The organism is Clostridium sp. TF11-13AC (assembly GCF_003481065.1).
In the GTDB taxonomy this organism is placed as follows: domain Bacteria; phylum Bacillota; class Clostridia; order Lachnospirales; family Lachnospiraceae; genus Otoolea; species Otoolea fessa.
Window position 1 is genome coordinate 1 of the sequence record NZ_QUKJ01000009.1, and the last position, 57671, is coordinate 57671.

Genomic DNA, 57671 nt, shown 5'->3' on the forward strand with positions numbered 1-57671 from the left:
TTGTACGCCGCCGCCCGCCATCGAGCAGAATTTTACACCTAATTGGGGATAAAACAGCTTATGGCGGGCGGCGGCGTTGCCCTTATCGGCATGACCCTTGTACCGCTGCTTTCCGGCTTGTTCGGTTAAGAAGCGCGGGTAAAGGCTTATGCAGAGCATACTTGACGCGATTAACGAATGGATAAAGGAAATCCTCATAGGAGCCATAAACGGTAATCTGTCAACTATGTTCGGGGACGTAAACGAAAAAGTCGGCACTATCGCCGCAGAGGTAGGGCAGACCCCGCAAGGGTGGAACGCAAATATATTCTCCATGATACAGACCCTTAGTGAGAATGTAATCGTACCCATTGCGGGGCTTGTCATTACCTACGTCCTATGCTATGAGCTTATCAGCATGGTAACGGAAAAGAACAATATGCACGACGTTGACACTTCCATGTTCTTCAAGTGGGTGTTCAAGGCGTTTGTGGCAGTCTACCTTGTGACGCACACCTTTGACATCACTATGGCGGTGTTCGATATGGCGCAGCACGTTGTTTCCGGCGCGGCGGGGGTAATCGGCGGCAGCACAGAGATTGATGTTGCCGCCGCCCTTGCTTCCATGCAAAGCGGGCTTGACGCTATGGAAATCCCCGAACTGCTCTTACTTGTCATGGAAACAAGCCTTGTGAGCTTGTGCATGAAAATCATGTCCGTACTGATAACCGTTATCCTCTACGGGCGTATGATAGAAATTTACCTTTACTGTTCGGTATCGCCTATCCCGTTTGCAACTATGACGAACCGGGAATGGGGGCAGATAGGAAACAACTACCTAAAATCCCTGTTCGCTATCGGTTTTCAAGGCTTCCTCATTATGATATGCGTCGGCATTTACGCCGTACTGGTAAACAACATGATAATAGCGGACAACCTGCACAGCGCGATATTCTCCCTTGCAGCCTATACCGTTATCCTCTGTTTCTCCCTGTTCAAATCCGGCGCACTGGCGAAGTCGATTTTTTCCGCGCATTAGCGGCGTGTCAAGGGCAGGGTGGAGATTTTCAGAGCGAAGCGGCGAAAATACGACCCGACCTTGACGCGGATAACCCCCATATAATACGGGCGGGCAAAGGGCATAGATTGACCTTTGCCTTGATTACCCTTATGGAAAATTACAGCAACACCAAACCCAGAGAAAGGAGGTTTTCACTTGGCGTATGTACCCGTACCCAAAGACTTATCCAAAGTCAAGACAAAAGTAGCGTTCAACCTTACCAAACGGCAGATTGTATGTTTTGCGGCGGCTCTCCTGTTCGGCTTGCCGCTTTTCTTTCTGCTCAAAGACAGCACAGGCACAAGCCTTGCGTCTATGGCTATGATTGCCGTCATGCTGCCCTGTTTCCTGTTCGCCATGTATGAAAAGCATGGACAGCCCCTTGAAGTGGTGGTGAAGAACATCATACGGACGAAATTCATAGCCCCCAAAGAACGACCATACAGGACAGACAACTTTTATTCCGTCTTAGAACGGCAGAGAAAACTTGAAAAGGAGGTATCAGCGATTGCAAAAGGAAACACGAAGAAACAGCGCGGCGGGAAGCGCAAAGCCTAACCCGCCCCGCAAGCTCACCCGCGCCGAGAAAAAGCAGATTGCGGAAATCATCAGACAGGCAAAGGGCGACGGGAAAGCCCACACCGCACAGCAGACAATCCCCTATATCCAGATGTACCCGGACGGTATCTGCAAGGTTACGGGACGGAAATACTCAAAGACCGTCGCCTTTGAAGATATTAACTATCAGCTTGCACAGGCAGACGACAAGACCGCCATTTTTGAGAACTGGTGCGACTTCCTCAACTACTTTGACGCTTCCGTTTCGGTGCAGCTCTCTTTCATCAATCAGGGGACGCAGCAGGGCGAAGCGGAAAAGGTGGTCAATATCCCGGCACAGGAGGACGCTTTCAATTCTATCCGCACAGAATACCGGGATATGCTGAAAAACCAGCTTGCAAAGGGCAACAACGGGCTTGTCAAAGCAAAATATATCACCTTTGCCATTGAAGCCGACAGTCTGGGCGCGGCGAAATCCCGCCTTGCCCGTATCGAAACGGACGTGCTGAACAACTTTAAGCTCTTGGGCGTGTCTGCCCGCCCCATGACAGGCTATGAACGCCTTAAAATGCTGCATGGCATTTTCCACCCGGAGGGCGGGCAGTTTTCCTTTGATTTTTCATGGCTTGCCCCGTCCGGGCTTTCCACAAAGGACTTTATCGCCCCGTCCTCTTTCCGTTTTGGCGAGGGGCGGTATTTCCGCATGGGGCGCAAAATCGGCGCGGTTTCATTCCTTGAAATCCTTGCGCCGGAATTAAACGACCGTATCTTATCCGACATTCTGGACTTGGAAACGGGCGTTATCGTCAATCTGCATATCCACAGTATCGACCAGACCGAAGCCATAAAGACAATCAAGCGGAAAATCACCGACCTTGACAAAATGAAAATCGAGGAACAAAAGAAAGCGGTACGCAGCGGCTATGACATGGATATTATCCCGTCCGACCTTGCCACGTTTGGCAGCGAAGCGAAAAACCTCTTACAGGACTTGCAGAGCCGGAATGAAAGAATGTTCCTCTTGACGTTCCTTGTGGTGAACATGGCAGACACAAAAAGGAAACTGGAAAATGACGTATTCGCGGCGGCGGGCATTGCACAGAAGAACAACTGCGCCTTAACCCGCCTTGACTACCAACAGGAAGCGGGGCTTATGTCCTCTGTACCGCTTGGGGAGAACCTTATCCCCATTCAAAGAGGGCTTACCACGTCAAGCACCGCTATCTTTATCCCCTTTATCACGCAGGAGCTTTTTCAGACGGGCGCGGCTTTGTATTACGGCTTAAACGCCCTGTCTAACAACATGATACTCTGCGACCGCAAGCAGCTAAAGAACCCCAACGGCTTAATCTTGGGTACGCCGGGAAGCGGGAAATCCTTTGCAGCCAAACGGGAAATGACAAACGCTTTCCTAATTACCGACGACGACATAATTATCTGCGACCCGGAAGCAGAGTATTTTTCCCTTGTGCAGCGGCTTGACGGGCAAGTGATACGGTTATCGCCTACGGGCAAGGGCATTGACGGGAAGCCCCAGTATGTGAACCCTATGGATATTAACCTCAATTACAGCGAGGACGACAGCCCCCTTGCGCTGAAATCCGACTTTATCCTCTCCCTCTGCGAGCTTGTCATAGGCGGCAAGGAGGGCTTGCAGCCCGTCGATAAGACCGTCATTGACCGCGCTGTTAGGAACGTGTACCGCCCTTTCCTTGCAGACCCCGACCCGGAGAAAATGCCGATTTTGGGCGACCTCTACAACGAGCTTTTGAAGCAGCCGGAGCCGGAAGCGGCGCGTATTGCGGCGGCATTGGAGCTGTATGTTTCCGGGAGCCTTAACGTGTTTAACCACCGTACCAACGTAGAACTTTCTAACCGCCTTGTCTGCTTTGACATTAAACAGCTTGGGAAGCAGCTCAAAAAATTAGGTATGCTCATTGTGCAGGACCAGGTATGGAACCGCGTCACCGTCAACCGGGCAGAAAGGAAATCCACCCGGTATTTTATGGACGAATTTCATCTTCTCTTGAAAGAGGAACAGACCGCCGCCTATTCCGTTGAAATCTGGAAGCGTTTCAGAAAATGGGGCGGCATACCCACAGCCATTACGCAGAACGTCAAGGATTTGCTTGCTTCCCGCGAAGTGGAGAATATCTTTGAAAACTCTGATTTTGTCCTCATGCTCAATCAGGCGGCGGGCGACCGGGCTATCCTTGCAAAGCAGCTCAACATCTCCCCGCAGCAGATGAAATATGTCACCCACACCGAAGCGGGCGAGGGGCTTATCTTCTACGGAAACGTGGTGCTGCCCTTTGTAGACCGCTTCCCGAAAGACACCGAGCTTTACCGGGTAATGACGACGAAGCCGGAGGAAGTAGGCGAAGCATGAACGGGCTGAAAACTGACACCATCATCAACCGGGACGCGCTCTATGCCTTGCGGGAGCTTCCAGAGGAAAGCGTACACTGTTGCGTCACAAGCCCGCCCTACTATGCACTTAGGGATTATGGGCTTGATATGCAGATTGGGCGGGAGGACACGCCGGAGCAGTACATTGACAGGCTGACCGAGGTTTTCCGCGAGCTGCGCCGGGTACTGCGTTCTGACGGTACGCTCTGGCTGAATATCGCGGACACCTACTGCGGCACAGGGAACAAGGGCTACCATGCAGACCCGAAGAACCCGAAAGGCAGAAACGGACAGCAGATTGCAAGAAACAACCGCGTTTCCGGCTGCAAACAAAAGGACTTAATCGGTATCCCTTGGCTTTTAGCTTTTGCCCTACGCGCTGACGGGTGGTATTTACGGAGCGACATTATCTGGCAGAAAGAAAACCCCATGCCGGAGAGCGTGAAAGACCGCCCTACCCGCTGCTATGAACATATCTTTCTGCTTACGAAGTCAAAGAAATATTTCTATGACGCAGCCGCCATAGCCGAGCCGTTAGCCCCCACAACGGCGGCGCGGTACCGCACCGGGCGCAGCGCGGGACAGAAATATGCGGACGAAATACCCGGACAGGGGAAAGTACAGGGGCTTAACCGGGTACGAAGCGGCAGCTACTACGACGAAGCCCTCATGCCGACCATGCGGAACAGGCGGGACGTGTGGCTTATCAATACCGTTCCCTACAAGGGCGGGCATTTCGCCGCGTTCCCGCCAAAACTTGCCGAAACCTGTATCAAGGCGGGCTGTCCGAAAGGCGGCGTTGTGCTTGACCCCTTTTTCGGCAGCGGCACGACGGGGGCAGCCGCAAGGCAGCTTGACAGGCATTATATAGGCATTGAGATAAACGCCGAGTATTGCGCCCTTGCAAGGGCGCGGATTGGAGGGACAGAAAAATAAAACAGTATCGAGCGCGTGAGAAAGTCACGCAGAAAATGACCCGCGAGGGGGCTGTCGAGGTAAACGCCGCCACCGGGAAAAAGAAACGTATCAGCAAGCGGATAAGGGACGCGGACTTTGTAAAGACCGAAGCCCCGCAGCAGCCGGAACAGGCAGCGCAGACCATACCGGGCGGCGCAGCTTCCGCGCCCACAGCCGACGCACCGCCGCTTCCCCATGCGACGGGGGCAGAACGGGAACAGGACACCGCAGCAGCCGAGCGCGTCTTGGAGCGTATCGACGGGGCGCGTACCAGAAAGACAAGCAAAAAGGCGGCGAGGAAAGCACAGGCAGAAGCCACAGCAAAAGAAAAATCTTCCCGCTTGCAGTTTACCGACGAGGAACGGGCAACGCCGGAGCTTGAAAAATATATCCGAAAATCGGACAAAGCAGCCGACCGTCTGGACGCGGCAAAGGCGGCTATCCCCAAAGAAAAGAAACTTGTACGGGAGCGCACCTTTGATGAAGCCACCGGGAAAGGCAAGACCCGCCTACATTTTGAGGAACGGGAAAAGCCCATAGGAAAAAATAAGCCCCACAATAACCCGCTATCCCGCCCCGCACAGGAAGCGGGTATTTTCGTCCACAACAAGATACATTCCGTTGAAAAGGACAATTCCGGCGTTGAGGGGGCGCACAAATCCGAAGAACTGGCAGAGCGCGGCGCAAAGTACGGGGCGCGGAAAGTCAAGGAGGGCTACCGCAGCCACAAGCTCAAACCCTACCGGGCGGCGGCAAAGGCAGAGAAAACGGCGTTCAAGGCGAATGTGGATTTCCAGTACCACAAAGCCCTGCATGACAATCCGCAGATTGCGGGCAATCCCCTTTCCCGCTTCATGCAGAAGCAGCAAATCAAGCGGCAGTATGCAAAGGCGGCAAGGAAAGGCGGCGCAAAAACGGCGCAGAAAGCCGCAGAGAACACCCGCAAGGCGGCAAAAAAGACCGCCGAGGAAACAAAAAAGGCAATCGCTTTTGTAGGGCGGCACCCGGCGGGCGTATGTATCGCCGTTGCCGCGCTGCTCTTATTCATCATGGTATCGGCGGGGCTTTCCTCTTGCGGCTCCATGTTCTCCGGCTTGATGAACGGCATACTTGGGACTTCCTACACGTCGGAGGACAGCGACCTTGTGGCGACGGAAAATAATTACGCCGCAAAGGAAAACGAGCTTCAGCAGCAGATTGACAATATCGAAAGCACCCACCCCGGCTATGACGAATACCGCTATGACCTTGACAGTATCGGGCATAACCCCCATGAGTTAGCGTCCTACCTCACCGCACTTTTACAGACCTATACCCCGCAGAGCGCACAGGCAGAATTAAACCGCGTCTTTGCCATGCAGTACACCTTGACGCTGACGGAAGAAACGGAAATCCGCTACCGCACAGAAACAAGCACAGACCCGGAAACCGGGGAAACGACCACCGAGGAAGTACCCTACGAGTACCATATCCTCAACGTGAAGCTGACGAACAAGCCCATTTCCGAGATTGCGGAGGAACTTCTAACGCCACAGCAGCTTGAAATGTACCGCGTCTATCTGGAAACAAGCGGCAACAAACCGCTGATTTTCGGCGGCGGCTCCCCCGATATGGGCGCGTCCGAGGATTTAAGCGGCGTACAGCTTACAAACGGCACACGCCCCGGCAACACCGCCGTTGTAGACCTTGCGAAGCGGCAAGTCGGCAACGTGGGCGGGCGACCCTTTTGGAGCTGGTACGGATTTAACAGCCGCGTGGAATGGTGCGCCTGTTTTGTTTCATGGTGCTACAATCAAGCCGGGAAAAGCGAGCCGCGCTTTGCCGGGTGCCAGTCACAGGGCGTACCCTGGTTCCAGTCACGCGGGCAATGGGGCGCGAGGGGCTATGAGAATATCGCCCCCGGCGACGCTATCTTTTTCGACTGGGACGGGGACGGGAGCGCAGACCATGTGGGGCTTGTTATCGGGACGGACGGGGAGCGCGTCTATACCGTCGAGGGCAATTCCGGCGACGCCTGCAAGATAAAGAGCTACCCCGTCAATTATGGCTGTATCAAGGGCTACGGCTTAATGAATTGGAACTGACAACAAAAAAATGAAAATCTGAAAGGAGAAATTTATTGATGGCTATGAACAAAATTGAACGTATCGACAAGGAGATTGCAAAGACCCGCGAGAAAATCACCGAGTACCAGAATAAATTAAGGGGGCTTGAAGCGCAGAAAACCGAAGCGGAAAACCTGCAAATCGTACAGCTTGTGCGCTCCATGCGCCTTTCCCCGCATGAGCTTTCCGCTATGCTTTCCGGGGGCGGTATTCCGGGCATGGAAGCCGCGCCGGGCTACCCCGCAGAACCCGCAGACCATGACAACGAAGAAATGGAGGACACCGAGAATGAATAAGAAAATCCTTAGAACACTGACCGTACTTTGCGCCGCCCTTATGCTGACGGGCGGCTTTTCCGTCACCGCCTTTGCACAGACCCCGGAGGGCGAGGACGCTACTGACGACAGCGGCGTTATCTACGAGGAACCCCAAAAGGAAGAACCCCTTACCCCGGACGGGAACGCGACCCTTGTAGACGATTTCGGCGGCAACAAGCAGCTTATCACCGTAACGACCAAAAACGGCAATTACTTTTATATCCTCATTGACCGGGACGACGAGGGCGAGAATACTGTACATTTCCTTAATCAAGTAGACGAAGCCGACCTCTTAGCACTTATGGAGGACGGAAGCACCGAAGCAGCCCCGCCCGCCGTTTGCAGTTGCACCGGGAAATGCGAAGCCGGGAAAGTAAATGTGAGCTGCCCCGTCTGCAAGGACAACATGACCGCTTGCAGCGGCAAGGAAGCGGAGCCGGAAACCGAAGAACCGCCGGAGCAGCCCAAAGAAAAAGGCAATGCGGGCGGGCTTGTGCTTTTCCTTGTCGTGGCACTTCTTGGCGGCGGGGGCGCGTTCTATTATTTTAAGTTTATTAGACGCAAGCAGAACGTCAAGGGCGGCACCGACCTTGAAGATTTCGATTTTGACGATTACGACGAGGACGAGCCGGAGCCGGACGAGGGGGACGGGCTTTCTGATGAAGAACAGGAGGACGAGGAAGCATGACCCTGTTTACCGACAATCCCTTTGAAAAGATGATGATACAAAGACCGGGCGGGCGGCGTGACAATGCGCCGCCCGTTCCCCATTCCCCGGCTTGCGCTTCCTGTCCGTACAAAGGGTAGCTCCCTTGTGTGGGCTACTGTCTGAAACAGGTACAGGAGAAAAAGGCAATCGAGCCGGAACGCTGAAAGGAGGATTTTTTCATGGCACTTAGACTTGTGATTGCAGAAAAGCCGAGCGTGGCGCAGACTATCGCCGCCGCGCTTGGCATTAAGGAAAAGAAAGACGGATATATCGAGGGCGGCGGCTGCCTCATTTCATGGTGCGTCGGGCATTTGGTACAGCTTGCGGAAGCTGCCGCCTACGGGGAGCAATATAAAAAATGGAGTTTTGAGAGCTTACCCATTCTGCCGGAGGAATGGCGGTACGCCGTTGACCCGGACAAGGGGAAGCAATTCAAAACCCTAAAAGAGCTTATGCACCGCGCCGACGTTTCCGAAGTGGTAAATGCGTGTGACGCTGGGCGCGAGGGAGAATTGATTTTCCGCTTTGTCTACGAAGCGGCGGGCTGCAAGAAGCCCATGCGCCGCTTGTGGATTTCCTCAATGGAGGACGGGGCAATCAAGGCGGGCTTTGCTTCCCTCAAAGACGGGCGGGACTATGACGCGCTCTTTGCGTCTGCCCTCTGCCGCGCAAAGGCTGACTGGCTTATCGGCATTAACGCCACCCGGCTTTTCTCCTGCCTGTATGGAAAGACTTTGAACGTGGGGCGCGTCCAGACCCCGACCTTAAAAATGCTTACCGACCGGGACGCGGCTATTTCCCATTTCCAGAAAGAAAAATATTATCATGTGCGCCTTGATTTATCCGGCGCGGAAGCGGCAAGCGGGAGGATTTCCGACAAGGCAGAAGCCGACGCGCTGAAAGGGGCTTGCGAAACACAAACGGCGGTATGCGTTTCCCTCACCAGAGAGAAGAAAACCGCAGCCCCGCCGAAGCTCTTTGACCTTACCTCTTTGCAGCGGGAAGCGAACCGCATTTTCGGCTACACCGCGAAGCAGACCCTTGACCTTGCACAATCCCTTTATGAAAAGCGGCTCCTTACTTATCCGAGGACGGACAGCAGCTTTCTTACTGACGACATGGGCGGCACCGCAGCGGGCATTATCGCGCTGCTCTGCGAAAAGCTCCCCTTTATGGCGGGCGCGGACTTCACGCCGGAGGTTGCAAAGGTATTAGACAGTAAAAAAGTATCAGACCACCACGCAATCATTCCCACTATGGAGCTTGCAAAGGCTGACCCGGACGCGCTGCCGGAAAGCGAGAAAAATATCCTTACCCTTGCGGGGGCGCGTCTGCTCTCTGCCACCGCCGAGCCGCATATTTATGAAGCGGTTACGGCGGTTTTCTCATGCGCCGGGACAGACTTCACCGCAAAAGGAAAGACGGTGCTTTCGGACGGTTGGAAAGAGATTGAACGCAGATACCGGGCGACGCTGAAAGATAAGCCCGAAGCGGAGGACGGGAAAAATGCAGACGTGACGCTGCCGGAGCTTTCCGAGGGACAGGGCTTTCCTAACCCCGCCGCAAAAGTAACGGAGCATACCACAACGCCGCCGAAGCCCCACAGCGAAGCAAGCCTTTTGTCGGCTATGGAACGCGCCGGGAACGGGGACACCGACCCGGACGCGGAACGCCGGGGGCTTGGCACTCCCGCCACCCGCGCCGCCGTCATTGAAAAACTGGTAAAGGGCGGCTTTGCGGAGCGCAAGGGGAAGCAGCTTATCCCTACCAAAAACGGGAACAGCCTTATCTGTATTCTGCCGGATATGCTCACTTCCCCACAGCTTACCGCAGAATGGGAAAACAATCTGACGCAGATAGCAAAGGGAGCCGCAGACCCCGGCGAATTTCTGTCCGGCATTGAAGCTATGGCGCGGGAGCTTGTGCAGACACACGCCGCAGCACTGGACGAGAAAAAGGATTTGTTCCGGGAGGAAAAGCCCTCTGTCGGCAAATGCCCCCGTTGCGGTTCCCCCGTCCATGAGGGGAAGAAAAACTATTATTGCAGCAACAAAGAATGTGCCTTTGTCATGTGGAAGAACGACCGCTTTTTCGAGGAACGCAAGACCGCCTTTACCCCGAAGATTGCCGCCGCGCTCCTTAAATCCGGCAAGGCGAATGTGAAGAAGCTCTACTCCCCGAAAACAGGCAAGACCTACGACGGAACTATCGTTTTAGCCGATACTGGCGGGAAATACGTCAACTACCGTATCGAAGTGCAGAAGAACTAAAAACTTGAATAGCAAGCATAGGAAGCGGGTACCCACTTCCGTAAATCCCTGTCCTGCCGCTGACGCGCCGGACGGGGATTTTGCTTGTTGGGAAGTTTCCCAAACCCTCTTTTTGCGGGGGGCTTCACCCTCTGAAAATTTTCATAAATCTTTGGCAGAAATGCGGGTGTACCGTAGTAGGCTATGCAGCCAAAAAATGCAGCTTGTGACGCTGACGCAGAGAAAGGAGGTTTTCATTTATGGCAAGTTTACGGGACACCGTAAAGGACTATCAAGACGAGCTTAGGGACGGTATCGCATGGGTAGCGTTCTGGAAACAGGGGCGTTCATGGAACGCGGAATATTTTCATCTTGATATGGACGACACCCTCTACCCGGAGGACAGGAGCCGGTTAGAGGAAATCAAAAGCACCGACCCCGCCGCCGTTATCCTTAACGGCTACTATTGCGGGCATTTAGGCGGGGACATGAGCCTTGACGAGCTGACCGCCGGAGTGCGCTACCACTACGAAAACAGCATGAACGACATTGACGGCTTTATCGGGGCGCATGACGACAGGCTTCCCCCGGAGGTTATCGAGGAAGCGAGGGCAGCCGCCCATGAAGCGGGGCTACCCTTTTCCGAAAAGCCCTACCGGGACGGAGAGGATTTTAACCCCTATGTATTTGACGGTAGACAGAGCTACGAAGATTACGAGCTTATGCACCGCATGATGAACGAAGAAAGGAGCGAACAAATGGCAGAACCGATTTTAAGCGGCTATCTTTCCAATCTTGGGAAGTACACCGAGGGCAGACCCGCGGGCGAATGGGTGACGTTCCCCACGACTGCCGAACATCTGAAAGAAGTCTTTGACCGTATCGGGATTGACTTCAAGCATTACGAGGAATGGCATTTCACAGAATTTCAATCCCCTATCCCCGGCTTGGCGGAACATTTAAGCGAGTATTCCCACCCCGACGAGCTGAACTATTTAGGAAAGCTCTTGGAAATGCAGTTTGACGACGACCGGGAGAAATTCATTGCAGCCATTGAATACGGCGACCATGCCGACAGCTTACAGGACATCATCAACCTTGCACAGAACCTTGACTGCTACTGGCTTTATCCGTCCGTCCACAGTGAAGAAGAATACGGGCGTTATCTGGTTGACGAACTGGAAGAACCGGAGCTTCCCGAAGAAGCGAAAAAGTATTTCATGTATGAGGAATACGGGCGGGACGCTTCCATTAACGACGACGGTATGTTTACCGAAAAGGGCTATATCTACAACAACCGCAACACCTTTACAGAATGGTACGACGGGCGCGACGTGCCACAGGAATACCGGGTAACGCCGCAGCCCCCGCAGCGGTCACGCCCCGACCCGGAAAAGGTAGAAATGGACGCAGCCGCGCCGGGACAGAGAACCGCACAGACCGCAGAGCAGCCACAGGAGCCGCGCCCGGTTATCCCTATCGTGCTGACGAGCGAGAAGCCCGCCGAGAAATTAAAAGAGATTACCGACCGTCTGGAACAGGGTATTGCGGAACTCTTTGACAGCGAGCGTTACAAGGAATATCTGAAAGTCATGTCAAAATTCCATAATTACAGCTTCCGAAACACCGTCCTTATCGCCATGCAGAAGCCGGACGCTTCCCTTGTGGCGGGCTTTTCCGCTTGGAAGAACAACTTTGAGCGAAACGTGATGAAAGGGCAAAAGGGAATTAAAATCATTGCCCCGTCGCCCTATAAAATCAAACAGGAAATGCAGAAAATCGACCCGCACACGCAGAAGCCCATAATCGGCAAGGACGGAAAGCCCGTCACCGAGGAAAAGGAAATCACCATACCCGCCTACAAGGTGGTATCCGTCTTTGACGTTTCCCAGACCGAGGGAAAGGAGCTGCCGGACATTGCGGTTGACGAGCTGACAGGCGACGTTGACCGCTACAAGGATTTTTTCGCAGCCCTTGAAAAGACTTCCCCCGTTCCTATCGCTTTTGAGAATATCGAGGGCGGCTCTCATGGCTACTACCACTTGGAGGACAAGCGCATTGCTATCAACGAGGGCATGAGCGAATTACAGACCTTAAAGACCGCTATTCACGAAATCGCCCATGCGAAGCTGCACGACATTGACCTCAACGCGCCAAAGGACGAGCAGCAGCCCCACATTGACCGCCGCACCCGCGAAGTCGAAGCGGAAAGCGTCGCCTATACTGTCTGCCAACATTACGGGCTTGACACGTCGGACTACTCTTTCGGCTACGTCGCCGGGTGGAGCAGCGGACGGGAGCTGTCCGAGCTGAAAAGCTCCCTTGAAACGATACGCAGCGCAGCCGCCGAGATTATCAATTCAATAGACGAAAATCTTGCGGAGCTGCAAAAGGCACAGGACAAGGAGCAGACCGCCGGACAGGAGCAGCCCACCAGAGAGGAAAAGGCAGCCCCGAAAGAACAGCCGCAGCCGGAAACCCCGTCAAAGGCAGATACAGCCGGAAAAGAGAAGCCGGAGCCGGAAGCAGCCGCACCGGGAAAATCCGGCGCACAGGAAAAAGCGGGCACAGCCCCGAAAGAAGCCTTTACCCCGGAAACGATTTACAGAGTACGCCGGAACCCTTACAGCGACAGCCGGGATAACAGCTACCTCTTGCAAGCCTATGTGACACAGGAGAACGGGCGGGCGAAAATGGGCGACGTGCTTTATACGGGAACGCCGGAGAAATGCCGCGAGCTTATGGGGCAGCTCAAAAGCGGCGAGCTGACCGAGGGCGACATAAAGCAGCTTTACGCAAAGGCACAGGAAACGGCGCAGACCGCCGGACAGGACAAAGACACCTTTTCCATTTACCAGATAAAGGGCGGGGACGAAACAAGGGATTTCCGCTTTGAGCCTTACGACCGCCTGCAGGCGGCGGGAAATGTGGTTGACAGGGCGAACTATGAGCTTGTCTATTCCGCGCCCCTTGCGCCGGAAACTTCCCTTGAAGATATTTACACCCGCTTCAATATCGACCACCCCAAAGACTTTAAGGGACACAGCCTTTCCGTTTCGGACGTGGTAGTGCTTCATCAGGACGGACAGGACGCGGCGCATTTCGTTGACAGTATAGGTTTCCGGGAAGTGCCGGAGTTTTTACAGGAGCAAAAGCAGCTTACCCCGGACGACTTGGAAACGGGCGAAACTGTCAAAACACCGAGAGGGACTTTCCATGTAACCGCCATGAGCCGGGAGCAGATAGAAGCCGCCGGATATGGCTTTCACCACCAGTCGGACGACGGAAAGTATCTGATTATGGGGAACGGGACGCGGGCGTTTGCCGTTGCCGCAGAGCAGCCGGAAAAGGCAGACCCCTTGAAGCATATCGAGGACACCGTAGAGCAGAACGACAACAGCTTTGACGGTATCATCAACAACACCCCTACCGTTGACGAACTGGAAGCAAAGGTCAAGGCGGGAGAAACAATTTCCCTTGTTGACCTGGCTAACGCGGTCAAAGCCGACAAAGAGCGCGGCAAGGAAGCGAAGCCGGAAAAGAAGCCCTCTATCCGGGCGCAGCTTAGGGCTGACAAGGAAAAGGCGCAGAAGAAAAACGCAAAGCAGAAGTCACAGGACTTGGAAAGGAGCTGACCCATGCCGGAACAGAGCAGATTTGAAAACGTGGATTTGTTCGCTTCTCTTGAAGCGATATTGAAACAGAACACAGGATTTTTTCAGAGCGATTTTGACATTGACAAAGAGATTATCGCAAAGGCGGCGGCAAGCCCCCACAGGGAGGACAAGACCCTTTTGTGGTTCTGCCGCCCGTCCGGGACGCATTGCTTCCGGGAGCGCGACGTTTTCCTCAAAGATACCGCGCCCCACAACACATGGCGTTTCTACATGGAGCAGACAAGCGACCGCGTACTTGCCTATGCAATCGAGCTGACGGGCAAGGAGCGCGGGAAAATCAAGGGCAATCTGTACGAACTGGACTACGCTAAACATTATGAGCGTGTCAAGGAAAAGGAGCTGCCCGCCGATACGGTGAAGCTGATTTATGAGCATGGGGAAAGGGTACAGGAAGCCGGGAGATATTTTGACGGAACCCCAGACCCGCAGCTTGGGAAGTTTGAACGCTTTGAAGCCCTACCCAACGACCCGGATGCGTTGCAAGCTCTTTTACAGGAAGAACGGCGCAGCCGGGAGCAGCTTTCGCCGGGGGATTTCAAGGCGCATATCGCAACCTTGCGGGACGGGCTGATTGAAACGGAAGCGCGGCGCATTGTGCGGGAAATGAAGCGGCACGACACGCCGAACAGCCCGAACAAGACCCATTTCATGGCAGAGCTTTCCCCGGCGTTCATGCGGCTTGCGGCTACAAAGGACACTGACCGCCTTTTCTCCATGCTGCCCTACAAGACACTTTCCTTTTCCATAATCGAGGGCAGACATGGGACGTATGCGCTGATTGACAAGGGGGAGAACCGGGACAGGGAGATAAGGAAGCCCCGCCCCTCTATCCGGGCGCAGCTTAAAGCAGACAAGGCAAAGACCGCCCCGAAAAAGGCGGCGGCAAAAACAAAAAATCACGATATGGAGGTATGAGCATGATTAGACTGACTGTTGAAGAAACAAACCTTTTGAGCATTTACAACGAGGGCGGCAAGCGGGCTTTGATTGAGAATGTCAACGCCGCGCTGCCCTACATGGACGCGGATATGCGGGAGCTTGCAAAGCGCACCCTTTCCAAAGTGGACGCTTTGACCGAAGCGGAATTTGCAGAGCTTCCCATTTACGCCGCTGATGAAGTATGAACGGGGTTAAGCGGCTGACGCCGCCCCAGAGCCGGAAAGTCAACGCCCTTGTGCGCCGGACGTGCTGCAATTATGATAACGGGAACTGTATCTTACTGGACGACGGGGACGAGTGCGTATGTCCGCAGCTCATTTCCTATTCGCTTCTCTGCAAGTGGTTCCGGGTTGCGGTGCTTCCCGCCGACAGGCTGCTTTATGCGGAGCTTTACCAGACAGGGGATAAGAAGAAATGTACCGAGTGCGGCGCGTTCTTTGCGTCAACCTCTAACAGTGTCAAATACTGCCCCGTCTGCCGGAAACGTATCACCCGCAGACAAGCCGCCGAGCGCATGAGGAAAAGACGCGCCCCTGTTACGCAGTAGGCGCGGAAAATCCCTTGATTTACAGGGCTTTCCGGGCGTGAAAATCGGATAGGCGATACTTTATACCTTTACCCCCAAAAATGGCGTTCTACTGCGTAACATTCACGAAAACAGCACCCATAAAAAGACAGGGCGCGGAAGTCATATACTGGCTTCCGCGCCCTGTTCTTTTTTTGCCTATCTGACATTTCCCTTTTCCATTTCTTCAAGCGGGAACTGCGGGAGGGCTTCTATCAGCTTCTTTGTGATGGACTGGCGCATATCTTCGTTGATTTCCTGTTTCGTGCTTCCGTCCGGCTGTCTGACCGCTACCGTCGATAGCCTGTCGATTTCGTCCTTGTAGCACTCCACGACTTTCTCCACCGCCCATTTTTCCCCGGCAACGGCGGCGCGTATGGTTTCATATTCCGGCATTTTCTGGTTTTCCATGCTCAACGCTCCTCTGCTTTTTGATAGCCCTATCATAGCACAGCGGCGGGGATTTTGCTATCCTTATCCGCGCTCTGTTCCCTTTTCCCGTTCCGGCTGCCTGTCTGCCTGTAAAATGCTGTCAATGTTCTGCTTGATAATATCGTATTCCCGGACTTTCTTTTTCAGCTTCCCATAGTCGGCATAAAGGGCTTCTTTCTGCGCTTGGAGGGCTTCATATTCCGATTGCAGCGCGGCAAGGTTCGGGAGCTTTGCAATGCCCGCCGCTTTCAGCGACCTTGCGGCGGCTTCATGTAGGATAATCGCCTGTTCCTGTCCGGCGCGGTACTTCTCCCTGTTCCTTGCCTTGCGGTATGCGTCATAGACGGGCTTTGTCTTTTGGTAGGTGGAAACATTCTTGATAAGCACCGCCATGTCCGCAAGCCGCTTTTCCGCGTCCTTCAATGCGTCTGCCGCCTGTCCGCTTTCCGCTGCCATTTCTTCAATCCGGCTGACTAAATCCGCGTACTGTTCAATCTTATGTTCCGTCAAGAAATTCATGGTCTTTGCTGCCTGTTTCAGATTGTGGATTTTCGCCCACTGTTCATAGCCCTTACTCTGCGCCGCCTTGATACTGTTCTCAATGTCGATAAGCAGCGAAACGCCGCGCTGCTCTCTGGGGGCTTTCGCCGCCTTTGCCCGTCTGCCCGCTATCCGTTCCCTTATGGCTTCCTCTGTATAATCCGCGCCGAGGGTTTTAAGACGGGTGAAGCGTTCCTGTCCGGGGGCGCGGCATGACACATATTTCCCCGGCTTTATCTCATAGCCCGCCGCCTGTAACCGCTGCAACAATTCCTCAAAACTGGAAACTTGGGGGATAAGCGCGTCAACGGCAATCTTTAGCTTGCCTTTCCAACTTGTACCCGTCTTTTCTGCCTGGTACTCCGCATAGCTCTTTCCCTTGCTGCCCTTGCCGGGAACGACGACGGACAAGCCATTTTCCCGACACAGCTTGTCGCTCATGTTCCGTATGCCGTAATAGCTCCTTTTGTTGGAATTATATTTGCGGTGGTCTACGAAATTTACGGCGCAGAAAATAATGTGATTGTGGACGTGTCCTTTGTCAATGTGCGTCGTGAGTACATATTCATGCTGCCCCTTTGTTACCGCGTCGGCAAGCTGCTTTCCGATTTCATGGGCTTTCTGATAATCGACTTCCCCCGGCTCAAAGGACTGTATCAGATGAAAGGCTAAATTGTTCCCCTTTTGGAGTGCTTGGGACAAGGTATATTCAAATTCAATATCTGCCGTTTCATAGGAGCAGCCGAAAGAGGACACAAGCATTTTTCCGTCCGTCTTGTCCGGGTTTTCGATATAGTCAAGGGCTTTGCTTAGAGTGCTTTTAATAGGCTTAATCTTTGTAACCGCCATATCTCCGCAAGCACCCCCTTTATTTCCTCTATGTCCTCTTGGTATGCGTTCCCCGTCGCGTTTACGCGGCGTGCTATCTGGTTGACGTTGACACCGATTTTCTGTATCTCTGCGGTCATTGCCTTTATATCGGCATGGTCTATCTGAATGATATACCCGTCAATGGCAATCTTCCGCAGATATGCCGCCATGTTCCGGGTGGGTACGAGCTTCATTTTTTCCAGTATTAAATCCCGTTCCGCTTCCGTCACTCTGAATTTGATTTGCACCGTTCTTTTGCGTCCGTTCATGTATTCGCTCCTTTCCTTTCCGTTCCGAGGGTTTGGGACACTTCCCAACAAGCAATTTTCAACCGACGCGCCGCAGCGCGGGAGGGGAAAATACGGAAGTGGGTACCCGCTTCCTATGCTTGCTACGAATGTTTTTATCCCTTATGCCTTACTACGGAGCTATGCCCGGTTTTGCCAAACTTCCGCAAAAGAAAAACGCTGCAATCCTCAAAAAAAGATTACAACGCTCTCTAAACCTTATTCAATTCTGACGGACACTTCTTATCTGCCCTCTGTTTCGACTTCCGCTATCTCCTTTGCCGTTGCGCTCACAATCCGTATGCCTGTATCGCTCATACCGTCAAGAAGCGCGTCAAGCTGCCGCCGCTGCGTGTTCTTCTCTGGCGGCGTTTCCAAAAGAAACTGGTCTACGGATATATTGTAGCGGAGCATAAGCTCAAAGAAAATCTGTAAACTTGGGTGCTGCCCCTTGTTCTCAATGTTCGCAAGGTAGCGCGGCGAGATAAACATTTCGTCGCTCACTTTCTTGCGGCTCTCCTTGCGCCCTGTCCGCGCCGCCTTTATCGCTGCCCCAAAAGCCTTGAAATCGTATTTCGGTACTGGTCTTTTTGCCATAGTTATTCACCCTGTTACATTTTACTGTTCCCCTTTCTTCTTGGATATGTCTACACAATTCAATCAGTTAGCCAAAATAATTCATATGTATATGTTGACAATTAGCCGCTTTTTTTGTATAGTATTATTAAAAGGGGGAAATGTTTATGTTACATAGCATGCGTATTCGATAAGCATTGAAATCAAAAAAGATTTTTCCCATTTTCAATATGGGCTTTTTTGTCATGCTTATTTTGCGTATGCTATACAACAAAACTAACGATGTATAGACATAGTATAAAAACTATGCCTTAATTTTGTTGTAGTGTTATATGTATAAATGCAGGTCAATGCTCATGTTGAGAATTGACCTGTATTTTTTTGCACAAAAGGAGAAATATTATGCTTGAAAAATATTGGATAAAATGTCCAATTTGTAACGGAAAGACGAGGGTTCAAGTATTTTATAATACGGTATTAAGAAATTTTCCTCTTTTCTGCCCTAAATGTAAATTAACACATATCATTGATGTTGAAAAATTAGAAATCATAATCAAAAACTCTGAAAAACAAAAGGAAGGATATTAAATGAAACACTTACCTAAAAGTACACTTACGGAAATATTGAATGACCCATACGGATTTACTTACAAAGAAATGTCGGAAGTAATTGGAGAGGATAAAGCAAGAGCCTTATATGCGGAATTGTATAAACAGCCATTTCACAAAAAAAATCTATCAATATCAACAAAAAAAGTCTATAAAAGTAGCGATACTGAAAAGTATGTTTATGAATTGAAAGACAACAGGTATATCGAAACGGTTTTTATTAAACGGCGAGATGGTGGGACTGTTTGCGTAAGTACGCAAGTTGGTTGTTCTGTTGGCTGTATTTTTTGTGAGTCCGGACGCAATGGTTTCGTTCGTAATCTAACACCATCTGAAATTGTGCAACAGGTCATATTGATACGTCAAAAAGTAAATCGTATCGTTTTTATGGGAATGGGAGAACCTTTATTCAATTACGACAACTTGATTGCAGCAATCCATATTCTTCGAGATAGAAATGGACTTAACTTTCCAACCGACGGCATTACCGTATCAACAGTTGGTCCAGTTAATCAATTAAAAAAATTGCGCGAAGAACATCTAAAAATTCAGTTGACAATATCTTTACATGCAGCAACACAGGCTGCGAGAAACTGCATCATTCCTCATATGCACATGTACGCTATTGAAGATGTTGTTAAGCAAGCATTGTCCTATTCACAAAGGCATAATCGAAAAGTGGTATTTGCGTATTTGCTTTTACCAGGTATAAATGACCGTTCCTCAGATATAAGGCAACTTGCAAAATGGTTTAAGGGCAAAAATGTTATGATTAACGTGCTGCAATACAACCCGACGAGTAATTCAAAAATTAGAGCACCACAAAAACAAGAAATGGTTGCGTTCAAACATCAATTAGAGCAAACAGGACTTGAAGTTACCATGAGAGTTTCTCATGGTAGAGAGATTAAAGCAGCTTGTGGACAGTTAGCTAATACATATAATAAAGCCAAAAAACAACAAAAATAATTTAATTAAAAGAGCCAGACGCACAGACGCAGAGCCGATAATATGCAGTTTGAAATACTGCTGTTATCGGCTCTTTTTTGATTTAATTTGTGCCCCCAATAACCATATTGGAGCAAAATCAGAACTGTTGCTTGTCGTTCTTTGATTTCCGCAGCAGCTTTGAAAAACCAAAGCCGCCGTTTCTTTTTATCTTCTAATGAAATGACGCGGTATCACTGTTAAAAGCGGCGGCTAAAAGGAGGTAGCCGCCATGAAGCACATACCATATCGACAAAATCCGACGGTCATTGACACATCAAAAAAAGCCCGACCACCGCCGGGGAAAACTACGTCTATCAATATGAACTGTCTAATCATCTGAATACCGCTTACAATACCTATACGTCTGTCCGGGCTTTTCGGACAGGCGTATTTTGCTGCTCAAAAAATTTTTTGAAAAAAATCCGAAAATCTTCGGCGTTTTTTTCAAAAGGCAGTATTGCCCCGCGAAAAGGGGGAAGCACCACCAACTTTCCAACGAGAAAGGGGGTGAGAATGTGGAACCTAATCGCAGGGAGTTTATAAAACAGTGCGCTTTCCAGAAGTTTTGTAATACGGTACTGCACAATGAAGCGTGTGACGCTCACAAAGAGCTGCACAGGCATAAGGCAAGGGAGATTACCTTTTCCGACTTGACCTTAGAAGAAGCGCGGCAGCTTCATACCTTTGATGAATATTTCAAAGGGGAAATCGCCTTTGAAAGAGCCGGGAAGAAAATCACGCCGAAGCTGCTTCTTGAAGCAATCCGTACTTTGCCGGAAGAAAAGCGCAAAGCCGTACTCCTGTACTATTTCGAGGGAATGAACGACACCGAGATTGCGGAGCTGTTCGATACGTCGAGAAGCACGATACAGTACAGGCGGACAAGCTCTTTTGAGCTGCTAAAAAAATATCTGGAGGAAAATGCTGATGAATGGGACGAATGGTAACGAACCCGGCTACCCGGAAAAGCCCTTGTTCCCTATCCTGTCATTTTGGCAGCGACAAAGGGCGACCCGGACGCTATGAAGATTGTCTTGCAGCATTTCAGCGGCTACATAGCCCGCCTCTCCATGCGGAAGCTGTACGACGAGCGCGGGAACGTCTATTTTGGCGTAGACCACGACATTCGGGAACGGCTGCAAGCAAAACTGATGATGGCTGTCCTCACCTTTAAGGCAGAGGAATAAACCGCAGCGGCGGGACGCTTTCTCTCTCCCCCTTTTCCGTTCCGCTGCTGACGCGGCAGCAAAGCCATTCTGAACCTTGACAAAGAAAGCGGCGCAAGATAACGGCGGCGCAGCATAGGGCAAATCGGATACGTTCCTTTTGCGCCGAGCCATACGGTGGGTGCGCCATGACGCTATCCGGGTGAGGTTATCCCCGCCCGGACAGCCGAGCGACCAACACCGCGCCGGAAAGCAAGTGTAGCGGCTTGCGGGCGACGACACGCAAAATATACAATGATACTTCCTTACAGCCACAGTCCGAGCGTTAAGAGCGTCGCAGGCAATGGGTAGGGCTGCATGAGAACCATGCCGGGGTGAAATTCCCATGAGGTTATGCTAATAACCGTCCGATTAAAGCCTTTGTTTTCTTGAATAGTGGACTTGCTGCTATTCATAGACTGTATTATATGTTTGCGAAAGAAAGGGGGATTTTCTTTGACGCAAAACCAGACGCCCGTTACCACAACGGAGCATAAAATCGGAAAAGTTACTTACCTTGTATGTTCGTCCGCAAGTGAACGCGCAACGGACACACTGGATAAAAAGATAAAGAAGCTCATTCGCAAGGACATGGAGCTGAACCCCGCAAACGCCCGGAAATAGGGCGTTTCTTCACATTTTATACATGACACAGGCAGCGGTATGTGGTATAATATAGACAGTACAAATACCATGCTTGTCTGTCGTCGGAAAGGAGGACAAAATGTTACAGACAGACAAGATTACCGCTTTATATTGCAGATTGAGCCAGGAAGATATGCAAGCCGGGGAAAGCGAAAGCATACAGAACCAAAAACTGATTTTACAAAAGTATGCTGACGAACACCACTTTTTCAACACACGCTTTTTTGTAGACGACGGATTTTCCGGCGTGAGCTTTGAGCGTGAGGGGCTTCAAGCCATGCTGCATGAGGTTGAAGCCGGGAACGTGGCGACCGTCATAACAAAAGACCTTTCCCGTCTGGGACGTAATTATCTGAAAACCGGGGAGCTGATAGAGATTGTTTTTCCCGAATATGAAGTGCGCTACATTGCCATTAACGACGGTGTAGACACAGCAAGGGAAGATAACGAGTTTACCCCTCTGCGGAACTGGTTCAACGAGTTTTACGCCCGCGACACTTCAAAGAAAATCCGGGCTGTCAAACAGGCAAAGGCGCAGAAAGGCGAGCGCGTCAACGGGCAAGTGCCTTATGGGTACATAGCTGACCCCAACGACCGCAATCATCTATTGCCCGACCCGGAAACGGCGCACATTGTAAAACAGATTTTCGCTATGTATGTGCGCGGCGACCGTATCTGCGAAATTCAGAACTGGCTACGGGAACATGAGGTATTGACTGTTGCAGAATTGCAGTACAGGCGCACAGGAAGCCACAGGCACCCCCGCCCACACCCGAATTGTATTTACAACTGGCCGGATAAGACGCTCTATGACATTCTGGCGCGTAAAGAGTATTTGGGGCATACCATTACAGGCAAGAGCTATAAGGTATCTTACAAATCGAAAAAGACGAAGAAGAACCCGGAGGAAAAGCGTTACTTCTTCCCCAACACACACGAACCCTTGATTGATGAAGAAACCTTTGAGCTTGCACAGAAACGGATTGCCACCAAACACCGCCCTACAAAGGTTGATGAAATTGACATTTTTTCGGGGCTTCTCTTTTGCGGGGACTGCGGCTATAAAATGTATCTGCAACAGGGAGCCGGGACACTGGAACGCAAACACGCCTACACTTGCGGCAAGTATCGAAACAGGGTAAGGACTGGCGAGCTTTGCACTACCCATTATATCCGAAAGAGCGTCCTTAAAGAACTTGTCCTTGCCGATTTACAAAGGGTATTGTCCTATGTGAAAGAGCATGAACAGGAGTTTATCGAAACCGCCAACGAGTGCAGCGCAAAGGTAGTACAAAAGACGCTGACGCAGCAACGGAAAGAGCTTGACAAGGCGCAGAGCCGGATTAGCGAGCTGAATATCTTGTTCCGCAAGCTCTATGAGGACAACGCTTTAGGGAAACTTTCAGATGAACAGTTTGCTTTTCTGACTTCCGGCTATGACGAAGAAAAAAAGACGCTGACCCGGAGGATTGCGGAACTGTCACAGGAAATTGACAACGCCACCGAGCGCAGCGCGGACGTGAAAAGGTTTGTCGCACTGGTACGCAAATACACCGCCATTACCGAACTGACCTACGAAAACGTCCATGAATTTATTGACCGTATTCTTATTCACGAACTGGATAAGGAAACGAACACCCGCAAAATCGAAATCTTTTATAGCTTTGTCGGCAGAGTTGATACAGGCGACAAGCCCACCGAAAGTATCTCCTATTTCAGACAGATAGGAGCCGACGTAAAGAGTTATGCTATCTAACATACATCAAAAAGAGGTAAGATAACGCCCTCTGCAAAAAAGGTTACGTTATCTTACCTCAACAAAAAGCAGTCCAGAATGTGAATACCGTGATTGCAGAAGTATTAAAGGGCATGGATCCGGCGAACATTTATGCGGTTGATAAAGCGATGATCGAGGCGGACGGAACCAAGGATAAATCCAAGCTGGGCGCGAATGCGATCCTGGCGGCTTCGATCGCGAGCGCACGGGCGGCAGCCAATGCGTATGGTCTTCCTCTGTACCGTTTTCTCGGCGGCGTATCTGGAAACCGTCTTCCGGTCCCGATGATGAACATTTTAAACGGCGGCGCGCATGCGGCAAATACTGTCGATGTACAGGAATTTATGATTATGCCGGTTGGCGCGGAGAGCTTTTGCGAGGGACTCCGCTGGTGTACCGAGGTGTTCCATGCGCTGGCAGCATTGCTTAAAGAGCGCGGACTGGCAACCTCCGTCGGCGATGAGGGCGGTTTTGCACCGGATCTGGGAAGTGACGAAGAAGCAATCCAGTGCATCTTAGAGGCAGTGGAGAGAGCCGGATATAAGCCGGGCGAGGATTTTGTCCTGGCGATGGATGCGGCATCCAGCGAGTGGAAGAGCGGCAGGAAGGGCGAATATCTGCTTCCGAAGAATGGCAAACACTTCACCTCCGAGGAGCTGATCGCACACTGGAAACAGCTCTGCGGGAAATACCCGATCGCCTCCATCGAGGATGGTCTGGACGAGGAGGATTGGGAAGGCTGGCAGAAGATGACCGCAGAACTCGGCGGACAGGTGCAGCTGGTCGGCGACGATCTGTTTGTAACAAATACCGAACGCCTGGAAAAAGGTATCCGTCTCGGCTGCGGCAATTCGATCCTGATTAAGCTGAACCAGATTGGATCCGTCTCCGAGACACTGGAGGCAATCAAGATGGCACATAAGGCAGGTTACACGGCGATTGTATCCCACCGTTCCGGCGAGACCGAGGATACGACGATCGCAGATCTGGCGGTCGCATTGAATACCTGCCAGATCAAGACGGGCGCACCGAGCCGGAGTGAGCGCGTGGCAAAATACAACCAGCTTCTGCGGATTGAGGAAGAGCTGGGAACCGGCGCACAGTATCCGGGGAAGGCGGCATTTAATAAAAATTAAGTTGTCTTTTTTGCGAGATATCGTGCAGACAAGCAATCTGTTACATTGCATGAAATGTGTGAATTGTTCCGAAAACGAATGCATTTCCTCAGAAACAGACAAAAATCATCTGGGGAAATGCCGGATGGCGTCGAAACAAAGGAAAATAGAATACAACTTTGAAAAGGAATGCGTTTTACCGTACAACCAGGACGGAGAGAAACGTATTCCTTTTTGTTTTGCATAAGACCGAAAAAAGGAATATTGCTAAAAGTTTGACAATATTTTAAAAAATAATCGTTTTTATACGAAATTTATTGACAAAACAGTGGGAATGATTGTAAAATAACTGTAAAGCAAATATGAAAAAAGGATTTATTTTTTTTGAACGAATGGAAAAACGTTTTACCAAAGGAATGGTCCGGCGGATAACGTATTTCACATAAAAAGGAGGATGAAAGAATGAGAAAGAGAACATTAAGCATTGTACTTGCAGCAGCAATGTGTGCCAGCTTAACAGCCTGCGGCGGTGGCGGAAGTACTGCTGAGACAACGGCAGCTGACAGCAGCAATACCGAGACAAAGGCAGCCGACGCTTCAGAGAAATCTGACAAACCGCTTCGTGTGTGTGTTGTCTACACCGGCAACTTAGGTGATAAGAGCTACAATGACTCCTGCAACATGGGTGCACAGAAAGCAGTTGAGGATTTCGGCATCGAGCTTAAGAGCCTTGAGGGTACCACTGCTGAAGAGTGGAAAGCAAACCTGCTTCAGGCTTGTGATGACGGCTACGATTTAATCATCGGTGCTTCTTCCAACATCGCAGATTATATCACTGAGAATGCATCCAGTTATCCGGATACCAAGTTTGCAGTTATCGATACAACCGTTGATCTGCCGAACGTTGAGTCCATCAGCTTTGCTCAGAATGAGGGCTCCTTCCTGGCAGGTGCGGCAGCAGCTATGTTCACCACCAAGACCGATATCCCGAATGTCAATGAAGATCATATCATCGGCTGGGTAGGCGGTATGGATATTCCGGTACTTCATGACTTCTATACAGGTTATGAGCAGGGCGCGAAGTATATCGATCCGGATATCAAGATTCTTCAGGCTTTTGCAGGAAGCTGGACGGATCCGTTAAAGGGTAAAGAGCTGACGTTAGCACAGTATGAGCAGGGTGCTGATATTGTCATGAACGTAGCATCCGGTACCGGTGTTGGTATTCTGGAAGGTGCAAAAGAAGCTGACAAATACGCAATCGGCGTTGACTTAAACCAGGATTCCGATCAGCCTGGACATGTTCTTACTTCCATGGTTAAGAGAGTTGATAATGCTTGCTATCTGGTTATCCAGTCTGCAGTAGAGGGAACTTTTGAGGGCGGCACAACCAAATATCTGGCATTGAAGGACGGCGGTGTCAGCCTGACCGATTTCTCTGTTATCAAAGAATCTCTGGGCGACAAATTCCCGCAGGATATCGTTGATAAGTGTGATGAGCTTGCCGAGAAGATCAAATCCGGCGAGATCGTAGTTGAAAACTATGAAGGATTTGGCCCACAGGCATAATTGATAAAGACAAGGCCGGGAGCGAGTGAAACCTGGCGGCGAAGGGGGATCTGAATTCTTTCAGGTTCCCCTTCATTTTCAACAAAATGTTTTTTCTTGGAAAGAGCCGTCAGGCATTTCCGGACGAGAGGGTGATCGAATGAACGAATACGTAGTGGAGATGAAAGGAATTGTCAAAAATTTCGGGCAGGTTCAGGCGGTAAAGCATGGTGAATTTACTCTGAAAAAGGGCGAGATTCATTCTCTGATTGGTGAAAATGGAGCTGGTAAATCCACCATGATGAAGCTTCTGTACGGCATGTATCCCATTGACGAGGGCGAGATTATCGTCAAAGGTGAACCGATGGGAACCATCACACCGAAGCTTGCAATTGAGCACGGTGTCGGCATGGTCCATCAGGAATTTATGCTGGTGAATGAGCTGACGGTTCTGGAGAATATTATTCTGGGATTTGAACCGAAAAAGGGATTGACAATTGACTTTGACAAGGCAAGAAAAGAAGTTAAAAAGTATATTGAACAGTATCATATGGACGTGCAGCTGGATAAGAAGGTAAGCCAGATTTCAGTAGGCGAGGCGCAGCGTGTGGAGATTATCAAGACATTGATGCGAGGTGCTGATATCATCATTCTGGATGAGCCTACAGCGGTTCTGACCCCTCAGGAGGCGGAACGTCTGTTTGAAATCCTGAATAATCTGAAACAGGATGGAAAATCCCTTGTCTTTATTTCTCATAAGCTGAATGAGGTTATGGCAATATCAGACCGCATCTCTGTGATGCGTCAGGGACAATATATGGGCACTGTTAATAAAGAGGAAACCTCTCCGCTGGATCTGACCAAACGAATGATCGGACGTGAAGTATTCTTAAACATTGATAAGGCTTATTCTGAGGCGGGAGATACGATTCTGGAGGTTCAGGATGTGTGGATTCCCAGCCAGAAGGAGACATCGAAGATCCGGGGCATGTCCCTGCATGTCAAGGCCGGTGAGATTGTCGGCGTGGCAGGTATCGATGGAAATGGACAGAGTGAGCTGGTTGAGGCGATCACCGGACTTCGCAAGGTAGAGAAGGGCAAGATCCTTCTTTGCGGCAAGGATATTACGAATCAGAGTCCGAGAAAAGTAAGGGAGAGCGGTCTTTCCCATATTCCGGAGGACCGAAATACAAGAGGTCTGAACCGTGCCATGACCATTGAGGAAAACCTGATTGCAGTCCGGCTGGATCAGCCTCCCTTTACCAAGGGCATCATGATGAATAAATCGGGACAGGATGCTTATGCAAAGGAGATGGTAGAGCAGTTTGATATCCGCCCGGCGGATTATAATCTTCCTACCTCCTCCTTATCCGGCGGCAATGCACAGAAGGTAGTAGTAGCCCGGGAGGTATCTCTTGGCAATAAGCTTCTGGTAGCATCCCAGCCTACCAGAGGTGTAGATATCGGTGCCATCGAACTGATTCGAAATACCCTGGAAAAGGCGAAAAAGGCAGGCGCCGGTGTTCTGCTGGTTTCGGCAGAATTGGAAGAGATTATCTCCCTTTCGGATCGTATCGTAGTTATCCATGAAGGTAAAATTACCGGCGAGATGAGGGCCGACGAGGCCAATGAAAACAATCTGGGTCTGCTTATGATGGGCGGTACAGACACAGGGAAGGACGGTGAAGCAGCAGTATGAATCAGACATTAAATGGTATTCGAAGGATTCTTATTACGATACTCGTTGCGATGGGTGTCGGTGCGCTGTTTATCATAGCCATCGGGGAAAATCCGATTGATGCATATGCGGCGCTGTTCCGCGGTGCTTTTGACGGAAAGCTCCGTCTAGGCACAACCTTGGCAGGATTTACTCCGCTGCTGCTGACATCCATTGCCTTTGCAGTTGCAGCGAAAGCAGGTGCTTTTAACGTAGGTGTTGAGGGCGAGGTTTTCTTGGGCGGTATCACAGCTGCTTATATTGGCATTAACTGGACCTTCCTTCCGAAGCCAGCTCTGTATGTGGCCTGTTTCGTAGGTGCGATGGTGGTAGCAGCTGCCTGGGCCTTTATTCCGGCGGTTCTGCGTGCCTATTATAATGTAAATGAAGTATGTACTACGATTTTGATGAACACGGTAGCCCTTTATATTACATCCTATCTGGTCAGCGGACCTATGAGTGCGGGTACTGCTAACGCTCAGTCCCTGCCGGTTACGGTAAGGCTGTATCAGTTTATGAAACCCAGCAGTGTTAACGTAGGTATTTTCATCGCGGCCATCACCGTGATTGTGATTATTTTTATGCTTCAGAAGAGCAGCTGGGGCTACAAGATCCGTACCGTTGGCCTGAATCCGACCCATGCGGATTATGTGGGAATTGATTCTAAGAAAGTGTTTATCGGTGCTATGATGCTTTCCGGTATGTTGGGCGGCATGGCAGGCTGCATCGAGGTTCTGGGTGTTCATGGATATTTCCTGAACAACTTTGCAACCGGACTTGGAAGCAATGGTATGCTGGCAGCTCTGATTGTAAAGAACAACATGGTTTCGACTCCATTTATGGCATTTTTCCTGGCAGTTTTAAAATCAGGCGCTATGGGAATGCAGCAGTCAACCGGTGTGCCGAAATCACTGGTTGATACCATTACGGCTGTGTTTATTATCATAGCGACCATGGAGACTGCGTTCCAGTTTGCAAAGAAACGTAAAAAGAAAACGGAGGAGAAGAAGGAGGATAAGGCATGAATGCGATAATGCAGAATTTTGATAAAATCTTTAATGCGTCGCTGATTTATGCAACGTTTCGTTCAGCGACTCCGATCATCTTTGCCGCTCTTTGTGCGGCAATCACCCAGCAGGCCAATATCTTAAATATCGGTACAGAGGGTATCATGCTGGTAGGTGCTTTTACTGCGGTAGCCGTCAGCTTCTTTACCGGAAGCTGGTTATTAGGCATTCTGGCAGCGATGATCGCTGGTGCTGTCATTGCCATGATCATGGCAGTGGGACATATCCGGTACAATTCGGAGATCTGCGCCATCGGTATGGGTATTAATATGCTGGCACTGGCCATTACTAAATTCATGGTAAATGCGATTTTCCACAGTACCGGAAGCTTTTCAAGCCCGGACATTAAAGCAATTCCTCGTGTGAACGTTGCATTTTTAGACAATCTTCCGGTGGTGGGGGATCTGTTTAACAACTGGTGCGTGACCGAGTGGTTTGCCATCGTTCTGATTATTCTGCTTCAGTTTTTCTTTTATAAGACTGTATGGGGACTGCGTCTGCGTGCGGTGGGGCAGTTTCCGGAAGCAGCCAAGACGGCAGGTATCAAGGTAAATGCAATCAAATATCAGGCGATGCTGCTTTCTGGTCTCATCGGTGGTCTGGCAGGTGCACATCTTTCCCTGGGATACAGTACCCAGTTTATCGAGAACATGACCAATAACCGTGGTTTCATGGGCGTTGCAGCCATGTATTTCGGCGGCGCGAACCCGGTTCTGACCACACTGGGCTGTCTGCTGTTCGGATTTTCGGATTCTGTCGGTGCCCGTCTCCAGGCATATGGCATTCCATCTCAGTTCGTTCTGATGATGCCGTATATCGTGACCATCGCGGTACTGGCAATTTCCATGATTGCGAAGATTTCAGCCAACAAGAAGAGAGAATCATCTCTGCATGTGGGAAGCTGATGATGAAGAAAGATAAAACACTATAAGGAGGACATAATCAGATGGAAAAGACAAAAATTATTCTTGACTGCGATCCGGGACATGATGACGCGGTCGCGATCACGCTGGCGGCGAACAGTGACAAGATCGATCTGTTAGGTATTACAGTCGTAGCAGGCAACCAGACGCTGGAGAAAACGCAGATTAATGCGAGAAATGTGTGCCAGTGGCTCGGTGTGGATGTGCCGGTGTATGCGGGCTGCGGACAGCCGATGGTGCGTGAAAAAATGATAGCGGGCGATATCCACGGTGAAACAGGGCTGGATGGTCCGGTTTTCCCGCCGCTGACAAAAGAATTAGAGAAAGAGCATGCAGTCGATTTCATCGTTAAAACCCTGATGGAGTCCGATGGCGATATCACGATGGTGACAACCGGTCCGATGACCAATCTGGCGATGGCGATGCGGATGGAACCGGCGATTATTCCGAAGATCAAACAGATCGTCCTGATGGGAGGCGCGTATACCAATGGTAACGTAACTCCAGCGGCAGAGTTCAATATCATCGCCGATGCGGATGCAGCGTATGTATGCTTTACCAGCGGACGCCCAATCACGATGATGGGTCTGGATGTTACCCGCAAGGTACTGTGCTATCCGGAGATCGTTGACCGGATGGAGAAGATAGGCAATAAGGCATCCAAGCTCTTTGCGGATCTGATGCGCTTCTTCTGCAAGACCCAGAAAGAGGTATTTGGCTGGGAAGGCGGACCTCTGCACGATCCGGTTACGATCGCATGGCTGATTGATCCGAGCGTTGTGACCTTGAAACCGATGCATGTGGACATTGACATCCGTAGCGTCCAGTCCTACGGACGTACTAACTGCGATTTCTTCGGTTACGGCGGACAGGAGCCGACTGCAAACGTAGCGATCGATATCGATGCGGCGAAGTTCTGGGATATCGTTGAGGCAGGGCTGAGAAGATACAGCGAGGCATAGTTTATAATACTTGTGTTCGGAGGCAGATATAGATGAGAGACCTGAAAGAAGTTTTAGAGCAGAACAAAGAGAAATATATCGAAGAACTCAAGAATCTGGTGGGAATTGATACCCATGACTTAGGGCACGGAATCGATGGTGGTCTGGAGAAACAGGGACAGGAGTATATGGTAAACCTGTTTGAATCGATGGGAGCCGACGAGATCACGGTGGATCCGATGGATGAGGCTGTGATTCAGGAAAGCTACAAAAAGCACCAGGAAGGAAACCTGGGGCACAACCAGACCGACCGTGCCAATGTCTATGCGACATTTAAAGGAAAACAGGGCGGAAAAAGCCTGTTATTTAACGGTCATATTGACGTTATGCCGGCGGAGATGGAAGACGGCTGGACGAACCCGCCGTTTGAGCCGGTAATTCGGGATGGCAAGATGTACGGACGCGGCTGCACGGATATGAAGGGCGGTCTGATGGCATCGGTGATGGCGGTAAAGCTTTTGCAGGATGCCGGGTATGAGCTGCCGGGCGATGTGACAATTACCTCCGTGTGTGACGAGGAAGGCGGAGGCAATGGCTCGATCCAGGCGGTAATGCGCGGTCTGAAAGCCGACGGCGTTGTCAACTGCGAGCCGACCGACGATACCCTGATTCTGGCGCATATGGGCTGGGTATTCTTTAAGGTTGATTTTGAAGGAAAAGCGTGCCATTCCGGTGCAAAAGCCGAGGGCGTCAGCGCGATCGAGAAGGCGATCAAAGTAATTCAGGGGTTAAATGAGATGGAGCACCGCTGGCTTCTGACGATCCGCCACCGCCTGCTTCCGCCGCCGAGCTTAAATATCGGCGTGATCGAGGGTGGAACCGCCGGTTCTACCGTGCCGGGCGAGTGCAGTTTTTCTACCTGCGTCCACTATGTTCCGACCCTGATGAATCAGGATATGGTTGTAAAGGAATTTACAGAGGTCGTTGAGCGGATCAGCCGTTCCGACGCGTGGATGGAGGCACATCCGCCTAAGATTTCCATTTACCAGACCGGACACGGGTTTGAGATGGAGGAGGATCATCCGCTGGTAGACACCTTTAAGGAGGCGTACAGTGAGGCACTTTCGCGCAGCGTGAAGGTGGAAGGATCCCATTTTGGCTGTGATTCCCGCCTGTGGCGCAACATTGCCGGATGCCCGACGATCCAGTACGGACCGGGTGAGGGCGCACAGTGCCATACCGTGGATGAGTGGCTGAAGCTCGATTCCTATCTGGAAGCGATTCTGGTGTATGCGAAACTGATTTTGGCGTGGGGAAAAAATAAATGAGAAAAGGAGATATGATCATGAGCAAGAAAGTATTACTGGCAGGCGAGTCCTGGATGAGCTATACCACCCATGTAAAGGGCTTTGACGCGTTTTATACCTCTACCTATGAGACAGGAGAGAAATGGCTGAAAGCTGCATTGGAGGCAGGCGGCTACGAAGTAACCTTCCTTCCAAACCATCTGGCAAATGAAGAATTTCCATTTACAATGGAAGAACTGAAACAGTATGATCTGGTAATTCTGTCCGATATTGGAGCGAACACCCTGCTTCTGCCGGGTGCTACGTTTAACCGCAGTGAGAAAATGCCGAACCGCTGCAATCTGATCCGCGACTATGTCAACGATGGCGGCGCTCTTCTGATGGTCGGCGGCTATCTGACCTTCTCCGGCGTGGATGCAAAGGGCAAATGGCATGACACAGCCGTACAGGAGGTTCTTCCAGTTGAGGTTCTGACGGTCGATGATCGTATGGAACACTGCGAGGGTGTAAAACCGGTAACCGTGGGCGAGCATGAAGCTTTAAAGGGCATTCCGACCGACTGGCCGGAGGTTCTCGGTTACAATAAGGTAATCGCAAAACCGGAGGCAGAGGTTCCGGTTACTGTAGAGGGCGATCCGTTTATCGCGTTTGCTTCTTATGGAAAAGGGCGCAGCGGTGTTGTCACAACCGACTGTGCACCGCACTGGGCACCGCCGGAATTCTGCGAGTGGGAATACTACAATAAATTGTGGCAGAATATCGCAGACTGGCTGATTCAGAAATAAGATAGCAGGAAAAAGGAGAGCGCGTATGGACGGAGCGGTGAAACTTTTAAAAGAGCTTCTGACCATTCGGAGTGTCAATGGACGGGATGACGAGGGAGCAGTGGCAGAATATTTGTGCAAGTATTTCGAACAATCGGGAATTTCTGCACATATACAGCGGATTGACGCGACACATGCCAATGTGCTGGCGGAGCTTGAGGGGGAGTCGGATGACGCTCCGATCTTCTGGAACGGGCATCTGGACACGGTTCCTTACGGAGATACCGGAGAATGGAAGACTGACCCGGCGGTTCCGGTGGAACGGGACGGTTTTCTCTATGGCCGCGGTGCCAGCGATATGAAGAGTGGGCTTGCCGCGATGGTGTACGCGCTCTGTGAATATAAAAAATCCGGTCGTCCGGTGCCGCGTACGATCCATTTCCTCGGAACCTGTGATGAGGAAAAGGGCGGCATCGGCGCCAGGGAGATCTTAAAGGAAGTCCCGGAGACGTCGATTGGAACGCTTCTGATAGGAGAACCGACGGGATGCAGGCTGGGCGTGGCGCAGAAAGGCTGCCTGTGGCTGGAGATAGAAGCACACGGAAAGACGAGCCACGGGGCATACCCGCATGAGGGCTGCAATGCCGTGGAACAGGCGATGGCGCTGACAGGTGAGATTGAAACATATGTGAAAAGCTTCACACACCCGGTTCTCGGCGCATCGACCGCGCAGGTAACGCAGATTTCCGGCGGCGTGGCGCCAAATATGACGCCGGACACCTGCCGGATTCTCATGGATATCCGTATGACACCAGGACTGACAAGCCAGATGGTAGTCGGTCAGGCGGAGGCGTTTGCGGCGGCGCGTTCCGTTACATCGGAAGAAAAATTCCGCGTCAGCTGCCGGATTGTCAATGACCGGCGGGCGATCGAGATTGGAGAATCCCATCCGCTTGTGAAACAGCTCTCGAAGGAACTGGAGAAAAAAGGGCTTCCGGTGGAGACGACTGGGATTAATTTCTTTACAGATGCTTCGATCCTGGTGGAACACAAGCTGGATGCAGCCGTTCTCTTATTTGGTCCGGGCGAGGCAGGTATGGCGCATAAGCCAAATGAGCGGGTCGAGATAGAAAAATATCAGAAATCCATTCAGGTTCTCATGGATCTGATCGCATCGGAGGTGGATGAGTGAGGGCAACCATCAAGGATATTGCCGCTGAGACTGGTTTTTCCGTGACGACAATCTCACTGGTTCTCAATGGAAAAGGATATAAGATCTCGGATGAGACAAAGAATCAGATCCTAGCGAAGGCGCGGGAACTGAATTATCGTCCGAACCAGCTCGCGGTCAGTCTGGTAAAGCGGCAGAGCAAGACCATAGGATTTATCGTCCCGGATATTTCCAATGTATATTTTGCCAATATGGCGCGCGCGATCGATGAGGCGTGCCGCGAAAATGGTTGGAGTGTGATTCTCTGCAACACGAATGATAATTATGACCGGGATCGCGAGTATATCGATCTTCTGGCGGATAAAGGCGCGGACGGCATTGTGTTTATCATGGCTAAAGATAATACGCGGGAGATGGCGGCGGAGGAGATTGATTATCTGGAATCGATCCACATACCCTATGTGGTAGTTGACCGGATCCCGGAGCTTCGGAACTGTCCGGCGGTCGGTACCGACCATGAGATCGGCGGTTATCTGGCGGCGCGCCATCTGTTAAGCCTTGGACACCGGCGGATTGCCTGCGTTGTGGGACCGCATGCGACCCAGATGGATTCGGAGGCCCGTTACCATGGCTACTGCCGGGCGATGGAGGAGGCGGGAATTCCAGTGGATGAACGTCTCGTCTGTGCCGGCGAGTATACGCAGGAGGGCGGCGCGGCGGCGGTCGAAAAGCTCATTTCACAGGATTTTACGGCGATTTTCGCCTGCAACGACGCTTCGGCGTATGGCGTATGCAGAAAACTCAAGGAATACAGAAAGAAAGTACCGGAAGATGTTTCGGTTGTCGGATACGATGACGTTTTCTATGCCCGGATGCTGGAGGTGCCGCTGACAACGATACGCCAGCAGGTACGGGAGATGGGAAGAGAGGCGGTACGGCTGCTTCTGAAACAGATACGGGAACATAAAAGACCGGAGAGCAAGGTAATCTTTGCGCCGGAACTGGTGGTGCGGGAGAGCACGGCGAGAATACAGCCGTCTCAGTAACCGGAGAGAGAGGGGAGCAGAGTGAAGGTATTGAATTTTGGTTCACTGAATATTGATTATACGTATCAGGTGGATCATTTTGTAAGAGCGGGAGAGACGATGTCCTCCGAGTCGCTGCAGGTATTCAGCGGCGGCAAAGGGCTGAATCAGTCGATCGCGCTGAGCAAGGCGGGCGCAGACGTATGGCACGCCGGAGCTGTCGGAGCCGGGGATGGAGATTTCCTTATCGAGCAGATGAAGAAGGCGGGCGTCCACACGGAGTTGATCGAGCATCTCGACGGGCAGACAGGACACGCGATCATCCAGAAAGATCCGGCAGGGCAGAACTGCATTCTGCTGTATGGCGGTGCCAACCAGCGGATCACGAGGGAAATGGTGGATCGCGTCCTGACACAGTTTGAGGCGGACGATTTCCTGATTTTACAGAATGAGATCAGCGAGATCGGCTATATCATGGAGAAAGCCCATGAAAAAGGCATGAAGATCGTTCTGAATCCGTCCCCGATGAATGCGAAGATCCTGTCCTATCCGCTGGAATATGTGGATTACTTCTTATTAAATGAGGTGGAGGCGTCGGATATCTGCGGCATTGAGGCAACCAAAGATCCGCAGGCGCTGATGAACGGATTGGTAAAACGGTTCCCGGAGGCGAAGATTGTCCTGACACTCGGCGGCGATGGTTCCGTGTACCGCGATGGCGACACAGTCCTTCGTCAGGGAATCTATAAAGTGCCGGTTGTGGACACGACGGCGGCAGGCGATACATTTACCGGTTATTTTATCGGCGGCTTACAGCTCGGTGAAGACCCGAAGACGGCGCTGGAACATGCGGCAAAAGCGGCAGCGATCGCCGTTTCCCGCCCAGGAGCAGCTCCGTCGGTGCCGAACCGGGAGGAAGTCGAGACGTTTGAAGGATAAAAAGCACCTGAAAACTTGTCTTTTAAAACAGAATATAGTAAAATACCATTTGGTGGCGTTTCCGAAATTCGGGCTGGTACCGGGATTTGCGGAGGCGCCTCTTTTTTGTGCCCGTCTGACTCTTGTCAGTGTGGGCCTGTAGAAATAAAAAAGGAGAAGGTAAGTAGAAATGGGAAGAGAACGTTTTTCCTCTCGGCTGGGATTTATCCTGATTTCCGCGGGCTGTGCGATCGGTCTGGGAAATGTGTGGAGATTCCCGTACATCGTCGGTCAGTATGGCGGCGCGGCGTTTGTACTGATTTATGCGGCATTTCTGGTGCTTTTAGGTCTTCCGATCATCGTTATGGAATACTCGGTCGGCAGAGCGAGCCAGAAGAGTGCGGCGCTTTCATTTGATGTGCTGGAGCCAAAGGGTACTAAGTGGCATTTTGAAAAATGGTTCGCGATGGCGGGCAACTATGTCCTGATGATGTTTTATACGACGGTAGCCGGATGGCTTCTGCTGTATGTGTTCAAGATGGCGAAAGGCGATTTCGTGGGTCTGGATGCGGACGGTGTAGCCGGGGAATTTGGCTCTGTATTGGCAAATCCGGGACTGATGACGGTATTTATGCTGCTCTGTGTCGTATTCTGTTTTTTCATCTGTGCGATGGGACTCCAGAACGGCGTTGAGAAGATCACAAAGATGATGATGGTCTGCCTGTTATTCCTGATGGTTGTGCTGGCAATCAATTCGGTGCGGATGGAAGGCGGACGTCCGGGACTTGAATTTTACTTAAAGCCGGATTTTGGCAAGATTCAGGAGGTTGGTGTCGGCAAGGTCGTATTTGCGGCGCTGGGACAGTCGTTCTTCACGTTGAGTATCGGTATCGGTGCGATGGCGATTTTTGGAAGTTATATCGATAAAGAGCGCAGCCTGACCGGCGAGGCGATCAATGTACTGGTCCTTGACACGCTGGTAGCGTTTATGGCGGGACTTATCATTTTCCCGGCGTGTGCGGCTTACGGTATCGAGGCAGGACAGGGACCAAGCCTGATCTTCATCACGCTGCCGAATGTATTTAACCACATGGCAGGCGGACGTTTCTGGGGCACGCTGTTCTTTGTCTTTATGACCTTTGCGGCGGCATCAACGGTCACAGCGGTATTCCAGAATATCGTATCCTTTGCAACGGATCTGACTGGCTGTTCGATCAAAAAGGCAGTCTGCGTCAATCTGGTGGTGATTGCGGTCCTGTCGCTTCCGTGCGTGCTGGGTTTCAATCTCTGGAGTGGTTTCATGCCGTTCGGAGAGGGCAGCAACGTGTTGGATCTCGAGGATTTCATCGTCAGCAACAACCTGCTTCCACTCGGAAGTCTCGTTTACCTGATGTTCTGTACCAGCCGGTATGGATGGGGATTTGAGAATTTTCTCAAGGAGGCAAATGAGGGAAAAGGCGTGAAGTTCCCGCGCCAGGTGCGAGCGTATGTGACATATGTCATTCCACTGATTGTGCTGTTTATTTTTGTGCAGGGGTACTGGAGTAAGTTTTTCCAGTAGACTGTGCAGCTCTTTAGGTAACGAGAAAAAAGGAAAGTCCGGCAGAGGCAAACTCCGCCGGACTTTCCTTTTTTCGCCAAGGCTATTGACATAGTATTTAAGGGAAAGTTTTACGGGATTTTTACACAGTTTTGTTGATTCTGTATAAACAAAAGCTATATTATAACCATTTGTATTAATTTTTATACAGAGTGAAGGGGGCAGAAGATTCATTTTTCAATTGTGAATTTTTTTTACCTGTGTTATACTATACGCGGTAGATTCTAGCTCCTACGCCCGATAATATTTTCACAATTTCGGCAGAAAAGGCATCTGACGGGAGGTGAATGGGTGGAGGATGAAGGAAAATTTAGTAAGAGAAAGAGGGTTTAATTGATGGGTTTGGCTACATTTATAGGCGGCATTCATCCATATGAGGGTAAAGAACTGTCTGAGGATAAGCCGATCAAGGTTCTCGAACCGTTACAGGGCGAGATCATGGTTTATCCGCTGTCCCAGCACATTGGCGCACCTGCGAAACCACTGGTAGCGAAGGGCGATCACGTGCTGAAAGGCCAGATCATTGCAGAGGCAGGCGGATTTATTTCCGCAAACGTACTCAGTTCTGTTTCCGGTACGGTAAAGGGAATCGAGTCCAAGCTGGTTGCTAATGGTGCAATGGTTCAGTCAATCCTGGTGGAGAATGACGGTGAAGAAGAGGCGATTGAGGGCTTCGGAACAGACAGAGATGCAACAAAGCTGTCGAAAGAAGAGATCCGTAAGATCGTTAAGGATGCTGGTATCGTCGGCCTGGGCGGCGCTGGTTTCCCGACACATGTAAAGCTTACTCCGAAGGATGAGAACGCAATTGATTACGTTATCGTCAACGGTGCAGAGTGCGAGCCGTACTTAACCAGTGACTATCGTACCATGATGGAGCGTCCGGAGCAGATTATCGGCGGCCTGAAGGTTATGCTTCAGCTGTTTGACAATGCGAAGGGTGTTATCGGTATCGAGAACAACAAGCCGGAGGCTATCAAGAAGCTGACGGAGATGGTAAAGGACGAGCCGAGGATCGAAGTATGTCCGCTGCTTACCAAGTACCCGCAGGGTGGTGAGCGTACACTTATCTATGCAGTGACAGGACGTGAGATCAATTCTTCCATGCTGCCGGCAGATGCAGGCTGTATCGTAGACAATATTGATACCGTTGCTTCTATTTATAATGCAGTATGCAAGACAACTCCGCTGATCCGCAAGATCATTACGGTAACCGGTGATGCCATTGCAGAGCCGCAGAACTTTGAGGTACGTCTTGGTACCAACTATCAGAGACTGGTAGAGGCAGCAGGCGGCTTTAAACAGGAACCGGAGAAAATGATTTCTGGTGGTCCTATGATGGGACAGGCTCTTTTCAGCCTTGACTTCCCGGTAGCGAAGACTTCATCTGCTCTGACCACCTTTACCAAGGACCAGGTAGCAGCGATGGAGCCGTCAGCATGTATCCGTTGCGGACGCTGTGTAGGCGTTTGTCCGGAGCACCTTGTACCTCCGCTGATGATGAAAGCATCTACGGCTCACGATCTTGAGAAATTCCAGAGCTTAAACGGCATGGAATGCGTTGAGTGCGGATGCTGTGCATATGCTTGTCCGGCAAGACGGCCGCTGACCCAGGCATTCAAAGAGATGCGTAAGGCAGTAGCAGCCAGCCGCAGAAAGTAGGAGGTGGGAAGAAATGGAAAAATTATTAAAAGTATCGTCATCACCTCACGTTCGTGACGGAGTTACGACACAGCGCCTGATGTTTGACGTTGTGATCGCCATGATTCCTGCCAGTGTTTATGGTGTATGGCAGTTCGGCATGAATGCACTTCTGGTTCTGATCGCTACCGTGATCGCCAGTGTGGCAGCCGAGTATCTTTATGAGAAATTAATGCACAAGCCGATTACGATTTCGGACGGCAGTGCAGTTGTTACCGGCATGATTCTTGCACTGAATATGCCGCCGGAAATCCCGGTTTGGATCCCGGTTCTTGGTGCATTCTTTGCAATCATCGTTGTAAAACAGCTTTATGGTGGTCTGGGACAGAACTTCATGAACCCGGCACTGGCAGCCAGATGTTTCCTTCTGACTTCCTTCGCTCTGTTTATGAATAACTTCTCATCCGCAAAGCTTGGATTTGACAGTCTGACAGGTGCAACTCCGCTGGCACAGTTAAGAGCCGGTGAGACAGTGGATCTGGCATCCCTGGTAATCGGACGTATCCCGGGAACTATCGGTGAGGTATCTGTAATTGCCCTGCTGATTGGTGCGATTTACATGGTAGTCCGCAAAGTTATCAGCCCGGTTATCCCGCTGATTTACATTGGAACCGTATTTGTATTTACATTCCTGTTTGGTGGATTCAACCTGACCTATTCTCTCAGTGAGATCTGTGCAGGTGGTCTTATCTTCGGTGCATTCTTTATGGCAACCGATTATGTAACGAGTCCTCTGACTCCGAAGGGACAGATCGTATACGGACTGATCCTCGGAATCGTAACCGGAATCTTCCGTCTCTGGGGTGCTTCTCCGGAGGGCGTTTCCTATGCGATCATCTTCAGCAACCTGCTGGTACCGCTGATTGAGCGCTATACGCTTCCGACAGCATTTGGAAAAGGAGGTCAGAAGAAATAATGAACCAGATTATCAAAAATACAATCATCCTTTTCGTTATTACTCTGGTAGCTGGTATCTGTCTGGGAACAGTACATGATATTACGCTGGATCCGATTGCACAGGCACAGGAGGCAGCAGCTACTAAAACTTATCAGGAAGTTTACCCGGATGCGGCAAGCTTTGATGAACCGCAGGAGCTGGCTGACGCAGTAACTGCTGCAGCGGACAGCATCTCTGAGTGGGGATTTGGAAAAGTTACCATCAATGATGCAAAAGAAGCGCTGGATGCAAGCGGCAACCAGATCGGTTACCTGATTACCTCTACCTCCGCAGAGAGCTACGGCGGCAACGTGCAGATCGCAGTTGGTATCAGCAACGAGGGCGAGCTGACCGGTATCGGTTTCTTAAGCATCAGCGATACGCCAGGTCTTGGTATGAGAGCCAAAGAACCGGATTTCAAGGATCAGTTTATCGGCAAGAAAGCTGAGAACCTGGAAGTTACAAAGACAGGCGCGTCTGCAGATAATCAGATTGAAGCCATCAGTGGTGCAACGATCACTTCCAAGGCAGTCACCAACGCGACAGATGCAGCTATCTATTTCGTGGCTAACTGCCTGGCACAGTAGGAGGTGGAAAGATTATGAATAAATATGTAGAGCGCTTATATAACGGTATCTGGAAAGAAAACCCGATTTTCGTTCAGATGCTGGGTCTGTGTCCGACCCTGGCGGTAACCACTTCCGCCATCAACGGTGTCGGCATGGGACTTTCGACAACCGCCGTACTGATTGCGGCGAACTTTCTGATTGCATTGCTTCGTAAGATCATTCCGGACGGCGTACGTCTGCCGGCAGAGATCGTAGTCGTAGCATCCTTCGTAACCATCGTAGATATGTTGATGGAAGGTTTCGTTCCAAGCTTATATGCTTCCCTGGGACTTTACATTCCGCTGATCGTAGTTAACTGTATCATCCTTGGCCGTGCCGAGGCATATGCTATGAAGAACGGTCCGATCCTGTCTGCATTTGACGGTATCGGTATGGGACTTGGATTTACAGTTGCTCTGGCACTCATCGGTTCTTTCCGTGAGCTTCTGGGTGCAGGTACTATCTTTGGTATCCAGATTATGCCGGCTTCCTATCAGCCGATCTCAATCTTCATCCTGGCGCCGGGTGCATTCTTCGTACTGGCTTGCCTGACTGCTCTTCAGAATCGTCTGAAGATGCCGTGTGCAACAAACGGTTCCGTAAAAGAGAAGAAGAAGGGTGGCTGCTGCAGCGGCGACTGCTTAAGCTGTGCTGGTCATGATGCAGAAGTTAAGAAGGAACAGGAGGAGAAGTGATGAAAGAATTACTTATTATTGCGATAAGCTCGGCGCTGGTCAGCAACGTCGTACTGAGCCAGTTCCTCGGTATCTGCTCCTTCGTCGGCGTATCCAAAAAAGTTGAAACAGCAGCTGGTATGGGTGGTGCGGTTATCTTCGTTATTACCATCGCATCCATCGTTGCAAACCTGATTTATCAGTTCGTTCTGGCACCGCTTGGTATCGATTACCTGAAAACCATCGTTTTCATTCTCGTTATCGCAGCACTGGTTCAGATCGTTGAGATGTTCTTAAAGAAGTGCATGGTTTCCCTGTATAACGCGCTGGGTGTATTCCTTCCGCTGATTACAACAAACTGTGCCGTTCTTGGTGTTGCCCTGACAAACGTCCAGAACGGATATGGATTTTTACAGAGCGTGGTAAATGGTGTTGGTACAGCCGTTGGTTATACCATCTCCATCGTGCTTCTGGCAGGTATCCGTGAGCACATCGAGGGAAATGATATCCCGTATAACTTCCAGGGATCTCCTATCGTACTTGTAACGGCTGGTCTGATGGCGATTGCATTTCTCGGATTTTCCGGATTACTGTAGAAGGAGGAGACGAAAATGGATATGAATTCAATCATTATCGCTGCTGTCGTGATCGCGGCAGTCGGCATCATCGTTGGTGTCGGTCTGGGTCTGTTCGGCGCGAAATTTAAAGTTGAAGTAGATGAAAAAGAGGCAGCTGTCCGTGAAGAGCTTCCGGGCAACAACTGTGGTGGCTGTGGTTACCCGGGCTGTGATGGTCTTGCAAAGGCCATCGCAGAGGGCAAAGCTCCGGTCAATGCCTGCCCGGTCGGCGGCGCTCCGGTTGGCGAGAAGATCGCTGCTATCATGGGTGTAGAGGCTGGTTCCTCTGAGAAGAAGGTAGCTTTCGTTAAATGTAAAGGTACCTGCGACAAGACAAAAGTACAGTACGAGTACCATGGTATCGAGGACTGTGCGAAGGCATCCGTTGTACCGGGTGGCGGTGCAAAGGCATGTTCTTACGGCTGTACCGGTTTCGGTACCTGTGTGAAGGCATGTAAATTCGATGCAATCCACGTGGTAGACGGCGTAGCGGTTGTAGACAAAGAGAAGTGTGTAGCGTGTGGTGCCTGCGTGGCAGCCTGCCCGAAACACCTGATCGACCTGGTACCGTACAAGGCAAAACATCTGGTACAGTGCAGCTCCCACGATCGTGGACCGGCTGTCAAGGCAGCCTGCCAGGTTGGCTGTATCGGCTGTACGCTGTGTACCAAGCAGTGTAAGTTTGACGCAATCCATATGGATAACAACGTAGCTGTTATCGATTATGAGAAGTGCGTAAACTGCGGAGCTTGTGCAGCGAAGTGCCCGGTTAAGGTTATTCAGTAAATAACGTAAATGAATACGCGTGACTATGAAGGTACTGAACAGTCACGAATACGGAAGTAAAACGTCCGGTTGAACCGTTTGGAAAGACGGTTCAGCCGGACGTTTTGATTAGAAGAAGCTATATGGAGTGATATGAAACTTAAAGGATCGCTTTCGCCAGTGCGGTATGTATCACATTTAAGAGTGCCTGTGAGGTATACTGGCTGCCGCTTTCAAAGGAGAGATTTTCAAGCGACTGCGTGCTCACGATCTGCTCCGAGAGATGCGAAGCGGAAGGGGAGAGCAGCGGGTACATAGTTTCGATGGAATCACTTAAAGGACGGCAGGTAACAGAGGTGATTTGGGTGGAATCAACCGTGACTTCGACATTGACTGCTTGGCTGCCAAGTGTCAGGGTAGAACTGTACATGCCTGGCAGATAGTGGATACCAGCCGCAGCAGGGGCAGAAGCACTCTGTGTCTTCCTTCCAGGACGGAACATGATGAGGAGAAGCGCGATGAGAAGAAGCCCCAGCCCGATAAAGATAGCAGTATAAATAATCTCTTTCATGCGGAGTACGACAATTTTTGTTTTTGAACTCATAAGAAAGCTCCGGAATTCGTTTAGTACAGTGTATGAGACGGTTTGAGGGAAAATGAAAGAATATGATTTGTTATAAAAATAAAAGTCCCTATTTACATTTGTGTGTCTGATGTATCAACAGTATAATGATACATTTCACAAATTGCGTATGCGATTAGAAAATCAAGTAGTCCAAATTCCATAAAATGAAATTTTAGGGCAAATTACAGACATTAGCTTGGCTGTAGTATTTTTAAACAACATGTGTTAGACTACTGTTATACTAATCGGTATTTAACGAGGAGGTAATGATTATGAGTAGAAATATAAAAGGTGGTTTTTTAACATTAAGTGGTGTTGTTGGTATTGTGGGAATGATAATAGTGGCAATGCAAAATCCAGCAACTGAATGGGTAACGCCACCTGGAAGAATGATTGTAAGTATTTTAGAAAATGGATTATTGATTCCTACGGTTTTATTCCTTGTTCTTTTTATTTATGGATTGTATATTCTCCTAACGGAGAAAAACGATTGAGCAATACCGGTTTGTCGAATTAAGAAAACCGGTATTTGTGGAGGAGGAATTCTGTAATGAAATTTTTTGAAAATACCCGTAAGCCACAAGGCTTCGGCGGAAAATTGATGACGAAGATGATGAACAGCGGTCACGCCAAATTATCGCAATGGGGATTCTCAAATATCTCCGCGAAGTCTGATGCTGAAGTTCTGGACGTCGGCTGTGGCGGCGGAGCAAATATTGCGGTCTGGCTTGATAGATGTGGAAATGGCCACGTGACAGGAATGGATTATTCTGAGGTTAGTGTGGCAGAATCTCAAAAATTGAACGCCCTCGCCATTAAACAAGGGAAATGTAATGTAGTTCAAGGAGATGTATCTGCTATACCCTTTTCTGACGCGACTTTTGATTATGTTTCTGCCTTCGAAACAGTTTACTTTTGGCCAGGATTAGTAAAATGCTTTTCCGAGATCAACCGTGTGCTAAAAAGCGAAGGCATATTCCTGATTTGTAACGAGAGTGACGGAACGAATGCCGCAGATGAAAAATGGACAAAGATGATCAATGGTATGAAGATTTACACATCTAAACAACTTGTTGCCGCTTTGAAAGAAGCGGGTTTTACAGAGATCAAAACGTATTCAAATGCAAAAAATCATTGGATAAGTATTGTTGCAACGAAATAGCCAAATTCCAGTTTGTCAATTACAGGTGACATTGAAAGAGTCAGCCCATTCAAGGTGCTGGCTCTTTCAAAAATTCAAATCTAATAAATTGCACGACAACTTAGAGTAAAAATGAATACCCATTAGCCAGAAATGAATAAAAGAGTGGTGTTTCGTATAATTATGAGTTAGTATGCATCAGACACACTTTTGTAAAAAGGGAGAAATAAAAAGAGCTGCCATCCGTTGATATGCTTTGATAGGATCCCCCATGTTTTCGTACGGTCAGCGCAGTAAATGCGCAAACCCAAACAGTTACCCCAAATCTACGAAAAGGGAATCTGATCAGCGGATGGCAGCTTCTGAGATTTTATGACACGATATTAAACATTGAAGCGGAAGAGTACGACATCGCCGTCCTTCACCACGTAGTCCTTGCCCTCCATGCGTACCAACCCTTTTTCTCTGGCTGCATTATAGGAACCGCAGTCTAAGAGATCCTGATAGTTGACTACCTCAGCTTTGATGAAGCCACGCTCAAAATCGGAGTGGATTTTTCCAGCTGCTTGCGGTGCTTTGGTGCCGACTTTGATGGTCCATGCACGGGTCTCAGTTTCACCGGCAGTCAGGTAGCTGATAAGGCCAAGAATGCGGTAGCTGGCTGCAATCAGTTTTTCAAGACCGGATTCAGTCAGACCGAGATCTTCGAGGAACATTTTCTTCTCATCTTCATCTAACTCAGCGATCTCCTGCTCAATCTGGGCGCAGATAACAAATACCTCGCTGTCGTTCTCAGCTGCAAATTCGCGAACCTGTTTTACATATTCATTGGAAGCACCGTCATCTGCCAGATCATCCTCGGATACGTTGGCAGCGAAGATAACCGGTTTCCAGGTTAAGAGATCCAGCGTATTGATGAACGCGAGTTCATCCTCATCCTCCGGCTCAAAGCTTTTTGCCAGTTTGCCATCTTCCAGGTGAGCATACAGTTTCTTTAAAGTTTCCAGTTCTTTGGCCAGAGCCTTATTTCCCATGGCACTCTTGGTCGTCTTGGCGATACGGCGTTCCAGAACCTCCATATCGGAGAAGATAAGCTCCAGGTTGATGGTTTCGATATCGCGGAGCGGATTGACGCTGCCGTCTACATGGATAACATTTGGATCCTCAAAGCAACGGACAACGTGTACGATCGCGTCTACCTCACGGATATTGGCAAGGAACTGGTTTCCAAGACCTTCGCCCTTGGAAGCGCCCTTTACCAGACCAGCGATATCAACGAACTCGATCACAGCCGGAGTGATTTTGGCAGAATTATAAAGAGCTGCTAACTGACCCAGACGCGGATCTGGAACCGGTACGACACCGACGTTCGGATCGATGGTACAGAACGGGTAATTGGCAGACTCAGCGCCAGCCTTGGTCAGAGAATTAAACAGTGTACTTTTGCCTACGTTTGGCAGACCTACGATACCTAATTTCATTTTATGATTTACCTATCCGAAAATCCTTTGCTTATCAGGATTTCCGCCTTTCTTTCGGTTTCTTATTGCGCCTTTTTACGCCCTTTTTGTAATGTTTCTTAATTTTAATGAAAGAAATCAATGCAACTATGTATTATAGCAGAAAGACAGCGCTTTTTCAATCTCAAAGGAGACATTTTGTGGCTATAGGAATGCAGAAATGGTTACTGGGCACGCATGCGTGAACAGTAACCAGAAATGTGTAATGGTTGTCTGTTTTCCTGTTTAAGAAGTAAGAAAGGATTTTTTAAGGGAGCTGCGGAGTGGTAGGATAGGGCTGAAATACATGATTTTGCAGTAGAAAGAAACTATAAAAATATAGGAATAATTAGAACAAATAAAAAAAAATAAAAAAAACAAAAAAATGCTTGCATTCGCGGAGCGCCTGTGCTATACTAAGCTTCGTCAGTGAGTGACTCACTCGACAGGCAAAAATAAAAAGCAGTAAGCGGGAGTGCTGGAATTGGCAGACAGGCAAGACTAAGGATCTTGTGGGTGTATGCTCGTGTGGGTTCAAGTCCCATCTCCCGCAGTAAGCAGAAGTGGCGGAATTGGCAGACGCGCACGGTTCAGGTCCGTGTGATGGCAACATCATGAGGGTTCAAGTCCCTTCTTCTGCATGACTGATAGCCCGGTACAGAGATGTGCCGGGTTTTTGCTATACTCTGATTCAATAAATTCAGATATAAATTTGCGGAAAACAGGCTTGCAATTTAAATGAAATTGTGCTATACTACTCTTTGTCGGTGAGAAAATCATCGGACAGAGAAAATTGAAAAACAGTAAGCGGGAGTGCTGGAATTGGCAGACAGGCAAGACTAAGGATCTTGTGGGTGTATGCTCGTGTGGGTTCAAGTCCCATCTCCCGCAGTAAGCAGAAGTGGCGGAATTGGCAGACGCGCACGGTTCAGGTCCGTGTGATGGCAACATCATGAGGGTTCAAGTCCCTTCTTCTGCATGACTGATAGCCCGGTACAGAGATGTGCCGGGTTTTTGCTATACTCTGATTCAATAAATTCAGATATAAATTTGCGGAAAACAGGCTTGCAATTTAAATGAAATTGTGCTATACTACTCTTTGTCGGTGAGAAAATCATCGGACAGAGAAAATTGAAAAACAGTAAGCGGGAGTGCTGGAATTGGCAGACAGGCAAGACTAAGGATCTTGTGGGTGTATGCTCGTGTGGGTTCAAGTCCCATCTCCCGCAGTAAGCAGAAGTGGCGGAATTGGCAGACGCGCACGGTTCAGGTCCGTGTGATGGCAACATCATGAGGGTTCAAGTCCCTTCTTCTGCATGATCGATAGCCCGGTACAGAGATGTACCGGGTTTTGTTTTGTTAAAAAAATAGATAGAATATGATGCTGGGATTTGCCATATAAGCATAAACTGTAAAATGAGTGAATTAGTGAATGGCAAGAGCCAGAAAAAAGAAAACCTTTTAAACTTATCTTTGGATGCGACAGAAGCGGAACGGGAAAAGTCCCCGGCACTTCAGATGGGATACGACCAGAATACGAAACGCTGGGAATTAATCATTCAATATAATGGAACTGTGGAAAAGTTGCAGGAACAGCTGCCGCAGGCGGAAATTTATCCACTTTCCGGCGGCTACGCGATTGTGCGGCTCCCTGAATCGCAGGTGGATGATCTGGCAGGATTATCACAGGTTGAGTATATAGAAAAGCCGAAGCGTCTTTATTTTGAGGTGAACCGGGCGATTCGGGATACCTGTATTGCGCCGGTGCAGAGCGGAAATCAAGTCTCTCAAAACGTGTATGGCAGAGATGCTGATTTAAGTGGTCGAGGCACATTGACTGCCATCATCGACTCCGGAATCGATTATTTCCATCCGGACTTTCGAAACGCAGATGGAACGACGCGCATCGCCGCACTTTGGGATCAGGAGCAGAACCGGATTTATACGCGGGAGGAGCTCAACCGGGCATTGGAGGCGGGCAGCCGGGAACGCGCTTACGAGATCGTCCAGTCGCGGGATGTGAGTGGGCACGGGACGGCAGTTGCGGCGATTGCAGCCGGAAATGGCTGGGAGGGCGGCGGACACTACCGGGGAGTAGCCTGGGAGAGTGAACTTCTGGTCGTGAAGCTTGGAACGCCGCTTGCGGATTCATTTCCCAGGACAACAGAGCTGATGCGGGCGTTGGACTATGTGGTGGGAATCGCACAGGAATGGCGGATGCCGGTGGCGGTGAATCTGAGCTTTGGAAATACCTACGGTTCTCATGACGGAACCAGCCTGCTGGAGACGTATCTAAATTCGATGGCAGAGCGGGGGCGGACTTCCATCATCGTGGGAACCGGAAATGAAGGATACAGCATGGGACACCGGGCGGGATTTCTGCAGATGGGACGTCCGGTGGAGATAGAGCTTGCAGTGGGGGAATATCAGACGGGCTTCGGTGTGCAGCTATGGAAATTGTATCAGGACCGGTTTTCAGTAGAAATTTTCAGCCCGGGCGGCAGCAGCACCGGGCTGATCCGGGAATCGTTGGGAGCACAGCGGCTTTCCTATGAGACGGAAGAGATTCTTCTATATTATGGGATGCCGAGTCCATACAGTCAAGCGCAGGAGATTTATCTGGATTTGATTCCAAAAGAAGCCTACATTCAGGACGGGCTCTGGAAAATCCGTCTGATTCCAGAAGAAATACGGGATGGTCAGTATGATCTGTGGCTGCCAGCGGGCATGGCACTGAACAGGGAAACACGTTTTTTGACGGCATCGCCGGACACGACGCTGACAATCCCATCGACCGCCAGCCGGGCGATCTCGGTGGGGGCGTACGATGACGCCACGCAGGCGTATGCAGATTTTTCCGGTCGTGGATTTGCAAGATTGGGGCATCCGATCAAACCAGAGCTGGCGGCACCTGGTGTAAATATCATCACCGCCCGCGCAGGCGGCGGATATGAGGCGGTGACAGGAACTTCCTTTGCCGCTCCATTTGTGACCGGATCGGCGGCGCTGATGATGCAATGGGGGATTGTAAATGGGAACGATCCCTACCTGTATGGGGAGAAGCTGAAAGCATATCTCATCCGCGGGGCGCGGAGTCTGCCGGGGGAGACGGTATATCCGAATGAGCGGGTGGGGTATGGGGCATTGTGTCTGGAGCGAAGTTTCCCGTTGTAAAAACAATAGGAAGTGCAAGGTGCACAAAAAACAATAAATGAAATTGTAAATTATATTTAAAGTGTTAATTGAATTTTCTGCTCAAAAGAGTATAATTTACATGATATAAAATGCAATGAGCATGGAAAGACATAAAAGAACGGAAATACAGAGAGTCACTGGATGGATCGGGAAAGCTGTTGGGATAGAAAATTCGCCTTTGTTATCCGACTGGATAGCAGAGGCGTTTTTTTATAAATAAACAAAGGAAAGAGGTTTAACTATGAGTGGAGTAATGATGATGATAATCGCCATCGTTGTTCTGGGAGGAGCATACCTCCTGTACGGGCGTTATCTCCAGAATAAGTGGGGCATCGATCCGAATGCCAAAACTCCGGCATATGAGATGGAGGACGGTGTCGATTATGTACCGGCTGATACAAACGTTGTGTTTGGTCATCAGTTCGCGTCGATCGCCGGTGCGGGTCCGATCAATGGTCCGATCCAGGCGGCAATTTTTGGCTGGCTTCCGGTCCTGCTTTGGATTTTAATCGGCGGCGTATTTTTCGGCGCCGTTCAGGATTTTGCATCCATGTATGCGTCTGTCAAAAATAAGGGACGAACAATCGGATACATCATCGAAGAGTACATTGGAAAATTAGGAAAGAAATTATTCCTTTTATTCTGCTGGCTGTTCTGTATTCTGGTTGTTGCAGCGTTTGCAGACGTTGTAGCGGGAACATTTAAGGGATTTACGGTCGATGAGGCAGGTGCTGTCACAAAGATAGCGGCAAATGGAGCCGTTGCAACTACTTCTATGTTATTTATCATCGAGGCAGTTGCACTTGGATATTTCCTCAAATATACCAAATTCAACAAATGGATCAACACAGCCGTCGCTATTTTATTACTGGTGGCAGCGATCGCACTGGGACTGAATTTCCCGGTCTATGTCGATCTTGGAACCTGGCATATTATTATCTTTGTGTACATTCTAATTGCCAGTGTCGCTCCGGTATGGGCGCTGCTTCAGCCGCGTGATTATCTGAACAGCTATCTGCTGATCTTTATGATCGTCGGTGCAGTTATCGGTGTATTTGTGGCCAATCCGGCATGTAATTTGAAACCGTTTACAAGCTTTAATGTAAATGGACAGTATATGTTCCCGATTTTATTTGTAACGATTGCCTGTGGCGCAGTTTCCGGTTTCCATTCTCTGGTATCTTCCGGTACTGCATCTAAACAGATCAAAAATGAAAAGAACATGCTTCCGGTTTCGTTTGGCGCAATGCTGATGGAGAGTATGCTTGCTATCATCGCACTGATTGCAGTTGCTTCCTTTGCAGATGGCGAGGCAGCAGCACAGGGACTTACCACCCAGCCGCAGATTTTTGCAGGCGCGATCGCAAATTTTCTTTCCGTAGTTGGTCTGCCGCATTCGCTTGTATTTACATTAATCAACCTGGCGGTATCTGCATTTGCACTGACTTCCCTGGATTCGGTTGCCCGGGTAGGGCGTCTGTCGTTCCAGGAATTTTTCATGGATTCGGACACAGACGAGGAAAATATGAGCCCGTTTGTAAAGGTAGTAACCAATAAATATTTTGCAACCATCATCACACTGGTACTCGCATACCTGCTTACCAAGGTCGGCTATGCAGAGATCTGGCCGTTATTCGGTTCTGCAAACCAGCTGTTATCGGTACTTGCTCTTGTAGCTTGTGCAGTATTCTTAAAGAAAACCAAGCGTCAGGGCTGGATGCTCTGGGTGCCGATGCTGTTCATGATGGCAGTTACCTTTACTGCACTGAGCATGACCATCATAAAGCTCACAAACGCATTTATGACGACCGGTCTGGATCTGGGAAATACACTGCAGCTTGTATTTGCAGTGCTGCTGTTAATCCTGGGTGTATTAGTAGCAATTCAGGGTATCAAGAAACTGCTTGAAAAAGCGGATAAGTAAAAATAATAAGTGAAAATAAAATGTAGATGAGGTCCATCAGGGACAGCCGTTACGTTTTGTATGTATGATAGTAAAGAGAGGATGTCTGTATTCAAAAGAACAGATGTCTTCTCTTTTTCATTCTAAGCCCCTTTGTTCAATAGATGGAAATAAGTAGTCATAATTCCCCTTCTTTCCACATAAAATAAAAAAAGAAAATAGAAAAAGATCAAAAATCCATGGAAAACCTCTGTCCCAAATTACAAAAATATGATATTATTATAAGATAATGGGCGAACTTTCGAATTTATTCCGTAAATTATTCTGAATAAAGGTGGGATCTGGATGAATATCAGAGAAACGATCGAAAAATGGGAACAGGAAACCCTTAGTCCGTATGCGTCGCTGAGTGCGAATACACGGGGACGGGAGCGGAAAGAACCGCTCTGCGACATCCGGCCAGAGTATCAGCGCGATCGCGACCGTATTCTGCACAGCAAATCGTTCCGACGTCTGAAACAGAAAACGCAGGTTTTTCTGGCGCCGGAGGGCGACCATTACCGGACGCGCCTGACGCACACGCTGGAAGTATCGCAGATAGCGCGCACGATCGCGAAAGCGCTGCGGCTGAACCTGACCTGGGAGGTTCGCAACGGGATCCTGAACCACCGGACGAGCGGTCATCCGGCGACGCTGGAAGGGAATGTTGTGCGGCTTTCAGATAAAATTGCCTACATAAACCATGATATAGATGATGCGATCCGGGGAAAGATCATGAAGGAAGAGGATTTGCCGCGGGAGTACACGGACATTCTGGGAAACAGTGTGCATGAGCGGCTGAATATCATGATCCACGACATCATCGAGCACAGCCAGGACAAGCCGGAGGTGGCGATGTCACCGGAACGTGAGGAGGCGATGCACGGGCTGCGCCGCTGGATGTTTGACCATGTCTACCATGACGGGATTGCGAAAGCGGAGGAAGGGCGCGCACAGCAGATGATCGAGATGCTGTATGGATATTATATGGCGCATCCGGAGGAACTTCCGGAAGAATCCCACCGGATTATGGAGATGAGAAATGAGACGAAAGAGCGCGCGGTATGCGATTATATCGCGGGTATGACAGATATTTACGCGATTGACCGGTTTAAGGAATTGTTTATTCCGAAAGCCTGGAGCGTATAAGGAGGAAGAAATGTATTATCCGGAAGAGGTAATCGAGGAAGTCAGAATGCGTAGCGACATTGTGGATGTGATTTCCGGATACGTGAAGCTGCAGAAGAAGGGAAGCAACCTGTTTGGACTCTGCCCGTTTCATCATGAGAAATCGCCATCCTTTTCGGTGTCGCCGTCCAAGCAGATGTACCACTGCTTTGGCTGCGGTGTCAGCGGCAATGTGATTACGTTTGTGATGGAATATGAAAATTATTCATTCCGCGAGGCGGTTGAGATGCTGGCGGACCGTTCAGGCGTGAAACTGCCGAAGATGGAATATTCTAAAGAGGCAAAGGCGAAGGCGGACCGTAAGGCGGCGCTCCTGGAGATCAATAAGCTGGCAGCCAATTATTTTTATTATCAGCTCAAGCAGCCGCAGGGAAAGATAGGATATGATTATCTGGTAAAGCGGAAGCTGACGGATGAGACGATCCGGCGGTTCGGACTGGGATTTTCCAATAAAATCAGCGACGATCTGTACCGGTATCTGAAAAGCAAGGGCTATGAGGACGAGCTTTTAAAGGATACGGGGCTGGTAACGATCGAGGAGCGCGGCGCCAGGGACAAGTTCTGGAACCGTGTCATGTTTCCGATCATGGATGTCAACAGCCGGGTGATCGGGTTTGGCGGACGTGTCCTCGGGGACGGGGAACCGAAATACTTAAACTCACCGGAGACGATGCTGTTTGACAAAAGCCGGAATCTATACGGACTTAATTACGCGCGTACTTCGAGAAAGAAATATATGATGCTCTGCGAGGGCTACATGGATGTGATTTCCATGCACCAGGCGGGTTATACGAACGCGGTCGCATCGCTGGGAACGGCGCTGACCGAGCAGCACGCGGCGCTTCTGAAGCGGTATACGGATCAGGTCATTCTGACCTACGACAGCGATGGCGCGGGCGTCAAGGCGGCGCTACGGGCGATTCCGATCCTCAAGCGGGCAGGAATTTCAACCAAGGTACTGAATATGCGTCCGTATAAGGATCCGGATGAATTTATGAAAAATCTGGGAGCAGAGGAGTTTGAAAAGCGGATCGAGACGGCGAGAAACAGCTTTCTCTATGAGATCGATGTGCTGAAAGCCGGCTTTGATATGGAAGATCCGGAGCAGAAGACGGCATTTTACAATCAGACGGCGCGCAAGCTGCTTGAATTTGGCGAGGCGCTGGAGCGGGATAATTATATACAGGCGGTTTCGCGGGAATACTTTATCAATTATGAAGATCTGCGGCGGCTGGTCAACCAGCTCGGAAGCCGGTATGGCGTCGGGGAGACGGCAGCAGGCGGATATGCAGGTCGCTATGGTGATTCATATAGAACCGGAAATACGACTGGTGCGGTACAAAACAGGGAGGTAGGCGGAAGCGTCGGCAGTGCCGGGGCAGTGGCGGAAAACCGCGGTGCTGGAAATGCAGAGTTTCCGGGAAATGCGGGACCGGCGGTGAGACCGGTGGGCAGGAAGAAGGAAAAGGACGAGGGCATCCGCCGTTCAGAACGCCTGCTTCTTACATGGCTGATTGAAGAACCATCGTTATATGCCCGGATCAAGGACATCATCGGACCGGAGGATTTTGTAAAACCACTTTATAAAGAAGCGGCAAAAGCTGTATTTGAGGGTCTGGAAGCTGGAAATGTCAATCCGGCGGCGATTTTGAACCGCTTTATCGACGACGAGGGCAATTACAAAGAAGTCGCGGCGCTTTTCAATGCAAGTCTGGAAGAATCCTTAAACAATGAGGAGCAGAAAAAGGCATTTGCGGAGACGGTGCGCCGGATCAAGAAGAACAGCCTCGACGATCAGATCCGGCGGGCGTCGGATTTGAATGAGCTGCAGCAGCTCATACGGGAACAGGCGGGATTGCCTTCGCTCGTAATTACGTTGGAGTGATTGCGGATTGGGAAAAATTGGGTTACTGTACACGGGTAGGCACTTTTGGAACCGAAAGTGCCGTAAGAAAACGTGGTGGCAGCAGGAATTTGCCGTATTGAAATGCGAAGCCACGGCAAATTCCGTTACTGGACACGTATGCGTGTTCAGTAACAAAATTGGAAATGGTCGGGCAGGTTCTGAGGATGGAAGGAAGGACGAACTATGGAAGAGAAAAAAGTTACATTTGAAGAAAAACTCACACAGCTTCTGGAATTGGCAAAAACAAAGAAAAATGTACTGGACAATAAAGAAATATTGAATTATTTCCATGGTGAGATACTGAGCCCGGAACAGCTCGATCAGATCTATGATTTTCTGGAAAGTCATCATGTAGACGTTCTCCGGATGGATGACGATGAGGACATGGAGCCAGAACTTTTTGAAGACGGCGAGGAGGAGGAGCCGATCGACGTGGACAACCTGGATCTCAGCATCCCGGATGGCGTCAGCCTCGATGATCCAGTCCGGATGTATCTGAAAGAGATCGGAAAAGTGCCGCTGCTTTCCCCGGAAGAGGAAATTGAACTGGCGAAGCGGATGGAGCTGGGAGATGAAAATGCCAGAAAACGTCTGGCGGAGGCGAATCTGCGCCTGGTTGTCAGCATTGCGAAGCGCTATGTCGGCAGAGGCATGCAGTTCCTTGACCTGATTCAGGAAGGAAATCTGGGGCTTATCAAGGCGGTTGAAAAATATGATTATTCAAAAGGATTTAAGTTCAGCACCTATGCAACCTGGTGGATCCGTCAGGCGATCACGCGCGCGATCGCGGATCAGGCGCGGACGATCCGGATTCCGGTTCACATGGTGGAGACGATCAACCGTCTGATCCGGACTTCCAGACAGCTTTTACAGGAACTTGGACGGGAACCTACCCCGGAGGAGATCGCGGAAAAGATGGAGATGCCGGTTGAGCGTGTGCGGGAGATCATGAAGATTTCACAGGATCCGGTTTCCTTGGAGACACCGATCGGCGAGGAGGAAGACAGTCATCTGGGCGATTTCATTCAGGACGATCATGTGCAGGTTCCGGTCGATGCGGCAACCTATACATTGCTGCATGAACAGCTCATGGAAGTGCTCGATACGCTGACCGAGCGGGAGCAGAAGGTGCTGCGTCTGCGCTTTGGCCTGGACGACGGCAGACCGCGCACGCTCGAAGAGGTAGGACGGCAGTTCAATGTCACCCGCGAGCGGATCCGCCAGATCGAGGCGAAAGCGCTGCGGAAGCTGCGCCATCCGAGCCGGAGCAAAAAATTGAAGGATTATCTGGATGAATGATCTGGAAAGAAGAAATAAAAAGTAGAACACAGGAGAATAAATCATGCGGACAGAAGTAAAACTCTCGAAGCGTCTGGAACGGATCGCTTCTTTTGTACAGCCGGGCAGCCGGGTAGCAGATATCGGCACCGATCACGGTTATGTGCCGATCTGGCTGGTGCAGAAGGGCGTGTGCCCGTCGGCATTGGCGATGGATGTGCGGAAAGGCCCGCTGGAGCGGGCGGAAGAACACGTGGAAGAGGTGGGGCTTTCCGGGAAAATTGAACTGCGCCTGTCAGACGGACTGGCAAAATTGAAGGCAGGCGAGGCAGACACAGTTGTGATCGCAGGAATGGGCGGAAAACTGACCTGCCGGATTCTGGAACAGGGACGCCATGTGTGGGAGAATTGGAGCGAGGGAAAAGAACGCCTGATTCTGTCGCCGCAGTCGGAGCAGGACGAAGTGCGTCATTTTCTGGAAAAACAGGGATTTTCGATTCTCCGGGAAGCGATGCTGACGGACGAGGGAAAATATTACATAGTGATAGAAGCGGCGCGAGGCACGATGCGGCCGGGGAGAGAGCAGGATTACCGTTTTGGAGCCGATTTGATCCGGAAGAAAGATCCGGTGCTGCTTGCGTATCTGGAGAAAGAAGAGAAGATGACGCGGCAGGTGCTGGCAGGGCTGACAGAAAATGATGCCCAGAACAAGAAGAGAACTTTAGAAGCCAGTGAAGCGGGAGAGACGGCGATCAGCCGCCGAGCAGCGCGCATCAACGAACTGACCGCCTATCTGGCGCTGATAGAGGAGACGAGACATGAAATGCAGTGAGATTATCAAGATCCTGGAAACACTTTCGCCGCGCAGCATGGCATGTGACTGGGACAATCCGGGGCTTTTAGCGGGGCGCAGCGGGAAGGAAGTGAAGACGATCTTTCTGGCGGTGGACGCCACCGATTCTGTGATTGAGCAGGCAGAGCAGGCGGGGGCGGATATGATTTTGACGCACCATCCGCTTATTTTCAAAGGAATCAAGCAGGTGTCCGATCAGAATTTCATCGGCAGAAGAGTCCTGCGGATGATTCAGGATGATATTTCCTACTATGCGATGCACACCAATTTTGACGCGGCGCCGGGCTGCATGGCAGATCTGGCGGCAAAGAAGCTGGGATTGACGGATTGTGAGGTTTTAGAGAAAATGGGAGAGACCGGGGACGGCACTTCCTACGGAATCGGATGCACTGGACGATTCGAACAGCCGATGACGCTGCAGGCAGCTGCCGAGCGGGTCAAGGAGGCATTTGGACTGCCGTATGCGGCGGTATTCGGTAAGCTGGACGGTGAGGCAGTGATTCAGAAAGCGGCGGTCTGCCCGGGTGCGGGCGGAAGCACGATGGGAGAGGCGCTGGCAGCCGGGGCGCAGGTTTATATCACAGGAGATATCAGCCACCATGAAGGAATCGACGCGGTTGCACAGGGCATGGCGGTCATCGACGCTGGACATTATGGAATTGAACACATTTTTACTGAATTTATGGAGAAATATCTGATGGGGAAGCTGGGAGACGCCGTGAAGGTTGTGCGGGAGAAACCGGCGTTTCCAATCCAGATTGTTTAGGGAGGGGATTACATGCCGGAAGTACGGATTGGGAGTGAGATAAAAACATATCCGCAGGGAACCGCCTATGCGGAGATTGCGGAGGAATATCAGAAGAATTACGAGAATGATATTCTTCTGGTCTCGGTAAATGGACGGCTGCGGGAGCTACATAAAACACTGCAGAAGGACTGCCAGATGGAATTTATCACAGCGGCAGATACGGCTGGCTATCTGGCATATCAGAGAAGTGCCGTCTTTCTGATGATGAAAGCCTTTCAGAATGTGGCAGGCAGGGAAAATGTGAAAAATATCACGGTCTGCTTTTCTGTTGAAAATGGCCTGTATGTGGAGGTGGAAGGCAGGGTAACACTCAGCCAGGAGCTCTTAGACCGTGTGAAAGCGGAGATGAAGCGCCTGTCTGAGCAGGATCTGCCGCTGCAGAA

The 57671-nt window shown here is 50.2% G+C and carries 50 protein-coding genes, 6 tRNA genes and 4 pseudogenes (1 of these 60 running past the window's edge); 54 read left to right on the top strand and 6 right to left on the bottom strand.

Features of this window, described 5'->3' with window-relative positions:
• Nucleotides 1–45 precede the first annotated feature (45 nt).
• From DXD12_RS13810 to DXD12_RS13870, 14 genes and pseudogenes are all read left to right on the top strand, one after another.
• Nucleotides 46–129: pseudogene (locus DXD12_RS13810) on the top strand (Maff2 family protein); the annotation flags it as partial.
• A gap of 19 nt (nucleotides 130–148) precedes the next feature.
• Nucleotides 149–1018, top strand: a complete 870-nt coding sequence (locus DXD12_RS13815; protein ID WP_002584320.1) for a VirB6/TrbL-like conjugal transfer protein, CD1112 family — start codon at nucleotides 149–151, stop codon at nucleotides 1016–1018.
• A 177-nt stretch (nucleotides 1019–1195) separates the two neighbouring features.
• Nucleotides 1196–1597 (top strand): PrgI family protein, encoded by a 402-nt coding sequence (locus DXD12_RS13820; protein WP_009447135.1) that lies wholly within the window; start codon nucleotides 1196–1198, stop codon nucleotides 1595–1597.
• Complete coding sequence (locus tag DXD12_RS13825; RefSeq protein ID WP_055214168.1) at nucleotides 1548–3986, top strand: VirB4-like conjugal transfer ATPase, CD1110 family; 2439 nt, start codon at nucleotides 1548–1550, stop codon at nucleotides 3984–3986. The genes DXD12_RS13820 and DXD12_RS13825 overlap by 50 nt, the downstream gene beginning before the upstream one ends.
• Nucleotides 3983–4942, top strand: coding sequence for a site-specific DNA-methyltransferase (locus tag DXD12_RS13830; RefSeq protein WP_055214170.1), 960 nt, complete (start codon nucleotides 3983–3985; stop codon nucleotides 4940–4942). Before DXD12_RS13825 ends, DXD12_RS13830 begins: the two co-directional genes overlap by 4 nt.
• A 35-nt stretch (nucleotides 4943–4977) precedes the next feature.
• Nucleotides 4978–7047, top strand: coding sequence for a CHAP domain-containing protein (locus DXD12_RS13835; protein WP_055214172.1), 2070 nt, complete (start codon nucleotides 4978–4980; stop codon nucleotides 7045–7047).
• 38 nt (nucleotides 7048–7085) lie between these two features.
• Nucleotides 7086–7364 (top strand): DUF4315 family protein, encoded by a 279-nt coding sequence (locus DXD12_RS13840; RefSeq protein ID WP_009003586.1) that lies wholly within the window; start codon nucleotides 7086–7088, stop codon nucleotides 7362–7364.
• Complete coding sequence (locus DXD12_RS13845; RefSeq protein WP_055214174.1) at nucleotides 7357–8073, top strand: DUF4366 domain-containing protein; 717 nt, start codon at nucleotides 7357–7359, stop codon at nucleotides 8071–8073. The genes DXD12_RS13840 and DXD12_RS13845 overlap by 8 nt, the downstream gene beginning before the upstream one ends.
• Nucleotides 8070–8258: pseudogene (locus tag DXD12_RS15695) on the top strand (hypothetical protein). The gene DXD12_RS13845 and the pseudogene DXD12_RS15695 overlap by 4 nt, the downstream one beginning before the upstream one ends.
• 15 nt (nucleotides 8259–8273) lie before the next feature.
• Nucleotides 8274–10364: a DNA topoisomerase 3 gene (locus DXD12_RS13850; protein ID WP_055214177.1), complete on the top strand. Its 2091-nt coding sequence runs from the start codon at nucleotides 8274–8276 to the stop codon at nucleotides 10362–10364.
• A gap of 239 nt (nucleotides 10365–10603) precedes the next feature.
• On the top strand, nucleotides 10604–13978 hold the full coding sequence (locus DXD12_RS13855; RefSeq protein ID WP_077746853.1) for an antirestriction protein ArdA: 3375 nt from the start codon (nucleotides 10604–10606) through the stop codon (nucleotides 13976–13978).
• Nucleotides 13979–13981: 3 nt separating this feature from the next.
• Nucleotides 13982–14935 carry a hypothetical protein gene (locus tag DXD12_RS13860; protein ID WP_055214182.1) on the top strand — a complete coding sequence of 318 codons (954 nt, stop codon included), beginning with the start codon at nucleotides 13982–13984 and terminating at the stop codon, nucleotides 14933–14935.
• A gap of 2 nt (nucleotides 14936–14937) precedes the next feature.
• Nucleotides 14938–15144: a transposon-transfer assisting family protein gene (locus DXD12_RS13865; protein WP_002569181.1), complete on the top strand. Its 207-nt coding sequence runs from the start codon at nucleotides 14938–14940 to the stop codon at nucleotides 15142–15144.
• Nucleotides 15141–15506 (top strand): cysteine-rich VLP domain-containing protein, encoded by a 366-nt coding sequence (locus tag DXD12_RS13870; RefSeq protein WP_002585089.1) that lies wholly within the window; start codon nucleotides 15141–15143, stop codon nucleotides 15504–15506. The genes DXD12_RS13865 and DXD12_RS13870 overlap by 4 nt, the downstream gene beginning before the upstream one ends.
• Nucleotides 15507–15683: 177 nt before the next feature.
• Here the strand turns inward: DXD12_RS13870 and DXD12_RS13875 are convergent, their stop codons facing one another.
• The 4 genes from DXD12_RS13875 to DXD12_RS13890 form a co-directional block, all read right to left on the bottom strand.
• Nucleotides 15684–15935, bottom strand: a complete 252-nt coding sequence (locus DXD12_RS13875; RefSeq protein ID WP_002585088.1) for a helix-turn-helix domain-containing protein — start codon at nucleotides 15933–15935, stop codon at nucleotides 15684–15686.
• A 63-nt stretch (nucleotides 15936–15998) separates the two neighbouring features.
• A complete protein-coding gene (locus DXD12_RS13880) occupies nucleotides 15999–17345 on the bottom strand; it encodes a relaxase/mobilization nuclease domain-containing protein (protein WP_002585087.1) in 1347 nt (448 codons plus the stop codon).
• Complete coding sequence (gene mobC / locus DXD12_RS13885; protein ID WP_002585086.1) at nucleotides 17306–17635, bottom strand: plasmid mobilization relaxosome protein MobC; 330 nt, start codon at nucleotides 17633–17635, stop codon at nucleotides 17306–17308. The genes DXD12_RS13880 and mobC overlap by 40 nt, the downstream gene beginning before the upstream one ends.
• Before the next feature lie 261 nt (nucleotides 17636–17896).
• Entirely contained in the window at nucleotides 17897–18250 is a 354-nt protein-coding gene (locus DXD12_RS13890; RefSeq protein WP_004607969.1) for a helix-turn-helix transcriptional regulator, read from the bottom strand.
• A 381-nt stretch (nucleotides 18251–18631) separates the two neighbouring features.
• Here DXD12_RS13890 and DXD12_RS13895 point away from each other — a divergent pair, with 381 nt between their 5' ends.
• The 24 genes and pseudogenes from DXD12_RS13895 to DXD12_RS14025 all read left to right on the top strand — a co-directional run bounded on the left by DXD12_RS13895 (nucleotide 18632) and on the right by DXD12_RS14025 (nucleotide 42874).
• On the top strand, nucleotides 18632–18817 hold the full coding sequence (locus tag DXD12_RS13895; RefSeq protein WP_004607970.1) for a cysteine-rich KTR domain-containing protein: 186 nt from the start codon (nucleotides 18632–18634) through the stop codon (nucleotides 18815–18817).
• On the top strand, nucleotides 18818–19807 hold the full coding sequence (gene rlmN, locus DXD12_RS13900) for a 23S rRNA (adenine(2503)-C(2))-methyltransferase RlmN (protein ID WP_004607971.1): 990 nt from the start codon (nucleotides 18818–18820) through the stop codon (nucleotides 19805–19807). It abuts the gene before it with no gap.
• A gap of 536 nt (nucleotides 19808–20343) precedes the next feature.
• Nucleotides 20344–20775 (top strand): sigma-70 family RNA polymerase sigma factor, encoded by a 432-nt coding sequence (locus tag DXD12_RS13910; RefSeq protein ID WP_009255547.1) that lies wholly within the window; start codon nucleotides 20344–20346, stop codon nucleotides 20773–20775.
• Nucleotides 20756–21015 (top strand): annotated as a pseudogene (locus DXD12_RS13915) (helix-turn-helix domain-containing protein). The gene DXD12_RS13910 and the pseudogene DXD12_RS13915 overlap by 20 nt, the downstream one beginning before the upstream one ends.
• Before the next feature lie 414 nt (nucleotides 21016–21429).
• Entirely contained in the window at nucleotides 21430–21657 is a 228-nt protein-coding gene (locus DXD12_RS13930; protein WP_004607973.1) for a transposon-encoded TnpW family protein, read from the top strand.
• A gap of 100 nt (nucleotides 21658–21757) precedes the next feature.
• Entirely contained in the window at nucleotides 21758–23434 is a 1677-nt protein-coding gene (locus DXD12_RS13935) for a recombinase family protein (RefSeq protein WP_118638544.1), read from the top strand.
• Nucleotides 23435–23499: 65 nt separating this feature from the next.
• A pseudogene (gene eno / locus DXD12_RS13940) lies at nucleotides 23500–24591 on the top strand (phosphopyruvate hydratase); the annotation flags it as partial.
• A gap of 441 nt (nucleotides 24592–25032) precedes the next feature.
• A complete protein-coding gene (locus DXD12_RS13945) occupies nucleotides 25033–26139 on the top strand; it encodes a BMP family ABC transporter substrate-binding protein (protein WP_107001569.1) in 1107 nt (368 codons plus the stop codon).
• Nucleotides 26140–26278: 139 nt separating this feature from the next.
• On the top strand, nucleotides 26279–27817 hold the full coding sequence (locus DXD12_RS13950; RefSeq protein WP_118638545.1) for an ABC transporter ATP-binding protein: 1539 nt from the start codon (nucleotides 26279–26281) through the stop codon (nucleotides 27815–27817).
• Nucleotides 27814–28860 carry an ABC transporter permease gene (locus DXD12_RS13955; RefSeq protein ID WP_118638546.1) on the top strand — a complete coding sequence of 349 codons (1047 nt, stop codon included), beginning with the start codon at nucleotides 27814–27816 and terminating at the stop codon, nucleotides 28858–28860. Before DXD12_RS13950 ends, DXD12_RS13955 begins: the two co-directional genes overlap by 4 nt.
• Nucleotides 28857–29807, top strand: a complete 951-nt coding sequence (locus tag DXD12_RS13960; protein WP_243105402.1) for an ABC transporter permease — start codon at nucleotides 28857–28859, stop codon at nucleotides 29805–29807. Before DXD12_RS13955 ends, DXD12_RS13960 begins: the two co-directional genes overlap by 4 nt.
• Before the next feature lie 41 nt (nucleotides 29808–29848).
• Nucleotides 29849–30787 (top strand): nucleoside hydrolase, encoded by a 939-nt coding sequence (locus tag DXD12_RS13965; RefSeq protein ID WP_107001566.1) that lies wholly within the window; start codon nucleotides 29849–29851, stop codon nucleotides 30785–30787.
• 32 nt (nucleotides 30788–30819) lie between these two features.
• Nucleotides 30820–32094 carry an ArgE/DapE family deacylase gene (locus DXD12_RS13970; protein ID WP_118638547.1) on the top strand — a complete coding sequence of 425 codons (1275 nt, stop codon included), beginning with the start codon at nucleotides 30820–30822 and terminating at the stop codon, nucleotides 32092–32094.
• Between the two features lie 17 nt (nucleotides 32095–32111).
• Complete coding sequence (locus DXD12_RS13975; protein WP_107001564.1) at nucleotides 32112–32858, top strand: glutamine amidotransferase; 747 nt, start codon at nucleotides 32112–32114, stop codon at nucleotides 32856–32858.
• A gap of 25 nt (nucleotides 32859–32883) precedes the next feature.
• Complete coding sequence (locus tag DXD12_RS13980; protein WP_107001563.1) at nucleotides 32884–34029, top strand: M20 family metallopeptidase; 1146 nt, start codon at nucleotides 32884–32886, stop codon at nucleotides 34027–34029.
• The gene (locus DXD12_RS13985; protein WP_118555964.1) at nucleotides 34026–35054 is read left to right on the top strand and encodes a LacI family DNA-binding transcriptional regulator; all 1029 of its coding nucleotides are present in this window, start codon (nucleotides 34026–34028) and stop codon (nucleotides 35052–35054) included. Before DXD12_RS13980 ends, DXD12_RS13985 begins: the two co-directional genes overlap by 4 nt.
• 21 nt (nucleotides 35055–35075) lie before the next feature.
• On the top strand, nucleotides 35076–35972 hold the full coding sequence (locus tag DXD12_RS13990; protein ID WP_118492118.1) for a ribokinase: 897 nt from the start codon (nucleotides 35076–35078) through the stop codon (nucleotides 35970–35972).
• 169 nt (nucleotides 35973–36141) lie between these two features.
• Nucleotides 36142–37512 carry a sodium-dependent transporter gene (locus DXD12_RS13995; RefSeq protein ID WP_118638548.1) on the top strand — a complete coding sequence of 457 codons (1371 nt, stop codon included), beginning with the start codon at nucleotides 36142–36144 and terminating at the stop codon, nucleotides 37510–37512.
• A gap of 375 nt (nucleotides 37513–37887) precedes the next feature.
• A complete protein-coding gene (gene rsxC, locus DXD12_RS14000; RefSeq protein WP_107001559.1) occupies nucleotides 37888–39213 on the top strand; it encodes an electron transport complex subunit RsxC in 1326 nt (441 codons plus the stop codon).
• A 13-nt stretch (nucleotides 39214–39226) separates the two neighbouring features.
• Nucleotides 39227–40168 (top strand): RnfABCDGE type electron transport complex subunit D, encoded by a 942-nt coding sequence (locus DXD12_RS14005; RefSeq protein WP_107001558.1) that lies wholly within the window; start codon nucleotides 39227–39229, stop codon nucleotides 40166–40168.
• Nucleotides 40168–40776, top strand: coding sequence for an RnfABCDGE type electron transport complex subunit G (locus DXD12_RS14010; protein WP_107001557.1), 609 nt, complete (start codon nucleotides 40168–40170; stop codon nucleotides 40774–40776). Before DXD12_RS14005 ends, DXD12_RS14010 begins: the two co-directional genes overlap by 1 nt.
• Nucleotides 40777–40790: 14 nt before the next feature.
• Complete coding sequence (locus DXD12_RS14015) at nucleotides 40791–41492, top strand: electron transport complex subunit E (protein WP_022359778.1); 702 nt, start codon at nucleotides 40791–40793, stop codon at nucleotides 41490–41492.
• Complete coding sequence (locus tag DXD12_RS14020; RefSeq protein WP_107001556.1) at nucleotides 41492–42067, top strand: RnfABCDGE type electron transport complex subunit A; 576 nt, start codon at nucleotides 41492–41494, stop codon at nucleotides 42065–42067. The genes DXD12_RS14015 and DXD12_RS14020 overlap by 1 nt, the downstream gene beginning before the upstream one ends.
• Nucleotides 42068–42082: 15 nt before the next feature.
• On the top strand, nucleotides 42083–42874 hold the full coding sequence (locus tag DXD12_RS14025; RefSeq protein WP_022359780.1) for an RnfABCDGE type electron transport complex subunit B: 792 nt from the start codon (nucleotides 42083–42085) through the stop codon (nucleotides 42872–42874).
• Between the two features lie 139 nt (nucleotides 42875–43013).
• On the opposite strand, the gene DXD12_RS14030 is transcribed toward DXD12_RS14025, so the two are convergent.
• Entirely contained in the window at nucleotides 43014–43457 is a 444-nt protein-coding gene (locus DXD12_RS14030; protein ID WP_117795137.1) for a hypothetical protein, read from the bottom strand.
• Nucleotides 43458–43750: 293 nt separating this feature from the next.
• Here DXD12_RS14030 and DXD12_RS14035 point away from each other — a divergent pair, with 293 nt between their 5' ends.
• Together DXD12_RS14035 and DXD12_RS14040 are read left to right on the top strand one after the other, a co-directional pair.
• Nucleotides 43751–43972, top strand: coding sequence for a peptidase M50 (locus DXD12_RS14035; RefSeq protein WP_107001555.1), 222 nt, complete (start codon nucleotides 43751–43753; stop codon nucleotides 43970–43972).
• Nucleotides 43973–44028: 56 nt separating this feature from the next.
• The gene (locus tag DXD12_RS14040; protein ID WP_117795139.1) at nucleotides 44029–44640 is read left to right on the top strand and encodes a class I SAM-dependent methyltransferase; all 612 of its coding nucleotides are present in this window, start codon (nucleotides 44029–44031) and stop codon (nucleotides 44638–44640) included.
• 362 nt (nucleotides 44641–45002) lie between these two features.
• On the opposite strand, the gene ychF is transcribed toward DXD12_RS14040, so the two are convergent.
• Complete coding sequence (ychF, locus tag DXD12_RS14045; protein ID WP_117795141.1) at nucleotides 45003–46100, bottom strand: redox-regulated ATPase YchF; 1098 nt, start codon at nucleotides 46098–46100, stop codon at nucleotides 45003–45005.
• Nucleotides 46101–46587: 487 nt separating this feature from the next.
• Between ychF and DXD12_RS14050 the strand changes: the two genes are divergently transcribed.
• From DXD12_RS14050 to DXD12_RS14115, 14 genes are all read left to right on the top strand, one after another.
• A tRNA-Leu gene (locus DXD12_RS14050) sits at nucleotides 46588–46671 on the top strand.
• 4 nt (nucleotides 46672–46675) lie between these two features.
• Nucleotides 46676–46759 (top strand) — tRNA-Leu (locus DXD12_RS14055).
• 166 nt (nucleotides 46760–46925) lie between these two features.
• Nucleotides 46926–47009: transfer RNA gene (locus DXD12_RS14060), tRNA-Leu, on the top strand.
• A gap of 4 nt (nucleotides 47010–47013) precedes the next feature.
• Nucleotides 47014–47097 (top strand) — tRNA-Leu (locus tag DXD12_RS14065).
• Nucleotides 47098–47263: 166 nt separating this feature from the next.
• Nucleotides 47264–47347: transfer RNA gene (locus tag DXD12_RS14070), tRNA-Leu, on the top strand.
• A gap of 4 nt (nucleotides 47348–47351) precedes the next feature.
• Nucleotides 47352–47435 (top strand) — tRNA-Leu (locus tag DXD12_RS14075).
• A 99-nt stretch (nucleotides 47436–47534) separates the two neighbouring features.
• Nucleotides 47535–49292, top strand: a complete 1758-nt coding sequence (locus DXD12_RS14080) for a S8 family peptidase (RefSeq protein WP_118638549.1) — start codon at nucleotides 47535–47537, stop codon at nucleotides 49290–49292.
• Between the two features lie 262 nt (nucleotides 49293–49554).
• Complete coding sequence (locus DXD12_RS14085) at nucleotides 49555–51237, top strand: carbon starvation protein A (RefSeq protein WP_022359691.1); 1683 nt, start codon at nucleotides 49555–49557, stop codon at nucleotides 51235–51237.
• A 324-nt stretch (nucleotides 51238–51561) separates the two neighbouring features.
• Entirely contained in the window at nucleotides 51562–52404 is an 843-nt protein-coding gene (locus DXD12_RS14090) for a deoxyguanosinetriphosphate triphosphohydrolase (RefSeq protein ID WP_118638550.1), read from the top strand.
• A 10-nt stretch (nucleotides 52405–52414) separates the two neighbouring features.
• The gene (gene dnaG, locus DXD12_RS14095) at nucleotides 52415–54328 is read left to right on the top strand and encodes a DNA primase (protein ID WP_118638551.1); all 1914 of its coding nucleotides are present in this window, start codon (nucleotides 52415–52417) and stop codon (nucleotides 54326–54328) included.
• 204 nt (nucleotides 54329–54532) lie between these two features.
• Nucleotides 54533–55648 carry an RNA polymerase sigma factor RpoD gene (gene rpoD, locus DXD12_RS14100; protein ID WP_118638552.1) on the top strand — a complete coding sequence of 372 codons (1116 nt, stop codon included), beginning with the start codon at nucleotides 54533–54535 and terminating at the stop codon, nucleotides 55646–55648.
• A 43-nt stretch (nucleotides 55649–55691) separates the two neighbouring features.
• A complete protein-coding gene (locus DXD12_RS14105; protein WP_118638553.1) occupies nucleotides 55692–56459 on the top strand; it encodes a class I SAM-dependent methyltransferase in 768 nt (255 codons plus the stop codon).
• The gene (locus DXD12_RS14110) at nucleotides 56446–57246 is read left to right on the top strand and encodes a Nif3-like dinuclear metal center hexameric protein (RefSeq protein WP_107001548.1); all 801 of its coding nucleotides are present in this window, start codon (nucleotides 56446–56448) and stop codon (nucleotides 57244–57246) included. Before DXD12_RS14105 ends, DXD12_RS14110 begins: the two co-directional genes overlap by 14 nt.
• Before the next feature lie 12 nt (nucleotides 57247–57258).
• Nucleotides 57259–57671 carry the 5' end (the start) of a nucleoside kinase gene (locus DXD12_RS14115; protein ID WP_118638554.1) on the top strand. It continues 1240 nt past the right edge of the window, so 413 of the gene's 1653 nt are visible here — the first part of the coding sequence; the start codon lies at nucleotides 57259–57261; its stop codon lies off the right edge, out of view.

Coding starts and splice junctions, on each gene's coding strand:
- DXD12_RS13815 (WP_002584320.1), top strand. CDS start 149: ATGCAGAGCATACTTGACGCGATTAACGAATGGATAAAGGAAATCCTC.
- DXD12_RS13830 (WP_055214170.1), top strand. CDS start 3,983: ATGAACGGGCTGAAAACTGACACCATCATCAACCGGGACGCGCTCTAT.
- DXD12_RS13835 (WP_055214172.1), top strand. CDS start 4,978: ATGACCCGCGAGGGGGCTGTCGAGGTAAACGCCGCCACCGGGAAAAAG.
- DXD12_RS13840 (WP_009003586.1), top strand. CDS start 7,086: ATGGCTATGAACAAAATTGAACGTATCGACAAGGAGATTGCAAAGACC.
- DXD12_RS13845 (WP_055214174.1), top strand. CDS start 7,357: ATGAATAAGAAAATCCTTAGAACACTGACCGTACTTTGCGCCGCCCTT.
- DXD12_RS13850 (WP_055214177.1), top strand. CDS start 8,274: ATGGCACTTAGACTTGTGATTGCAGAAAAGCCGAGCGTGGCGCAGACT.
- DXD12_RS13855 (WP_077746853.1), top strand. CDS start 10,604: ATGGCAAGTTTACGGGACACCGTAAAGGACTATCAAGACGAGCTTAGG.
- DXD12_RS13860 (WP_055214182.1), top strand. CDS start 13,982: ATGCCGGAACAGAGCAGATTTGAAAACGTGGATTTGTTCGCTTCTCTT.
- DXD12_RS13865 (WP_002569181.1), top strand. CDS start 14,938: ATGATTAGACTGACTGTTGAAGAAACAAACCTTTTGAGCATTTACAAC.
- DXD12_RS13870 (WP_002585089.1), top strand. CDS start 15,141: ATGAACGGGGTTAAGCGGCTGACGCCGCCCCAGAGCCGGAAAGTCAAC.
- DXD12_RS13875 (WP_002585088.1), bottom strand. CDS start 15,935: ATGGAAAACCAGAAAATGCCGGAATATGAAACCATACGCGCCGCCGTT.
- DXD12_RS13880 (WP_002585087.1), bottom strand. CDS start 17,345: ATGGCGGTTACAAAGATTAAGCCTATTAAAAGCACTCTAAGCAAAGCC.
- mobC (WP_002585086.1), bottom strand. CDS start 17,635: ATGAACGGACGCAAAAGAACGGTGCAAATCAAATTCAGAGTGACGGAA.
- DXD12_RS13890 (WP_004607969.1), bottom strand. CDS start 18,250: ATGGCAAAAAGACCAGTACCGAAATACGATTTCAAGGCTTTTGGGGCA.
- DXD12_RS13895 (WP_004607970.1), top strand. CDS start 18,632: ATGCTTGAAAAATATTGGATAAAATGTCCAATTTGTAACGGAAAGACG.
- rlmN (WP_004607971.1), top strand. CDS start 18,818: ATGAAACACTTACCTAAAAGTACACTTACGGAAATATTGAATGACCCA.
- DXD12_RS13935 (WP_118638544.1), top strand. CDS start 21,758: ATGTTACAGACAGACAAGATTACCGCTTTATATTGCAGATTGAGCCAG.
- DXD12_RS13945 (WP_107001569.1), top strand. CDS start 25,033: ATGAGAAAGAGAACATTAAGCATTGTACTTGCAGCAGCAATGTGTGCC.
- DXD12_RS13950 (WP_118638545.1), top strand. CDS start 26,279: ATGAACGAATACGTAGTGGAGATGAAAGGAATTGTCAAAAATTTCGGG.
- DXD12_RS13955 (WP_118638546.1), top strand. CDS start 27,814: ATGAATCAGACATTAAATGGTATTCGAAGGATTCTTATTACGATACTC.
- DXD12_RS13960 (WP_243105402.1), top strand. CDS start 28,857: ATGAATGCGATAATGCAGAATTTTGATAAAATCTTTAATGCGTCGCTG.
- DXD12_RS13965 (WP_107001566.1), top strand. CDS start 29,849: ATGGAAAAGACAAAAATTATTCTTGACTGCGATCCGGGACATGATGAC.
- DXD12_RS13970 (WP_118638547.1), top strand. CDS start 30,820: ATGAGAGACCTGAAAGAAGTTTTAGAGCAGAACAAAGAGAAATATATC.
- DXD12_RS13975 (WP_107001564.1), top strand. CDS start 32,112: ATGAGCAAGAAAGTATTACTGGCAGGCGAGTCCTGGATGAGCTATACC.
- DXD12_RS13980 (WP_107001563.1), top strand. CDS start 32,884: ATGGACGGAGCGGTGAAACTTTTAAAAGAGCTTCTGACCATTCGGAGT.
- DXD12_RS13995 (WP_118638548.1), top strand. CDS start 36,142: ATGGGAAGAGAACGTTTTTCCTCTCGGCTGGGATTTATCCTGATTTCC.
- rsxC (WP_107001559.1), top strand. CDS start 37,888: ATGGGTTTGGCTACATTTATAGGCGGCATTCATCCATATGAGGGTAAA.
- DXD12_RS14005 (WP_107001558.1), top strand. CDS start 39,227: ATGGAAAAATTATTAAAAGTATCGTCATCACCTCACGTTCGTGACGGA.
- DXD12_RS14010 (WP_107001557.1), top strand. CDS start 40,168: ATGAACCAGATTATCAAAAATACAATCATCCTTTTCGTTATTACTCTG.
- DXD12_RS14015 (WP_022359778.1), top strand. CDS start 40,791: ATGAATAAATATGTAGAGCGCTTATATAACGGTATCTGGAAAGAAAAC.
- DXD12_RS14020 (WP_107001556.1), top strand. CDS start 41,492: ATGAAAGAATTACTTATTATTGCGATAAGCTCGGCGCTGGTCAGCAAC.
- DXD12_RS14025 (WP_022359780.1), top strand. CDS start 42,083: ATGGATATGAATTCAATCATTATCGCTGCTGTCGTGATCGCGGCAGTC.
- DXD12_RS14030 (WP_117795137.1), bottom strand. CDS start 43,457: ATGAGTTCAAAAACAAAAATTGTCGTACTCCGCATGAAAGAGATTATT.
- DXD12_RS14035 (WP_107001555.1), top strand. CDS start 43,751: ATGAGTAGAAATATAAAAGGTGGTTTTTTAACATTAAGTGGTGTTGTT.
- DXD12_RS14040 (WP_117795139.1), top strand. CDS start 44,029: ATGAAATTTTTTGAAAATACCCGTAAGCCACAAGGCTTCGGCGGAAAA.
- ychF (WP_117795141.1), bottom strand. CDS start 46,100: ATGAAATTAGGTATCGTAGGTCTGCCAAACGTAGGCAAAAGTACACTG.
- DXD12_RS14080 (WP_118638549.1), top strand. CDS start 47,535: ATGAGTGAATTAGTGAATGGCAAGAGCCAGAAAAAAGAAAACCTTTTA.
- DXD12_RS14085 (WP_022359691.1), top strand. CDS start 49,555: ATGAGTGGAGTAATGATGATGATAATCGCCATCGTTGTTCTGGGAGGA.
- DXD12_RS14090 (WP_118638550.1), top strand. CDS start 51,562: ATGAATATCAGAGAAACGATCGAAAAATGGGAACAGGAAACCCTTAGT.
- dnaG (WP_118638551.1), top strand. CDS start 52,415: ATGTATTATCCGGAAGAGGTAATCGAGGAAGTCAGAATGCGTAGCGAC.
- rpoD (WP_118638552.1), top strand. CDS start 54,533: ATGGAAGAGAAAAAAGTTACATTTGAAGAAAAACTCACACAGCTTCTG.
- DXD12_RS14105 (WP_118638553.1), top strand. CDS start 55,692: ATGCGGACAGAAGTAAAACTCTCGAAGCGTCTGGAACGGATCGCTTCT.
- DXD12_RS14110 (WP_107001548.1), top strand. CDS start 56,446: ATGAAATGCAGTGAGATTATCAAGATCCTGGAAACACTTTCGCCGCGC.